51 protein-coding genes and 4 tRNA genes (2 of these 55 running past the window's edge) are annotated in these 56,717 nt (G+C 60.8%); 36 read left to right on the forward strand and 19 right to left on the reverse strand.

Annotation, left to right across the window (positions count from 1 at the left end; translation table 11 throughout):
• Positions 1-763: the 3' portion of an exopolysaccharide production regulator ExoR gene (gene exoR / locus LPJGGPFB_RS10520; protein WP_173419869.1), read on the forward strand. 44 nt of this gene lie to the left of the window's left edge; the window shows 763 of its 807 coding nt (coding positions 45-807); its start codon lies off the left edge, out of view; it ends in the stop codon at positions 761-763.
• 148 nt (positions 764-911) lie between these two features.
• On the opposite strand, the gene xth is transcribed toward exoR, so the two are convergent.
• On the reverse strand, positions 912-1,706 hold the full coding sequence (xth, locus tag LPJGGPFB_RS10525) for an exodeoxyribonuclease III (RefSeq protein ID WP_173419870.1): 795 nt from the start codon (positions 1,704-1,706) through the stop codon (positions 912-914).
• A gap of 206 nt (positions 1,707-1,912) precedes the next feature.
• Between xth and LPJGGPFB_RS10530 the strand changes: the two genes are divergently transcribed.
• On the forward strand, positions 1,913-3,376 hold the full coding sequence (locus LPJGGPFB_RS10530) for a phospholipase D-like domain-containing protein (protein WP_173419871.1): 1,464 nt from the start codon (positions 1,913-1,915) through the stop codon (positions 3,374-3,376).
• A gap of 30 nt (positions 3,377-3,406) precedes the next feature.
• On the opposite strand, the gene erpA is transcribed toward LPJGGPFB_RS10530, so the two are convergent.
• On the reverse strand, positions 3,407-3,739 hold the full coding sequence (gene erpA / locus LPJGGPFB_RS10535; protein ID WP_173419872.1) for an iron-sulfur cluster insertion protein ErpA: 333 nt from the start codon (positions 3,737-3,739) through the stop codon (positions 3,407-3,409).
• Positions 3,740-3,951: 212 nt separating this feature from the next.
• On the opposite strand from erpA, the gene LPJGGPFB_RS10540 reads away from it, so the two are divergent.
• From LPJGGPFB_RS10540 to LPJGGPFB_RS10610, 15 genes are all read left to right on the forward strand, one after another.
• A complete protein-coding gene (locus tag LPJGGPFB_RS10540; protein ID WP_173419873.1) occupies positions 3,952-5,169 on the forward strand; it encodes a deoxyguanosinetriphosphate triphosphohydrolase in 1,218 nt (405 codons plus the stop codon).
• A gap of 95 nt (positions 5,170-5,264) precedes the next feature.
• On the forward strand, positions 5,265-7,025 hold the full coding sequence (argS, locus tag LPJGGPFB_RS10545; RefSeq protein WP_173419874.1) for an arginine--tRNA ligase: 1,761 nt from the start codon (positions 5,265-5,267) through the stop codon (positions 7,023-7,025).
• A gap of 63 nt (positions 7,026-7,088) precedes the next feature.
• Positions 7,089-10,040: an SPOR domain-containing protein gene (locus LPJGGPFB_RS10550; RefSeq protein WP_173419875.1), complete on the forward strand. Its 2,952-nt coding sequence runs from the start codon at positions 7,089-7,091 to the stop codon at positions 10,038-10,040.
• Positions 10,041-10,180: 140 nt separating this feature from the next.
• Entirely contained in the window at positions 10,181-11,197 is a 1,017-nt protein-coding gene (nagZ, locus tag LPJGGPFB_RS10555; protein ID WP_173419876.1) for a beta-N-acetylhexosaminidase, read from the forward strand.
• A gap of 84 nt (positions 11,198-11,281) precedes the next feature.
• Positions 11,282-12,100: a segregation and condensation protein A gene (locus tag LPJGGPFB_RS10560; RefSeq protein ID WP_077498269.1), complete on the forward strand. Its 819-nt coding sequence runs from the start codon at positions 11,282-11,284 to the stop codon at positions 12,098-12,100.
• Complete coding sequence (gene scpB / locus LPJGGPFB_RS10565) at positions 12,093-12,821, forward strand: SMC-Scp complex subunit ScpB (RefSeq protein ID WP_173419877.1); 729 nt, start codon at positions 12,093-12,095, stop codon at positions 12,819-12,821. The genes LPJGGPFB_RS10560 and scpB overlap by 8 nt, the downstream gene beginning before the upstream one ends.
• An 87-nt stretch (positions 12,822-12,908) precedes the next feature.
• Complete coding sequence (locus tag LPJGGPFB_RS10570) at positions 12,909-14,021, forward strand: ABC transporter ATP-binding protein (RefSeq protein WP_173419878.1); 1,113 nt, start codon at positions 12,909-12,911, stop codon at positions 14,019-14,021.
• A 95-nt stretch (positions 14,022-14,116) separates the two neighbouring features.
• The gene (locus tag LPJGGPFB_RS10575) at positions 14,117-14,323 is read left to right on the forward strand and encodes a twin-arginine translocase TatA/TatE family subunit (protein ID WP_025426854.1); all 207 of its coding nucleotides are present in this window, start codon (positions 14,117-14,119) and stop codon (positions 14,321-14,323) included.
• A gap of 74 nt (positions 14,324-14,397) precedes the next feature.
• Entirely contained in the window at positions 14,398-15,093 is a 696-nt protein-coding gene (tatB, locus tag LPJGGPFB_RS10580) for a Sec-independent protein translocase protein TatB (protein WP_173419879.1), read from the forward strand.
• Entirely contained in the window at positions 15,090-15,932 is an 843-nt protein-coding gene (tatC, locus tag LPJGGPFB_RS10585) for a twin-arginine translocase subunit TatC (RefSeq protein WP_173419880.1), read from the forward strand. Before tatB ends, tatC begins: the two co-directional genes overlap by 4 nt.
• A 47-nt stretch (positions 15,933-15,979) precedes the next feature.
• Entirely contained in the window at positions 15,980-17,263 is a 1,284-nt protein-coding gene (serS, locus tag LPJGGPFB_RS10590) for a serine--tRNA ligase (protein ID WP_173419881.1), read from the forward strand.
• Positions 17,264-17,279: 16 nt separating this feature from the next.
• Positions 17,280-18,050, forward strand: a complete 771-nt coding sequence (gene surE, locus LPJGGPFB_RS10595) for a 5'/3'-nucleotidase SurE (RefSeq protein WP_173419882.1) — start codon at positions 17,280-17,282, stop codon at positions 18,048-18,050.
• Positions 18,047-18,700: a protein-L-isoaspartate(D-aspartate) O-methyltransferase gene (locus tag LPJGGPFB_RS10600; protein ID WP_077498262.1), complete on the forward strand. Its 654-nt coding sequence runs from the start codon at positions 18,047-18,049 to the stop codon at positions 18,698-18,700. Before surE ends, LPJGGPFB_RS10600 begins: the two co-directional genes overlap by 4 nt.
• A 395-nt stretch (positions 18,701-19,095) precedes the next feature.
• Complete coding sequence (locus LPJGGPFB_RS10605; protein WP_173419883.1) at positions 19,096-19,740, forward strand: biotin biosynthesis protein BioC; 645 nt, start codon at positions 19,096-19,098, stop codon at positions 19,738-19,740.
• A 151-nt stretch (positions 19,741-19,891) separates the two neighbouring features.
• A complete protein-coding gene (locus tag LPJGGPFB_RS10610) occupies positions 19,892-21,445 on the forward strand; it encodes a LysM peptidoglycan-binding domain-containing M23 family metallopeptidase (RefSeq protein ID WP_173419884.1) in 1,554 nt (517 codons plus the stop codon).
• A 22-nt stretch (positions 21,446-21,467) separates the two neighbouring features.
• Here the strand turns inward: LPJGGPFB_RS10610 and LPJGGPFB_RS10615 are convergent, their stop codons facing one another.
• Positions 21,468-22,337: an ATP-binding protein gene (locus LPJGGPFB_RS10615; RefSeq protein ID WP_173419885.1), complete on the reverse strand. Its 870-nt coding sequence runs from the start codon at positions 22,335-22,337 to the stop codon at positions 21,468-21,470.
• 239 nt (positions 22,338-22,576) lie between these two features.
• On the opposite strand from LPJGGPFB_RS10615, the gene yajC reads away from it, so the two are divergent.
• The 5 genes from yajC to LPJGGPFB_RS10640 all read left to right on the forward strand — a co-directional run bounded on the left by yajC (position 22,577) and on the right by LPJGGPFB_RS10640 (position 27,363).
• Positions 22,577-22,912, forward strand: coding sequence for a preprotein translocase subunit YajC (gene yajC, locus LPJGGPFB_RS10620; RefSeq protein ID WP_173419886.1), 336 nt, complete (start codon positions 22,577-22,579; stop codon positions 22,910-22,912).
• Between the two features lie 50 nt (positions 22,913-22,962).
• Entirely contained in the window at positions 22,963-25,533 is a 2,571-nt protein-coding gene (secDF, locus tag LPJGGPFB_RS10625) for a protein translocase subunit SecDF (RefSeq protein WP_173419887.1), read from the forward strand.
• 1 nt (position 25,534) lies between these two features.
• Complete coding sequence (locus LPJGGPFB_RS10630) at positions 25,535-25,921, forward strand: Mth938-like domain-containing protein (RefSeq protein WP_077498256.1); 387 nt, start codon at positions 25,535-25,537, stop codon at positions 25,919-25,921.
• Between the two features lie 21 nt (positions 25,922-25,942).
• A complete protein-coding gene (locus LPJGGPFB_RS10635) occupies positions 25,943-26,785 on the forward strand; it encodes a phytoene/squalene synthase family protein (RefSeq protein WP_173419888.1) in 843 nt (280 codons plus the stop codon).
• 110 nt (positions 26,786-26,895) lie between these two features.
• Positions 26,896-27,363, forward strand: coding sequence for a hypothetical protein (locus tag LPJGGPFB_RS10640; RefSeq protein WP_173419889.1), 468 nt, complete (start codon positions 26,896-26,898; stop codon positions 27,361-27,363).
• A gap of 116 nt (positions 27,364-27,479) precedes the next feature.
• On the opposite strand, the gene trmFO is transcribed toward LPJGGPFB_RS10640, so the two are convergent.
• The 3 genes from trmFO to LPJGGPFB_RS10655 form a co-directional block, all read right to left on the reverse strand.
• On the reverse strand, positions 27,480-28,892 hold the full coding sequence (gene trmFO, locus LPJGGPFB_RS10645; protein WP_173419890.1) for a methylenetetrahydrofolate--tRNA-(uracil(54)-C(5))-methyltransferase (FADH(2)-oxidizing) TrmFO: 1,413 nt from the start codon (positions 28,890-28,892) through the stop codon (positions 27,480-27,482).
• 109 nt (positions 28,893-29,001) lie between these two features.
• Positions 29,002-29,145 (reverse strand): DUF1127 domain-containing protein, encoded by a 144-nt coding sequence (locus tag LPJGGPFB_RS33705; RefSeq protein WP_065781539.1) that lies wholly within the window; start codon positions 29,143-29,145, stop codon positions 29,002-29,004.
• A gap of 442 nt (positions 29,146-29,587) precedes the next feature.
• Positions 29,588-29,731: a DUF1127 domain-containing protein gene (locus tag LPJGGPFB_RS10655; RefSeq protein WP_065781538.1), complete on the reverse strand. Its 144-nt coding sequence runs from the start codon at positions 29,729-29,731 to the stop codon at positions 29,588-29,590.
• 937 nt (positions 29,732-30,668) lie between these two features.
• Between LPJGGPFB_RS10655 and LPJGGPFB_RS10660 the strand changes: the two genes are divergently transcribed.
• The 4 genes from LPJGGPFB_RS10660 (at position 30,669) to tig (ending at position 34,296) form a co-directional block, all read left to right on the forward strand.
• Positions 30,669-31,778: a DUF2157 domain-containing protein gene (locus tag LPJGGPFB_RS10660; protein ID WP_173419891.1), complete on the forward strand. Its 1,110-nt coding sequence runs from the start codon at positions 30,669-30,671 to the stop codon at positions 31,776-31,778.
• Positions 31,775-32,368 carry a GDYXXLXY domain-containing protein gene (locus LPJGGPFB_RS10665; RefSeq protein ID WP_173419892.1) on the forward strand — a complete coding sequence of 198 codons (594 nt, stop codon included), beginning with the start codon at positions 31,775-31,777 and terminating at the stop codon, positions 32,366-32,368. The genes LPJGGPFB_RS10660 and LPJGGPFB_RS10665 overlap by 4 nt, the downstream gene beginning before the upstream one ends.
• A gap of 185 nt (positions 32,369-32,553) precedes the next feature.
• A tRNA-Leu gene (locus tag LPJGGPFB_RS10670) sits at positions 32,554-32,638 on the forward strand.
• A gap of 179 nt (positions 32,639-32,817) precedes the next feature.
• Positions 32,818-34,296, forward strand: coding sequence for a trigger factor (gene tig / locus LPJGGPFB_RS10675; protein ID WP_173419893.1), 1,479 nt, complete (start codon positions 32,818-32,820; stop codon positions 34,294-34,296).
• A gap of 103 nt (positions 34,297-34,399) precedes the next feature.
• Here tig and LPJGGPFB_RS10680 read toward each other — a convergent pair whose 3' ends face one another.
• Both LPJGGPFB_RS10680 and sthA read right to left on the reverse strand, forming a co-directional pair.
• On the reverse strand, positions 34,400-35,209 hold the full coding sequence (locus LPJGGPFB_RS10680; protein WP_173419894.1) for an endonuclease/exonuclease/phosphatase family protein: 810 nt from the start codon (positions 35,207-35,209) through the stop codon (positions 34,400-34,402).
• 185 nt (positions 35,210-35,394) lie between these two features.
• Positions 35,395-36,801, reverse strand: a complete 1,407-nt coding sequence (gene sthA, locus LPJGGPFB_RS10685) for a Si-specific NAD(P)(+) transhydrogenase (protein WP_173419895.1) — start codon at positions 36,799-36,801, stop codon at positions 35,395-35,397.
• A gap of 201 nt (positions 36,802-37,002) precedes the next feature.
• Here sthA and LPJGGPFB_RS10690 point away from each other — a divergent pair, with 201 nt between their 5' ends.
• Positions 37,003-38,043: a magnesium and cobalt transport protein CorA gene (locus tag LPJGGPFB_RS10690; RefSeq protein ID WP_173419896.1), complete on the forward strand. Its 1,041-nt coding sequence runs from the start codon at positions 37,003-37,005 to the stop codon at positions 38,041-38,043.
• 15 nt (positions 38,044-38,058) lie between these two features.
• On the opposite strand, the gene radC is transcribed toward LPJGGPFB_RS10690, so the two are convergent.
• The 4 genes from radC to phaC form a co-directional block, all read right to left on the reverse strand.
• Positions 38,059-38,850: a RadC family protein gene (radC, locus tag LPJGGPFB_RS10695; protein WP_173419897.1), complete on the reverse strand. Its 792-nt coding sequence runs from the start codon at positions 38,848-38,850 to the stop codon at positions 38,059-38,061.
• Entirely contained in the window at positions 38,847-39,686 is an 840-nt protein-coding gene (map, locus tag LPJGGPFB_RS10700) for a type I methionyl aminopeptidase (protein WP_173419898.1), read from the reverse strand. Before map ends, radC begins: the two co-directional genes overlap by 4 nt.
• A gap of 230 nt (positions 39,687-39,916) precedes the next feature.
• Complete coding sequence (sfsA, locus tag LPJGGPFB_RS10705; protein WP_173419899.1) at positions 39,917-40,648, reverse strand: DNA/RNA nuclease SfsA; 732 nt, start codon at positions 40,646-40,648, stop codon at positions 39,917-39,919.
• A 19-nt stretch (positions 40,649-40,667) separates the two neighbouring features.
• The gene (gene phaC, locus LPJGGPFB_RS10710; RefSeq protein ID WP_345791005.1) at positions 40,668-42,512 is read right to left on the reverse strand and encodes a poly(3-hydroxyalkanoate) polymerase subunit PhaC; all 1,845 of its coding nucleotides are present in this window, start codon (positions 42,510-42,512) and stop codon (positions 40,668-40,670) included.
• A gap of 109 nt (positions 42,513-42,621) precedes the next feature.
• Between phaC and LPJGGPFB_RS10715 the strand changes: the two genes are divergently transcribed.
• From LPJGGPFB_RS10715 to recJ, 4 genes are all read left to right on the forward strand, one after another.
• Positions 42,622-42,930, forward strand: a complete 309-nt coding sequence (locus LPJGGPFB_RS10715) for an SHOCT domain-containing protein (RefSeq protein ID WP_173419901.1) — start codon at positions 42,622-42,624, stop codon at positions 42,928-42,930.
• A 124-nt stretch (positions 42,931-43,054) separates the two neighbouring features.
• Positions 43,055-44,272, forward strand: a complete 1,218-nt coding sequence (locus LPJGGPFB_RS10720; protein ID WP_173419902.1) for an LL-diaminopimelate aminotransferase — start codon at positions 43,055-43,057, stop codon at positions 44,270-44,272.
• Positions 44,273-44,356: 84 nt separating this feature from the next.
• Positions 44,357-45,679, forward strand: coding sequence for a homoserine dehydrogenase (locus LPJGGPFB_RS10725; RefSeq protein WP_173419903.1), 1,323 nt, complete (start codon positions 44,357-44,359; stop codon positions 45,677-45,679).
• A gap of 127 nt (positions 45,680-45,806) precedes the next feature.
• Complete coding sequence (recJ, locus tag LPJGGPFB_RS10730; RefSeq protein WP_173419904.1) at positions 45,807-47,609, forward strand: single-stranded-DNA-specific exonuclease RecJ; 1,803 nt, start codon at positions 45,807-45,809, stop codon at positions 47,607-47,609.
• A 212-nt stretch (positions 47,610-47,821) separates the two neighbouring features.
• On the opposite strand, the gene LPJGGPFB_RS10735 is transcribed toward recJ, so the two are convergent.
• The 5 genes from LPJGGPFB_RS10735 to LPJGGPFB_RS10755 all read right to left on the reverse strand — a co-directional run bounded on the left by LPJGGPFB_RS10735 (position 47,822) and on the right by LPJGGPFB_RS10755 (position 50,819).
• Positions 47,822-47,896: transfer RNA gene (locus LPJGGPFB_RS10735), tRNA-Glu, on the reverse strand.
• 197 nt (positions 47,897-48,093) lie between these two features.
• Positions 48,094-48,168, reverse strand: a tRNA-Glu gene (locus tag LPJGGPFB_RS10740).
• A 209-nt stretch (positions 48,169-48,377) separates the two neighbouring features.
• Positions 48,378-48,452, reverse strand: a tRNA-Glu gene (locus LPJGGPFB_RS10745).
• A 136-nt stretch (positions 48,453-48,588) separates the two neighbouring features.
• Positions 48,589-49,974, reverse strand: coding sequence for a YcbK family protein (locus LPJGGPFB_RS10750; RefSeq protein WP_173419905.1), 1,386 nt, complete (start codon positions 49,972-49,974; stop codon positions 48,589-48,591).
• Positions 49,975-50,378: 404 nt separating this feature from the next.
• A complete protein-coding gene (locus LPJGGPFB_RS10755) occupies positions 50,379-50,819 on the reverse strand; it encodes a VOC family protein (protein ID WP_077498238.1) in 441 nt (146 codons plus the stop codon).
• Between the two features lie 197 nt (positions 50,820-51,016).
• Between LPJGGPFB_RS10755 and LPJGGPFB_RS10760 the strand changes: the two genes are divergently transcribed.
• The 3 genes from LPJGGPFB_RS10760 to LPJGGPFB_RS10770 all read left to right on the forward strand — a co-directional run bounded on the left by LPJGGPFB_RS10760 (position 51,017) and on the right by LPJGGPFB_RS10770 (position 52,882).
• The gene (locus tag LPJGGPFB_RS10760) at positions 51,017-51,595 is read left to right on the forward strand and encodes a cold-shock protein (protein WP_077498237.1); all 579 of its coding nucleotides are present in this window, start codon (positions 51,017-51,019) and stop codon (positions 51,593-51,595) included.
• A complete protein-coding gene (locus LPJGGPFB_RS10765; protein WP_173419906.1) occupies positions 51,595-52,077 on the forward strand; it encodes a DUF192 domain-containing protein in 483 nt (160 codons plus the stop codon). Before LPJGGPFB_RS10760 ends, LPJGGPFB_RS10765 begins: the two co-directional genes overlap by 1 nt.
• Before the next feature lie 157 nt (positions 52,078-52,234).
• Positions 52,235-52,882: an outer membrane protein gene (locus tag LPJGGPFB_RS10770; protein ID WP_173419907.1), complete on the forward strand. Its 648-nt coding sequence runs from the start codon at positions 52,235-52,237 to the stop codon at positions 52,880-52,882.
• 212 nt (positions 52,883-53,094) lie between these two features.
• On the opposite strand, the gene LPJGGPFB_RS10775 is transcribed toward LPJGGPFB_RS10770, so the two are convergent.
• Together LPJGGPFB_RS10775 and LPJGGPFB_RS10780 are read right to left on the reverse strand one after the other, a co-directional pair.
• On the reverse strand, positions 53,095-53,721 hold the full coding sequence (locus LPJGGPFB_RS10775; RefSeq protein ID WP_173419908.1) for a DUF1062 domain-containing protein: 627 nt from the start codon (positions 53,719-53,721) through the stop codon (positions 53,095-53,097).
• Between the two features lie 402 nt (positions 53,722-54,123).
• A complete protein-coding gene (locus LPJGGPFB_RS10780) occupies positions 54,124-55,197 on the reverse strand; it encodes a D-alanine--D-alanine ligase family protein (RefSeq protein WP_173419909.1) in 1,074 nt (357 codons plus the stop codon).
• A 482-nt stretch (positions 55,198-55,679) separates the two neighbouring features.
• Here LPJGGPFB_RS10780 and LPJGGPFB_RS10785 point away from each other — a divergent pair, with 482 nt between their 5' ends.
• Both LPJGGPFB_RS10785 and LPJGGPFB_RS10790 read left to right on the forward strand, forming a co-directional pair.
• On the forward strand, positions 55,680-55,976 hold the full coding sequence (locus LPJGGPFB_RS10785; protein ID WP_173419910.1) for a hypothetical protein: 297 nt from the start codon (positions 55,680-55,682) through the stop codon (positions 55,974-55,976).
• A gap of 568 nt (positions 55,977-56,544) precedes the next feature.
• On the forward strand, positions 56,545-56,717 hold the 5' portion of the coding sequence (locus LPJGGPFB_RS10790) for a barstar family protein (RefSeq protein ID WP_173419911.1). Its footprint extends 142 nt past the window's final position; 173 of the gene's 315 nt are visible here — the first part of the coding sequence; the start codon lies at positions 56,545-56,547; the stop codon falls past the right edge of the window.

Raw genomic sequence — 56,717 nt, forward strand, 5'->3', positions numbered from 1 at the left:
CGTGTCGCTTGTGGTCGGCGGTGCGACGGCCGGTCCAGCGCGTGCCTTTGATCCGGGCACCGGTGTCAGCAAGGAATCCGGCCCGTTTGCCTTGTTCAAGTTCGGCTTCTCCGCCTACAAGAGCGGCCGCAAGGACGAAGCCGTCGAGGCCTACCGCTATGCCGCCGAGAAGGGGCATACTGGCTCCCGCTGGGCCCTTGCCAATATGTATGCCTATGGCGACGGCGTCGCTGAAAACGACCTCGAGGCCTTCAAGATTTACAGCGAGATTGCCCAGCAGGGTGTGGAGCCCGGTTCCGAGGATACGGGGTACTTCGTCAACGCGCTGATCTCGCTTGCCGGCTACTATCGCCGCGGCATTCCCGACAGCCCGATCAAATCCGACATGTCTCAGGCCCGCCAGCTCTACTTCCAGGCGGCGTCGACCTTTGGTGTATCGGAGGCCCAGTTCCAGTTGGCGCGCATGCTGCTTTCGGGCGAGGGCGGCAACGTCAACGTTCAGCAGGCCAAGAAGTGGCTGAACCGCGCCCGCAAGAGTGGTCATGCCGGCGCCATGGGCGTATTCGGTAACGTCATCTTCCAGGAAGGTCAGACCATCCGCGGTCTTGCCTATATGACCGCGGCGCTCGACCAATGTTCGCCAAAGGACCGGCCGTGGCTGCAGTCGATGCAGGAGCAGGCCTTTTCTCTGGCAACCGAAGGCGATCGCCGCCAGGCGATCACGCTGTCGCAGAACATGCACACGCAGGGCGACGACGAGTAAGCGCTTCCGGCTGAAGACGACCAAGCGGTTCAGCTTAAACGAAGTCGAAGAACCCTCTAACTTCCCGCTGTTTCGCCTTTGCTGACGGAAATCGCTACGCACTTTTCCTGGAAAGGCCCGAAGCGCCGCCCCCGCGCAAACCTTAGCGTCAAAGCGGACGTTCGAACGTGAAATAGCCCGCGACCGGTACGTGGTCGGAAGGCTTCTCCCACGCCCGCACATCTTTTTCGATCGACGTCGAAACCAGCCTGTCCGCCGCTTCCGGTGACAGCATCAGGTGATCGATGCGTATGCCGAAATTCTTCGGCCAGCATCCGGCTTGATAATCCCAGAATGAATAAAGCGGAACGTCATCCGTGGTCGAGCGAACAGCGTCAGTCAGGCCGAGATTGCGCAGCCGGCGGAAAGCCTGGCGTGTCTCGGGCAGGAACAGTGCATCGTTCTGCCAGACCTTGACGTCCCAGCAGTCGTGCTCCTCGGGGATGACATTGTAGTCGCCGGCAAGAATGAACGGTTCTTCAAGCTGCAGCCGCTGCTCGGCATAGGCCGCCAGGCGCTGCATCCAGCGCAGTTTGTACGGATACTTCTCGCTGTCGACCGGGTTGCCGTTGGGTAGATAGAGCGAGCAGACGCGGATGACGCCGCCGGAGACGGAAAACACGCCTTCGATAAAGCGGGCCTGCTCGTCCGCATCGTCGCCCGGGAGGCCGCGATTGACTTCGTCCGGTTTCAGCTTGGAAAGCAGTGCAACGCCATTGAAGCCTTTCTGGCCGTGCGTTTCGACGTGATAGCCGAGCGCTTCGATCTCCAGGCGCGGGAAGTTTTCGTCGACCGATTTGATTTCCTGCAGGCAGACGATGTCCGGATTCGATTCCTTCAACCATGCCTGCAGGCTGTCGATCCGCGCCTTGACGCCATTGATGTTCCAGGTGGCAATCTTCATGGCTCGAAACGCCCTTCCATGTCAGTGAATCCGCTCGGACCGTTTCTTGTAACGGCTCCGGATTCTTTTGACAAATCCGATACCTGCGGTCTTTTCGTCAAGAATGTCGCAATACACCCTTAACGCGCAGCGAATTCCAGCCACTTGCGCCTCGCGCGCATCGGCAACGAATTGATTCCGATCGGTTGCAGGCTATAGTCCCGCTCATGATCGACTTCATCCAGAACTATTGGCCGCATTTTCTCGTCTTCCTGTCTTTCGTTCTGGGCGTGCCGGCAGCAATCCATGCTGCCATGACCAAGGACGATGTCAGGGCGGCTGCCGGCTGGGTCGGCGTCGTGCTGCTGTCGCCGATCGTTGGGGCGCTCGTCTATGGTGTTGCCGGTATCAACCGGATCCGCCGCTCGTCGATAGGCATGCAGCGTTCGCTGGTGCGTGGTCGCGGGCCGGATCAGTTCGGGCGCTTCGATGTATCCGATGCGGAAATCGGAACGCGATTCGGCCAACGATTCGCGGCGATGAAAATCCTCGGCGACCGGGTGTCGCGACATGCAATGTCCACCGGCAACCGCATAATCATGCTGGAAGGCGGGGACGCGGCCTATACCGCCATGTTGCACGAGATTGCCAATGCGCGCCGTAGTATCCTGCTGGAAAGCTACATCTTCGACCGAGATGCGCTGGGTTTGCGTTTCGCGGACGCACTGATTGCCGCGCGTGGGCGAGGGGTCGATGTGCGGGTGTTGATCGATGCGGTGGGCGCACGTTATTCCGTGCCGAGCATTGTCGGCTATCTCAAGGCGGCGAGTGTGCCGACAGCCGTCTTCAACGGCAACATCATCATGGGGCTGAGATTGCCCTATGCCAATCTGCGGACCCACAGGAAGATACTGGTCGTCGATGGCAAAGTCGCCTTTGCCGGGGGCATGAACATCCGCGCCGGCTTCACGACCGAAATCGCCGGTCCGGAGGCGGCCTATGACACGCATTTCCGTATCACCGGCCCGGTCGTCGCCGACATCTTCCAGGTTTCAGCCGAAGATTGGCAGTTTTCGACAGGCGAGCCTCTGGCAAGCGATACCTGGAAGACCGAAGCTGTGCCGCCGCCGGCAAAGACGCCGGGCATGCTGATGCGGGCCGTCCCCTCCGGCCCCGACAGCACGAACGAAACCAATCACAAGATGCTGATGGGCGCCTTCTCCGTGGCGCGGAAGAACATCCGGCTGATGTCGCCCTATTTCTTGCCGGATCGGGAACTGATCAGCGCGCTGGTGACAGCCGCGCGGCGCGGCGTCGAGGTGGATATCGTCGTGCCCGCGGTCAACAATCTGCTGCTGGTCGACCGCGCCATGACGGCGCAATTCGATCAGGTGCTGAAGGGGCATTGTCGCGTGTGGCGCGCAAGGGGCGCCTTCAATCACTCGAAGCTGCTCGCGGTGGATGAACGCTGGGCCTATGTCGGATCGACGAACCTCGACCCTCGATCGCTGCGCCTCAATTTCGAGTTCGATCTTGAGGTGCTCGACGACGTTTTTGCTCGGACGGTCAGCAGCCGTATCGCGGCAATCATCGAGGCGGCGGAGGAAGTGACGCTGAAGGACCTGAAGGCCCAGCCCTTGACGGCGCGCCTTGCCAACCGGCTGCTGTGGCTGGGATCGCCGTATCTGTGACTGCGACGCGCAAGAAGGCGCGCCGCTTACTCAGATCGAAAAACTCGTTCCGCATCCGCAGCTTGCGACAGCATTCGGATTCTTTATCTGAAACGACTGGCCGAGCAGGTTGTCGATGAAGTCGATCTCCGAGCCACCCATATAGACGAGAGACAGGCTGTCGATCAGAACTTTGGCGCTGTCCTTTTCAAGCACGAAGTCGTCGTCGTTCGCGTCGTCGACGAGATCGAACTTATAGGAGAAGCCCGAGCATCCGCCGCCTTCGACGGAAACACGCATGGCATTCTTATGCCCGTCCGAGCGCAGAATGGTGGCGATCCGCTTGGCCGCCGCGTCGGAAAGGGTCACTGTTTCCTGTGTCATATTTGCCTCCTGCCGGGGTCAAGAACCGGAGAGATTCGTCTTCACTGCGCGATTTGCAGTGGCCGGTGCCGGCATGTCTTTTCATGCCGAGCGCCAAACCGTTGCTTTGGCTTGAGGAATCGGTCGATGCTTGCTGACCGCTTTCCCGTAGCTTTCACTATAGGTATGAAGGCTTGAATGTCCCGTCAATGGGACGACCACGCAGGTGTGAAATGACATTCGACAAAAATGCGCTCGGCTTCGGTTACGGTGAACATGCGCCATTCGCGTCGAATCCCTGGGCGACGCGCGGCAGGCTCTACCCGGAGGCGACAAGCCCGACGCGTTCCGATTTTCAACGCGACCGTGACCGCATCGTGCATACGACGGCTTTTCGCCGGCTGAAACACAAGACGCAGGTCTTCATCGCCGCCGACGGCGACCACTATCGCACCCGCCTGACCCACACGATCGAAGTGGCGCAGATCGCGCGCGCCCTGGCGCGGGCGCTGAAGCTTGATGAGGATCTCGCCGAAGGCGTGGCGCTCGTCCATGATTTTGGCCACACCCCGTTCGGGCATACGGGCGAGGATGCGCTGCATGACATGCTCAAGCCCTATGGCGGCTTCGATCATAACGCGCAGTCGCTGCGCATCGTCACCAAGCTCGAGCGGCGCTATGCGGAGTTCGACGGGCTGAACCTCACCTGGGAGAGCCTGGAGGGGCTCGTGAAGCACAACGGGCCGCTTCTGACCCTGGACGGACAGGGCACGCATGGGCCGGTGCCACAGCCTATCCTCGACTACTGCGCCATTCACGATCTTGAGCTCGCGAGCTTCGCGAGCCTTGAGGCGCAGGTGGCGGCCATCGCCGATGACATTGCCTATAATACCCACGACATCGATGACGGCCTGAGATCCGGCTATCTGACGTTCGAGATGTTGGAAGACGTGCCGTTCCTCGCCCGTCTGATGCGCGAGGTCAGCGATCGCTACCCGGGTCTGGAAGCGAGCCGCTTTACCCATGAGATCATGCGGCGCCAGATCACGGCGATGGTCGAGGACGTGATAACGGTCGCGCAAGCGCGCCTCGGGGATATCAGGCCCGAAAGTGCCATGGATGTCAGGCATGCCGGTAAGGTCATCGCGACATTTTCGGACGAGATGGGCGAGACCGACAAGCAGATCAAGAGACTGTTGATGACGCGGATCTATCGACATCCCGAGGTGATGCGGGTGCGCGAAGGGGCCGCGTCGATCGTCTGCGATCTCTACCGCGCCTTCATGGCCGACCCCTTGCTGATGCGAGAACACTATTGGATCGACCAGATCCCCGGGATGGCCGAGCCTGCGCGCGCGCGGCATGTCGGCGATTATCTGGCAGGCATGACGGATACCTTTGCCATCAGCGTTCACAGGCGTTTGTTTGACCATACGCCCGATTTGCGGTAGGGACGCCCCGCCCGGAGGCTTTTGGTTCAACCGAACCGAGCCTCCTTTTGAGTTTTGCACCGACCATATTCGGTCGGGAATAGCGGACGGATCAGATGAATCTCTTCACGGACTTCGAATCAAGAATTAAGGATATTCTCGAAACGCTTGATGCCGTTCGAGAAAAACGATCCGAGCTTGATTTCAGCCGTATCAATGTCGAGCCGCCGCGCGACCCCAGCCATGGCGATGTCGCGACCAATGCTGCGATGGTGCTTGCCAAGCCGCTCGGGATGAATCCGCGCGCTCTTGCCGACCTCATCGTCGAAAAGCTCAAGCAGGACTCCGAGGTCACGGATGTCTCCGTTGCAGGTCCTGGCTTTATCAACGTGCGGCTTTCGGTTTCCTATTGGCAGAAGCTGTTGACGGCGATGGTGCGCTCAGGCGCCAACTATGGCCGCAGCACCACCGGTGCCGGCCGCAAGGTCAATGTCGAATACGTGTCGGCCAACCCGACCGGTCCGATGCATGTCGGCCATTGCCGCGGCGCCGTCGTCGGCGATGCGCTCGCCAACTTGCTGGCCTTTGCCGGCTACGAGGTGACCAAGGAATATTACATCAACGACGCCGGTTCACAGATCGATGTCCTGGCGCGTTCGGCCTTCCTTCGTTACAGGCAGGCGCTTGGCGAGGAGATCGGCGAAATCCCGTCCGGCCTCTATCCCGGCGACTATCTCGTGCCCGTGGGCGAAGCGCTTGCCGACGAGTTTGGCACCAGCCTGCGGTTGATGCCCGAGGACAAGTGGATGCCGCTCGTCAAGGAGCGCACCATCGACGCGATGATGGTCATGATCCGCGAGGATCTTGCCGCGTTGAACGTCACCCATGACGTCTTCTTTTCGGAGCGGACCCTGCATGCCAATGGCGCTGCGAAGATCCGCACCGCAATCAACGACCTGACTTTCAAGGGGCATGTGTACAAAGGCACGTTGCCGCCACCGAAGGGACAGCTACCCGAGGACTGGGAAGACCGCGAGCAGACGCTGTTTCGCTCGACCGAGGTCGGTGACGATATCGACCGGCCTTTGATCAAGTCCGATGGCAGTTATACCTATTTCGCCGCCGACGTTGCTTACTTCAAGGACAAGTTCGACCGCGGTTTCGACGAGATGATCTATGTGCTTGGCGCCGACCACGGCGGTTACGTCAAGCGCCTGGAGGCGCTGGCGCGGGCGGTGTCTGGTGGCGCGTCGAAGCTCACCGTGCTGCTCTGCCAGTTGGTCAAGCTTTACCGCGAGGGTGAGCCGGTCAAGATGTCTAAGCGCTCGGGCGACTTCGTGACGCTGCGCGACGTCGTTGACGAAGTCGGTCGCGATCCGGTGCGGTTCATGATGATCTATCGGAAGAACTCCGAGCCGCTGGATTTCGATTTTGCCAAGGTGACAGAACAGTCCAAGGATAACCCCGTCTTCTACGTGCAGTATGCCCATGCCCGTTGCCGGTCGGTTTTCCGCCAGGCCGCGGACGCATTCCCCGATCTCGACCTGTCTTCCGTCGATCTTGCCGGCGCAATCAACGGCGCGATCGTCGATCCGGCGGAGCTGCAGCTGGTCGCCAAGCTCGCAGAATATCCGCGTGTTATCGAGGCTGCAGCACTGGCGCAGGAGCCGCATCGCATCGCGTTTTACCTGTACGATCTTGCCGCTGCCTTCCATGGACACTGGAACAAAGGTAAAGAGAATCCGGAATTACGTTTTGTTAACGATAAAAATAGAGAATTAAGTACTGCCAGACTCGGGCTGGTGCATGCTGTCGCTTCCGTACTGAAGTCGGGCCTGTCCATTACAGGCACCTCCGCACCGGAAGAAATGCGATAAGTATTGTCACCATTTTCCCACAATGCACTGGCAAGTGAATGCAGGCAATTGTGAGTGGAGAGCATGGCAGACAAACAATTCGCACGAAGCGGGCCGGCTGAATTCGATGTATTGGCAGACGATGATCCGTTGGCCGAACTCGCCCGGATCGTCGGCTACGATGCCCGGCCGGCTGTCCAGCAGTTGCAGGAGTTGCAACGCCACCAGGAAGCCGTCCGGCAGGATCCGGCGTTCGACCTCGAGGAAGAGCTTCTTCGAGAGTTCGATACCTATGACGCGCCGCGCGCGGCAAGTGTTCAGCCGGACAATGCTCCGGTTGAGCATGATGCCTCGGTAGCGCAAGAGGTTCAGCAGGCCGAGCCGGCGCTCGAATTTGAGCCGTTCGAGTTTGCTGCGCCCGAATCGGCCCCGGTCGAAGAGGTGCAGGCGCTCGAGCCGGCGTATCAGCCAGCTGAATTCGTAGAGCCATGGGCAGAGGCCGTCGGTCCTTCCGGCGAGGTCGATCACGCCCATGCCGAAGTCGTCGCTTTTCCTGAGGCGCCTTCCGCTCCGATCGCTGATCCGGTTGTCCACGACTTCGTTTCGGAAGAGGCCGAGCCGACCTTCGATCTGGAGCATGAGCTCGAGCTCTCGCTTGGCGACGTCGATCTTTCTCCTGCAGCCGAGTTTGCCTCGGTCGGACAGCACGTGGCGGCACCTGAAGAATGGCATGCGCCGGTCGAGGATATTTCGTTCGACGTTTCGGATTTCGCCAGCGAGATGGCGACCGAGCAGGCCACTTTGGCGGTTGAGCCAACCTTCGAAGTGGCTCCGGTTGCCGAGGGCAGCAATGCCTATGCGCTGGACAATGCGTATGCGTATGAACCGGCCGTGATCGAACAGGCCGCTCCAGTTGCCGCAGAGCCGACAACCGACAGTGCTGTCGACGAGCTTCTTGCCGATATCGAGCGGTTCCCTGTGCCGGCTGCAACCGGATTGGTCGCCGCCGCGGTTCACACCCATCCCGCCGTCCATGCACGGGCTGAGCCGGTCGCAACCGGAGCAGCTCCCGTCAAGAAGAGCCCGTACCCCTTCACGCCGACTTTCAGCCGTGCCACTCCGGTCGCCTCGGCCTCCGGCGTCGGTCAGCAACGTGCCTTCGCCGGTCCGATCGTCTCGTCGATCCCCGCAGCTGCTGCCGCTGCAGTCGCTGTCCCAGCGGTCGCACCGGTGGTTCCTGAGGCCATCGTTGAGCCTGCTCGCCCGGCTTTTGAGCCGGAGAACGAGCCGAGCTTCGACATTGAGAACTTCGAAATGGAGCTCTCGGATGTGGCGCTGGAAATGGAGCTTCCGGTGTTCGATGCGTCTGAAGACGTGGCGACCGCCCTTCAGCAGCCTGCTTTCGCTGCCGTCGAGCCCACGCCTCTGCAGCGCGAAGAGCCTTTCGTCGCGCCGCCGATCGCAGCAGCGCCTATCGAAATCGAAGAGGTTCCGGTTGAAAGCGCGTTGCCATTCGATCCCTCGATGATCGCCGAAGCCGACACCGGTGTCGCTCCGATCGCCGACATGGAGGTGCCGCAGCTGCCGGTCATCGAGACGGAAAAGCCGGCCGCCTATCCCGCCGACTATGATCTCGATATCGACGCGGAAATGGCACAGCTTTTCGGCACGCCGGCACCGTCTGCAAGGGAGACACAGGCTCGCCCTGCAGAGGTTCGTGAACCTGCGCGCGCTGCGCCAGCAGCCAAGCCGGCCGCATCGTTCGGCGCGGCCCCGATGGATGATTTCGACGAGTTCGAGAAGGCAATGGAAGAAGACTTCCGTCGCTCGATGGTCGAACGCCAGACCACGCCGCGCGAATCCGAGCGCGTGCATCCGATGTCCGGCCAGGCCGAAGAGGGTGCTTACAAGGAGTACGGTTCCGGTCGCCGCTCGCAGCGCGCAATGCTGCTGGCCGCAAGCGTCGCCGGCGTCATCATTCTTGGCGGTGCGGGCGTTTATGCATGGATGGGGGGCAGCGATGCCGCTTCGTCCGGCGAAGGACCCAAGATCATTCTCGCCGATAAATCGCCGGTGAAGGTCGTGCCGGAGGAAAAGGGCGGGAAGACCGTGCCGAACCAGGACAAGGCCGTCTATGACCGCGTTGCCGGCGCACAGGGCACAGGTCCTCGCCAGGAGGCGCTCGTCTCTTCCACCGAGGAGCCGATGGATGTCGTGCAGCGGACGCTGACGCCGGAAAACCTGCCGAATGATAGCAGCGATGAAGCGGATGTACTCGGCGCGACGTCGCCGAATGCAGACGAAGAGTCTGCCCGTCTTCTGCCTGACGACGGCACTGCTGCGCCGGCAGACCAGGAAGAGGACAAGGCTCCCGCTGTCGCGCCGCGAAAAGTACGTACGATGATCGTTAAGCCGGACGGCACGCTCGTCGCCCGCGAAGAGCCAGTTGCTGCACCTGCAGCGGAAGTCGCCGGCAATGCTCAACCGGTTCCGGCAACGGCTTCGGGTCAGGTTGCTGCGTCGGGCGCCGAGGGCCAGGCAACTGCCGCGGGCGCCGGTTCCGAACTTCGTGCAGCCGGACAGGCACCGGCCAGCGCCGACCAGGTCGCACTTGCCGCCGCAAGCAACGCCACTGTCAACGCCGGCGACCAGGCGCCCTTGCCGCAGACCCGACCGGCCGAACAGGCGGCCAACGTGGCTGCAGCCACAACAGCTGCGCGCCCGGCGGAAACGCAAGGCGCCGCCAGCGCCGCAGTGGATACCCAGCAGGTTTCCACCGCATCCGTTCCGGCTGGCACCTACTTCATCCAGGTGGCGTCGCTGCCTTCCGAGGCTGAAGCGCAGAAGTCCTACAATAGCCTTTCCAACAAGTTTGGAAGCGTTATCGGCGGTCGCGGCGTGGATATCCGCAAGGCGGAGATCGCGGGCAAAGGCACCTACTACCGTGTCCGCATCCCGGCCGGCTCGCGCGAAGAGGCCAATGCCCTTTGCTCGCGCTACAAGGGGGCAGGCGGCAGTTGCCTCGTTACCAAGTAGTCAGCGCGGAACTCGTGCTACAGGAAGGGCGCGGCAGAGATGCCGCGCCCTTCCTGATTCAGTGTCAGTAGTCTGTGCATGACGTACACTGATGATTATTCTCGCTTCGCGGCCGGCAAGTGGCGCACTATGCTTTTGGGATGAGCGAATCAAAAGCATTTATCTCCGGCTGCAAAGGTCTTTCGCTTTCGGGCGAAGAGCGCAGCTTCTTTGATGGCGAGCGTCCTTGGGGCTTTATCCTCTTTGGTCGCAACATCGGTGAAGAACAGCAGATTTCCGATCTGGTCGCAGCCTTGCGAGATAGTATCGGCAATCCGGTGGCACCCGTGCTGATCGATCAGGAAGGCGGGCGCGTCCAGCGCATCCGGCCGCCGCTTGTCCAGCAGTACCCGAACGGTGCCGCGATCGGTGAAATCTACCGCCGCGATACGGAAGGCGGCCTGCGGGCTGCCTGGCTGATGGGGCGGCTTCACGCCTTTGATCTGATGCGGTTCGGCATTACCGTCGATTGCCTGCCGGTCCTCGACGTTCCGGTTCCCGGCAGTCACGATGTCATCGGCAATCGCGCCTATGGACACGACCCGCAGAGCGTGACGGCGATCGGCCGGGCGATGGCGGAGGGCCTGAAGTCCGGTGGCATGCTGCCGGTGATGAAGCATATGCCTGGCCATGGCCGCACCTTCGTCGATTCCCACCACAGCCTGCCTGTCGTCAGCGAAACATTCGAGGAACTCGCCAAAAGCGATTTCCTGCCCTTCATCGCCATGAAGGACGAGGTCATGGCCATGTCGGCGCACATGGTCTTTACGGCGATCGATCCGGACAATCCGGCAACGACGTCCGCCAAGGTGGTGCGTGAAATTATCCGTGGTCACATCGGTTTCGACGGGTTGTTGATGTCCGACGACGTTTCGATGAACGCGCTGGCGGGCGACATGTCGACCCGCGCGCGCAACATCATCGACGCCGGGCTTGATCTTGTCTTGCATTGTCATGGCATAATGGACGAGATGAAGGCTGTGGCGGATGTCGTCCCGGTTCTGGCCGGAGAGACATTGCGCAGGGCAAGGGCCGCAGAGGCCGCCTTCCGCAAGCCCGACGATGCGAACGAACAGGAACTGCGGGCCGAGTTCAACGGTCTGTTCGCAACTGTTTGAGGACGGGTACGGCCGGCGGGAAAGGATCGGGCTGTCGTGAGTAGTGCGGGCGAAAAACAGGGAAGGTCCGGGCCGAAAGCGCCGATGGATCCCCTGTGGCAGGACGAGACCGCGGAGCGGGGGCTGCACGAAGAGGCGCTTGTCATCGACATCGCCGGCTTTGAAGGCCCGCTCGATCTGCTTCTCCATCTCGCCCGCAGCCAACGGGTCGATCTTGCCCGCATCTCGGTGCTGGCACTGGCGGAGCAATACATCGCCTTTGTCGAGCGCGCGCGCAGCATTCGCATCGAACTGGCCGCCGACTATCTCGTGATGGCGGCTTGGCTTGCCTATCTCAAATCGCGGCTGCTGATCCCGCAACAGGCGAAAGACGACGGCCCTTCGGGCGAGGAGATGGCCTCGGCGCTGGCGTTCCGGCTGAAACGCCTCGAAGCGATGCGCGAGGCCGCCACCCGGCTGATCAATCGAAACCGCCTCGGCCGCGACGTCTTTGTCCGGGGTGCGCCGGAGCATATCGTCACCGAGCGGAAGTCGGACTACGACGCTTCGCTCTATGATCTGCTGACGGCTTATGCAGGCTTGCGGCAACGCACGGCGATTACGCAGGTAACGATCGAAAAACGCCATGTCTGGTCGCTTGCCGATGCGCGATTGATCCTGGCGCGCATGATCGGTCATCTCGATGACTGGACCGCACTCGATCACTTCCTTCTGCGTTACATGACGACGCCGAAAGAGCGCGCGACGGCTATCGCCAGTTCGTTTGCGGCCTCGCTGGAAATGGTGCGCGAGGGACGCCTGGAAATCCGCCAGGAGGAAGCATTCGCGCCGATTTATCTGCGGCGCGGGCCAAACCCGATCGATGCCGCAACGCTTGCCGATATGGAGGCAGCCCGTGGCTGAGCCGCAGAAATATTTGCCCCGCCTGGACGAAGACGAGAGCGAGAGCGACGGCCCGCTGCTTGATCCGCGAACGGAGCAGGAAGCCGAACGGATTGCCGAAGCGCTGGTCTTTGCCTCGGCTCAGCCGGTCTCTGAGACCTACATTGCCAGCCGCCTGCCGGGCGGAACCAATGTCCCGCGCATCATGGCGCGGCTGAAGGCGTTTTATGCCAGCCGCGGCGTCAATCTGGTGCAGGTGGCCGATCACTGGGCGTTTCGGACTGCCGCCGATCTGTCTTTCGTCGTGCAGACCGACGAGCAGGAGGTGCGCAAGCTGTCGCGCGCCGCCCTCGAAGTGCTGGCGATTATTGCCTACCACCAGCCGGTCACCCGTGCCGAGATCGAAGATATTCGTGGTGTGCAGACGTCCAAGGGTACGCTCGATGTGTTGATGGAGGCGGGGTGGGTCCGCTTCCGCGGCCGCCGGCGAACGCCTGGGCGTCCGGTCACCTTCGGAACGACGCGTGATTTTCTCGACCACTTCGGCCTGGAGGAACTGCGCGATCTGCCCGGGATTGAGGAGTTGAAGGGTGCGGGACTTCTGTCCGGACGCATTCCGTCCAATCTGCATATACCCGTGCCGGTGGGCGATGATGACCTGGCAGAAAACGAGGATCCGATCACCCAGCTCGATCTGGAAGAACTGGGGCTCTTGACTCCGAAGGGCGAAGAGGCCGATTAAAAACCTGATTGGAGATATCGGCTTTCTCCGTCGAGCCTGCACCCGGCACGATCGCTGCGGTGCCACCGGTGTCAAGGAATACGCAGCATGGTTTCAGATACGCAGCACGTGCCCGTCATGGCAACGCGACGGACGGCGGGCGTATCTTTCGCGGCGAGCCTGACGTTCGAGGATATCCACCACAGCTATCATTCCAAGGAGACGATCAAGGGCGTCAGCCTGGCGGCAAAGGCCGGCGAGGTCCTATGCCTGCTCGGCCCCTCCGGTTCCGGCAAGACCACGCTGTTGCGGATTGCCGCCGGCATCGAGATGCAAAGCGCCGGTCGCCTTCTGCTCAACGGGCAAGAGATTTCCGGCCCATCGATCTTCCTGCCGCCGGAAAAGCGCGGCGTAGGGCTGATGTTTCAGGACTTTGCGCTGTTTCCCCACATGACCATCCGCGACAACGTTCGCTTTGGGCTGACCGCCCTTCCCAAGAGGGAGGGCCTGATCCAGGCCGATGCGGCCCTGGAGCGGGTTGGCTTGTCGCATTATGCCGACCGTTATCCCCATGTGCTTTCAGGTGGCGAGCAGCAGCGCGTCGCCCTTGCCCGTGCGCTCGCGCCACGGCCTGCCGTGTTGCTGATGGATGAACCTTTTTCGGGGCTCGACTCAAGGCTCAAGGATTCGATCCGTGCCGATACGCTCGCCATCCTGCGTGAGACCCGAGCCACAGCGATCGTCGTCACACATGATGCCGAGGAAGCGATGCGCATGGCCGACCGGATCGCTTTGCTCAAGGATGGACGCCTGGTCCAGGTCGGTACGGCCGACGAGCTTTATCGCAAGCCAAGGGACCTCTTCGCCGCCGGTTTCTTCTCTGAAATCAATGTGTTCGACGCGCAGGTTCGAAACGGCCGCGTCGACACGCCGCTGGGGGGCGTGGATGCCGGCAGATATCGCGACGGGCAGCTTCTTTCCGTAGCGGTGCGACTTTCGGGCCTGCATGTCGGTGAGGACGAGGGCGATATACAGGCACGGATCGTGTCGCGTCGTTTCATCGGAGTCGTCGAATTGCTCGAGCTGGCTGTGCCGGGCTGCGACGGGACGGTGCGCGCGCGCATCCGGGCGGACCAATTGCCGCAAGGATTGCGCGATGTAATGCTTTCAGTTAACGAGCGGGATATATTGCTGTTTGAAAAAGATGTTCCGACATCTTAGGGTCTGTGGCGAAAACGGGCTGTGCTGGTGGCGCGCCTGAAAATTGACACGCGAATAGGGCCTGAATTCGGGGAAGGCTCAGAGGGAGAATACGCATGGGTTCCTTTAGTATCTGGCACTGGCTGATCGTTCTTGTCGTGGTGCTGTTGTTGTTCGGCCGCGGCAAGATTCCGGAACTGATGGGCGACGTTGCCAAGGGCATCAAGAGCTTCAAGAAGGGCATGAACGACGATGACGTCGCGTCTGCTGACAAGCCGCTCGACGGCAAGACTGTCGATCACAAGTCTGACGAAGTTCGCTAGAGATCGAGCATCGATAGGGCCGGGCTGGGATTTCGTCCCGGCCGGCCGCATCACGGGTTTGCAGGACATATCGAATGCTTGATATCGGCTGGACCGAGCTAGTCGTCATTGCCATCGTACTGATCGTTGTTGTCGGACCGAAGGATTTGCCGCCGATGTTGCGGGCCTTTGGCCGCATGACGTCGAAGTTGCGCGGCATGGCCTCTGATTTCCGTCAGCAATTCGATGAGGCGCTGCGCGAGGCGGATCTTGAAGATGTCCGCAAGACGATCAGCGATGCGCAAAGCCTCAATCCGGCGAATGCGCTACGCGATGCCATGAACCCGCTGCGCCAGATTGGCAACGAGATCAAATCCGATCTCCAGAAGGCCGCTTCGCCGGACAAGCCGTCGGTTCCTTCTCCAGAGCCAGCAGCCACTTCCGCAGAGCCGGTGAATGCTCCTGTCGTCGCTGCGCCTGAGGCAAAGCCGGCAGATAGCGTTGCGGCAGCGGCAATCGGTTCCGCCAGCCGGCAGATGCAGCGCGCCGATGCGGCTGAGCCGGCAGCAAAGCCAAAGCGGGCAACGAAGGCGAAAGCTGAGACAACATCGCCCAAGAAGGCTTCTGCCGTGAAGGTCGCAGCGGTCGAGGCTGCACCCGCGAAGCCTGCGGCCAAGAAACCTGCCGCCAAGAAACCTGCCGCCAAGAAACCTGCGAAGGTCGAGGCCGAACCGGCTAAAGAAAAAACACAAAAGACACGCGCGGCAACGCGCAAGAAAGGTGACGCATGAGCGGCGATATCGAGGACCGGCCGCAGCCGCTGATCGAGCATCTGATCGAGCTCAGAAAGCGGCTGATGTGGGCCGTCGGCGCGTTCTTCGTCGCCTTTCTCGTCTGCTTCTATTTTGCCAAGGGTCTGTTCAACCTGCTGGTTCTGCCGTTCAAATGGGCGGTTGCCTGGGCAGGGATGGATCAACGCAATGTCGAGCTGATCTATACGGCGCCTCAGGAATTCTTCTTCACCCAGATCAAGGTGGCGATGTTCGGTGCCTTGGTGATCGCCTTTCCGGTTATCGCGTCGCAGATCTACAAGTTCGTTGCTCCGGGCCTCTACAAGAACGAACGCGCGGCATTTCTGCCGTTCCTGATCGCTTCGCCGCTTCTGTTCCTGCTTGGCGGCGCGCTGGTCTATTTCTTCTTCACGCCGATGGTCATGTGGTTCTTCCTGGCGATGGAGCAGGGCGCTGACGAAGGCCATGTGGCGATCCAGCTTCTGCCCAAGGTTTCGGAATATCTGAGCCTGATCATGTCGCTGGTCTTTGCCTTCGGTCTCGTGTTCCAGCTGCCGGTGATCACCACGCTTCTCGCGCGTGTGGGCTTCGTCACTGCCCAAGGGCTTGCCGAGAAGCGTAAATACGCAATCGTGATCGCCTTCGTCGTCGCGGCCGTCCTGACGCCGCCGGACCCGGTTTCCCAGATCGGCCTTGCACTGCCGGCCATCCTTCTCTACGAAATTTCGATCCATATGGCGCGACTCGTCGAAAGACGACGGGCAGCGGATGCGCTCCAGCGCGAGGCCGCCCAGTCGCAGGAAGAAACTTCCGAAGAGGTTGGCCCCGCCCAGGGCTGAGCATTCGACGGTTCCGCGCCGTGACCTGAAAAACGCGTGGAACGACAATGCTTGATATCAAATGGATCCGTGAGAATGCCGATGTGCTGGACGCCGCCCTGGCCAAGCGGGGCGCGGAACCATCGTCCGCGTCTCTGATCGCCGTCGACGAACGTCGCCGCACGATCCTTCAGTCGCTGCAGGACATGCAGTCGCGCCGCAACGCCGCATCGAAGGATATCGGCGCGGCGATGGCGCAGAAGAACAGTGAGCTTGCGGAAAAGCTGAAGGCCGAAGTGGCCGAGCTGAAAAATTCCATGCCGGCCCTCGAGGAAGAGAGCCGCCAGGTCGAAGCCGAACTGAACGACGCCCTGTCACGCCTGCCCAACATTCCGCTCGACGATGTCCCTGTCGGTTCGGACGAGGCAGGCAATATCGTGACGCGCGTCGTCGGTGCCAAGCCCACCTGGAATCACCAGCCGCGCGAACATTTCGAAGTCGGCGAGGCGCTCGGCCTGATGGATTTCGAGGGCGCAGCGCGCATTGCCGGATCGCGCTTCACCATCCTGAAGGGGCAGCTCGCCCGGCTCGAACGCGCGCTTGGCCAGTTCATGCTGGACCTGCACACGCAGGAGCACGGCTATACCGAGGTTCAGCCGCCGTTGCTGGTGCGCGACGATGCGATGTACGGCACCGGGCAATTGCCGAAATTTGCCGAAGACCTGTTCCGCACCACCGATGACCGCTGGCTGATTCCGACCGCCGAGGTGCCGCTGACCAATATCGTTCGCGAGCAGATTCTCGACGGCGAAAAACTGCCGCTGCGCTTCACGGCGCTGACGCCGTCCTTCCGTTCGGAGGCCGGTTCTTCGGGCCGTGACACGCGTGGCATGCTGCGCCAGCACCAGTTCAACAAGGTCGAACTCGTGTCGATCACCGATGCGGAGACATCCGTTGCCGAGCATGAGCGCATGACCGCCTGTGCCGAAGAGGTGTTGAAGCGCCTCGGGCTGCACTACCGCGTGATGACGCTCTGCACCGGCGACATGGGCTTTGGCGCCCGCAAGACCTACGATCTCGAGGTCTGGCTGCCGGGCCAGGATACATACCGGGAGATTTCGTCCTGTTCGGTCTGCGGCGACTTTCAGGCACGCCGGATGAATGCGCGTTACCGCAACAAGGAAGACAAGGGCACGAAGTTCGTTCATTCGCTGAACGGGTCCGGTGTCGCGGTCGGCCGGGCGCTGATTGCCGTTATCGAAAACTACCTCAACGCCGACGGTTCGATTTCGGTGCCCGATGTCCTGCTTCCCTATATGGGCGGCCAGACGCGTATCGAAAAAGCTGCCTGACGGGAAAGAAGTCGCAATGCGGATCCTGCTGACAAACGACGACGGCATCCACGCCGAGGGCCTTGCGGTCCTCGAGCGGATTGCGATGACAATTTCCGATGATGTCTGGGTGGTGGCGCCCGAGGCCGATCAAAGTGGTCTCGCCCACTCGCTGACACTGTCGGAACCTTTGCGCCTGCGCCAGATCTCCGAGAAGCGTTTTGCGCTGAGGGGCACGCCGACGGATTGTGTCATCATGGCTGTGCGCAAGGTTTTGGACCGCAAGCCGGATCTCGTGCTCTCGGGTGTCAACATCGGCGCGAACATGGCGGATGACGTGACCTATTCCGGAACCGTCGCCGGTGCGATCGAGGGAACGCTGCAGGGAATTCGCTCCATGGCGCTCAGCCAGGCCTACAGCCACGTCGTCGGCGAGGCGGTTGCCTGGGATGTTGTCGAGCGCCATGCGCCTGCGTTGATCCGAACTCTACTGGCGGTTGACCTGCCTGATGGAACGCTGCTTAACCTCAACTTCCCGAAATGCTCTGCCGACGCTGTCGCCGGCACGGAGGTAACCTCGCAAGGCAAGCTCGATTTCGGCTTGACGATTGACGAGCGTTCTGACGGCCGTGGGTTTCCTTACTTCTGGCTGCGCTTTGGCGAGCGTTTCGGCGATTTCCGCGCCGGTACCGACATCCACGCCCTTCGGGAAAACCGGATCTCGGTGACGCCGCTGAAGCTTGATCTGACCGACTACACTGTGCAGGATCGCTTAGCGCGAGCCTTGAGCGAAGGGGCCGTCGATTGAGCGGACGTGTTTCGGAACAGGAAGGCTTTGCTGCGATGGTCCTGCGGCTTCGCGGTGAGGGTATCAGCAACCAGAGCCTACTGAACGCGGTCGAGCAGACGCAACGCGGCCATTTCACACCTCCGCAATTCCAGGCGGACGCTTACTCCCAGCGAACGATCCCGCTCGATTGTGGCTCGTTCATGGAAGGATATGACTTCGCCGTCCGGCTGCTGCATTGCCTCAATCTCAAGTCCGGCCAGCGTATTCTGGAAGTCGGCACCGGCAGCGGCTTTACCGCTGCGGTGATGGGGCGCATTGCCGAGCGCGTGCTGACGATCGATCGCTATCAGACGCTTGTCGCCACCGCCCAGAAGAACCTGGAAAAATCGGGCGTTCGCAACGTCATCGTCCGCCAGGCCGATGGCAGCGCGGGGGTGCCGGGCGAGGGTACGTTCGACCGCATCCTGATTACCGCTGCTTTCAACAGTCTACCGCGCATGTTCTCCGACCACCTTGTTTCCGGAGGAACACTGGTGGTTCCGATCATGATGAGCGAGACGCATTGTCGGGTGGTTCGTGTCAGCCGCACCGGTAGCCGTTTCGACCGCGAGGATCTGTTCGACGCGCCTTACATTCCGATCGTGACGCAACTGGCGTCTTACCTCTAGGCCCGCAGGCCGCTTGAGCGGATCGATGCGGCCAGTTGATCTATGCCGCCAAGGGCTGCCCGTCTCGACGACAGTCTGAACCCGACCCCGATCACAATTCTGCCGAGGGATTGGCTCGCTGCGTAGCGCGGCAATGCCAAGTTCATGGATTGTGATGTGTCGACGAGACAGGCGCGTTAGAGCGCAGTCCGGTGGCGATCGCCGTGGCCGCGTGACACGGTGCAGACATTTGCCTGCTCAATCGGTCGCTGGTTAACAAAATCCTAATTCCTCCAGTTTCGCGCAAGCTTCGCGCCATACGCCTTCGGCTGCACGAAAGGTCTGGCCTTGCGAGTCGCTGAATTTCTATGCGGTTCGGAAAGGTGATCTGGTCGTGCGGTTGACGGAGACGGCACATGCAGATTGCGAACAGGCTGACGGCTGCCACATCAGGCGACGGATTGGGCAATCTTGCCGGTCGTGCGGCTGGACAATCCGCTGCCGGTGGCAAGGACGAGAGTGCTGCGCAGGCCATGCAGGCCACCTTTTTCGATCCGACGCCGCGCATTTCGCTTTCCGCCGATGCGCTGCTCTACCTCAGCCAGAACAGGAAGTCCTCCGATGGGCAGCCCGCGCTGACGCGCGACGAATGGAACAACCGCTTGTCGCCGCAGTTGGCCTTGCGAGAGTACCAGGCCTTTGGAAAGTTTCTCGAGACCGGCGACCATCGCGACTACTACAAGGGCTTCATCGAGTATTACGATGGCCTGCGTTCGGAAGACCAGAACAGCCTGCGCTATTTCGGGACACGTGAGGCGGCTGTCGCCGGGTTGCGCTCGCTCGAATACGAGCAGGCAAGCGGCCTCGAGGCCGAGACGACTTTCCAGACGCTGGTGAGCGTGCTTCTCGAGGAAGACAAGACCGCGCTGTCGGAAGTGCCGGCGGTACCGGCGGGACGGCAGATCTTTGCCTGGGACCTGACAAGCATCAGCTATGAGGACGAGCCAACCGAGCGGCGTGCCGTCTCGGAGATCGAGCGCCTCTATTCCGAACTGATCTAGGTTCACTGTGCGCTCGTTGGCGCGCCGCGCATCGTTCTATGGTTAGCATTCTGTCAAACTAGGCCTTTGGTGGTGCTGACCTTAACCGCGCGGTAACTCTAATACGCTTTAATAAACCCACATCGAGTTGCGTTCGGAGTGGGTAAGCGTCATGCGTCAGTTTGTATCTCCCAAGGTTGGAAAGTCCACGATCCGCCTGTGTGCAGCGGTCCTGTTGGCAGGTGTTGCCACCGGCTGCAGCTCCGACGCCAGCCGTTTCGACGGTTTGTTCTCGCGGTCGGACGCCTTGACCACCAACTCAATCCAGAGAAATACGACCCCCGTGCCGCGCGGCGATGTCGCGAACGGCCAGATGGCGGTCGTTTCACCGGCCGACACGCGCAACTCGGCGCTCGGGCAGCCCTACCCATCGGCAAACGGCGCCTACGATCCGGTCAATACGTCATCGACGCCGATGTCCACCGCGCGCGCTGCCTCGACACCGATCAATGTGCAGCGCTCGACGCTCGCTGATCCGACGTCAACCGCGAGCCGCGGTGCCGATCCGCAACCATTCCCGGCCGCCCGCCAGGTCGAGCAGGCGTCCGCGGCGACGCGGCAGGCATTGCCGGCCGCCGCCAACGAAACGGCGAGCAAGAGCGGTTGGACAACGCAGAACGCGCCTTCCGTCATGGTCCGCCAGGGCGACAGCGTTGCCATTCTCTCCAAGCGGTTCGGCGTTCCTGAAAAGGAAATCCTGAAGGCCAACGGTTTGAAGACTGCAGGTCAGGTCGAGCCTGGTCAGCGCCTCGTCATCCCGACCTTCGGTGTTGCAAGCAGTGCCGCGAAGGCTGCCGCCTCCAACACGCTCACCGACGTTGATGGCAGCAAGCGGCAGCCGTCGCCCTTGCCGACTGACCAGCGCGACGTCGCGATCCTGCCCGGCCAGTCGCAGTCCCGCGACAAGAGCGAGGGCAAGACCGATGTGGCAGCAGGCAAGGTCTCCTCGACGGGCGAGGGTGGTGGTGAGGGTTCCTACACCGTCAAGCCGGGCGACTCGCTCAACCGCATTGCCAAGGCCACGGGTGTTTCAGTCGGGGCGCTCAAGCAGGCCAATGGCTTGACGGCAGAATCGATCCGCGTCGGCCAGACTTTGAAAGTGCCGGGTGCCGCAGGCGCTGCCACGGACCAGGTCAAGACGGCTTCCGTTCCGAAGAAGGCCGAAGGCCAGGTCGCCTCGCTCGACAAGAACAAGCCCGCTGAGTACCAGCCGCCGGTGGCCAAGCAAAGCGTATCCGAAGTCGCCAGCAAGAATCCCGACGTTGACGAGGAATCGCCGAAGTCGACGGGCATCAGCAAGTATCGCTGGCCGGTTCGCGGTGCAGTTGTTGCCGGCTATGGCGCCAATGTTGATGGCAATCGCAACGACGGCATCAACATTTCCGTGCCCGAGGGCACGCCGATCAAGGCTGCCGAAAACGGTGTGGTCATCTACTCCGGCAGCAGCCTGAAGGAACTGGGTAACGCTGTCCTCATTCGTCACGATGATGGCACTGTCACCGTCTACGGCAATGCGTCCGAGCTGAAGGTCCAGCGCGGCCAGAAGGTTCAGCGCGGCCAGACTCTTGCAGCTTCCGGCATGACCGGCCGTGCAAGCCAGCCGCAGGTCCACTTCGAAGTGCGCAAGAACGCCAGCGCGGTAAACCCGGCGACCTTCCTCGAGTAGGCTGATAGAACGCGAGTTGCTATCAGCCGTCCAGCCGGTGGCGCAGGCGACCGGCCAAATCTTGAATGAACTGCCAGGCGACGCGGCCGGACCTTGCTCCCCGCGTCGTTGACCACTCCAGCGCATCGGCGTGCAAGGCGTCTTTGTCGACCGCAATGCCGTAATGGCCCGCGTAGCCGTCGATCATCGCCAGGTAGTCGTCCTGGCTGCATTTGTGGAAGCCGAGCCACAGGCCGAAACGATCCGAAAGCGATACCTTTTCCTCGACTGCCTCTGACGGATTGATGGCGGTCGACTGTTCGTTTTCCATCATGTGCCGCGGCAGGAGGTGACGTCGGTTCGATGTTGCGTAGAGCAGCACGTTGGTCGGCCGCCCTTCGACGCCGCCGTCGAGCACGGCTTTCAGCGACTTGTAGGACGTGTCGTCGTGGTCGAAGGAAAGATCGTCGCAGAAGACGATCACCGGAACGGGAGCCGACTTCAGGATGTCCATCAGTGCCGGCAGCGTGGCGATGTCCTCGCGGTGAACTTCCACCAGCTTGACTGCAACGCCCGTATCACGGGCGACCTGGGCGTGGACGGATTTGACGAGCGACGATTTTCCCATGCCGCGCGCGCCCCAGAGAAGCACGTTGTTTGCCGGATAACCTTCGGCAAAGCGCAGCGTGTTGTCGACCAGGATGTCGCGCACATGGTCGACGCCGGTAATGAGCGACAGCTCGATGCGGTTCGGCCTCTTGACCGGCTGCAGATGGTGCGTTGCCGGCGCCCAGACGAAACACTCGGCGGCGTCCCAATCGTTGGCGGCGGCAGCGGGACCGGCGATGCGCTCGATCGCCGCGGAAAGCTTCTGCATTTCCTTGATGAGAACGTCGATCTTTGTTTCACCCATCGGTCCATCTCCGCTTGCTGAATCAGTCACTTGGCTTCGGTTTAACCGGGTAGCACGCAGGTTTGCGCTGGAAAAGGCCGCACCGGGTGGGAGGGGGGGTTCTCCTCTTGCGGAATTTATGTCAGAGGCACTGGATCGGATACGGGTGCCGTCGCTTTGCATTGCGGCTGCGCGCCCTTATATTCCGGCCGATTTGGCGCGGAGGAACCGCCGCATATTTTGAACTCAAGGAGTGATCGATGTTCATTACCGAAGCTTTTGCGCAGACAGCCGCCGCCCCGTCGACCGGCGGTGCGGACATTCTTATGTCGATTCTGCCTTTCCTGCTGATCTTTGTCGTCATGTATTTCCTCATCATTCGTCCGCAGCGCGCTCAGATGAAGCGCCGCGAAGAACTGCTGAAGAACATCCGTCGCGGTGATCAGGTCGTGACTGGTGGCGGCATCGTCGGCAAGGTGACGAAGGTTGTCGACGACAGCGAACTGGAAGTCGAAATCGCCGAAGGCGTCAAGATCCGCGTCATTCGCGGCGGCGTATCGGAAGTTCGCGTCAAGGGCGAACCCGTAAAGGAATAATTCCAGTCCAGCCATATCCGGGAGCATCCGGGAAGCGGAGCGTTTGAGGCATGTCCAATCTGAAGCCGTTGAAGAGCGCTCTTGTTTGGCTGGCAGTGCTTTTGGGCATCGCGTTTGCGATGCCGAACTTCCTGACGAAGGAACAGGCTGATGCGCTGCCTTCGTGGCTCCCGCATCGCCAGGTGGCGTTGGGGCTCGATCTCCAGGGTGGCTCTCACTTCATGTTGCAGGCCTCGCGCGAGGACATCCTCGCCGAGCGGCTTGAAGCGGTGACAAATGATGTCGGCAAAGCGCTGCGCGATGCCGACATCGCCTATATCGGCCTGTCGGGCGAGGGGCAGTTGATATCGCTGCGGGTCCGTGACCGGGCTAAATTGCCGGCAGCGCGTGCCGCACTTGCTCCGCTCATGGTTCCGGTGGAAACCGGTGGACTGGTCAACGACGAAATCACCGAACTTGCTTTCGACAGCGCCGAAGAAGACGATCTGATCCGCCTTCGCCTGAGCGACGAAGGCATCGACTACCGCATGTCGCAGGCGTTGGGCCAGGCCATGGATGTCGTTCGGCGCCGGATCGCCGAAGTCGCGGTAGCAGAACCTCTGCTTCAGCGCCGAGGCGATGACCGGTTGATCGTTCAGGTTCCGGGTCTGGCGGATCCACAACGCCTGAAGGACCTGCTCAGCCAGCGCGCCCGCATTTCCTTTCAGGTGTTGAACGTGACCGTGCCCGTGCAGCAGGCCGTCGATGCGCAGCCGCCGGTCGGCAACGAAGTTCTTTATTCCTTCGACGATCCACCGATCCCCTATCTCATCGAAAAGACACCGCTGCTGTCGGGGGAAGATTTCACCAGCGCCGAACCGCAGATCGACGCGACAAGCGCCGAGGCGTCGGTTGCCATCAAGCTGACGCCCGCGGCGACCGGTCGTGTCGCCGCCCTTCAGGCAAAGGGCGCCGACCAGAAGGTTGCGATCATTCTCGACGATCAGGTCGTCGCGACACCAACAATTGGCAACGCCGTCAAGGGCGATACGGCAATCATTGCCGCCGATCTGCCGGAGGAAGGCGCCGGCGATCTCGCAGCGCTGGTCAGGACCGGACCTCTGCCGGCGACTTTGACGGTCGTTGAAGAGAGGACCGTCGGGCCAGGCGTCGGCGATGATGCGATCGGCGACGGTCTGAAGGCCGGCTTCGTCGCCGCCGTTGCCGTTGCTGCATCGATGGTCTTCTTCTACGGCGTCTTCGGCATCTTCGCCGTTGCTGCCCTGGCGGTGAACCTGATCCTGATCATCGCAGTCCTTTCACTAACCGGTGCGACGCTGACATTGCCGGGCATTGCCGCAATCATTTTGACGATTGGCGTTGCCGTCGACTCCAACGTGTTGATCTACGAGCGTATTCGCGAAGAGGCGCGGGGTGGGCAGCCTCTGGTTCAATCGGTCAACAAAGGCTTTGCGCGTGCCTTCAGCAGCCTTTTCGATGCCAATTTGACGATGCTGATCGCAGGGGCGATCCTCTTCTACCTCGGGTCCGGTCCGGTTCGAGGCTTTGCGGTTACGCTGGCAATCGGCAGTTTCACCACGCTGTTTACCGCCTATACCGTCACACGCAGGATCGCCAAGGCGTGGCTGCGCGGCTGGAAGGCGCAGCATCTGCCGAAGGGTATTCGCACGGGACGCTTCAGCGATCTCGATATCCGCTTCATGGCGATCCGCAACCCGGTCTTCATCGTCATGGCGGCGCTGTCGGTTGCTTCCGTCCTGCTTCTTGGCACTCTCGGTCTCAACCTGGGTGTCGACTTCAAGGGCGGCTCAATCATCGAGCTCGAAAGCAAGGCCGGCAACGTCGATATTGCCGACCTGCGCGTGCGGCTTGACGAGTTGAACCTGGGCGAAGTGCAGGTGCAGCATCTCGGCTCGGGCAACGGCGTCCTGGTGCGCGTGCCGTCGCAGGAGGCTGGCGACAACGCCGAGCAGACGGCGATCGGCGTCATCCGGGCGGAACTCAGTGACGAATATGCCTTCAAGCGCGTCGAGGTTGTCGGTCCGGTGGTATCGGGCGAATTGACCCGTGCGGGAACGACTGGGCTTGCCGTCTCCTTCGTCGCGATCCTGCTCTATGTCTGGTTGCGTTTCGAGTGGCGATTCGCGCTGGGTGCGATCGTCGCGACCCTGCACGACGTACTGCTGACGATCGGTTTCCTTGTGGTGACCGGCATCGAGTTCAATCTCGGCAGCATCGCCGCTGTCCTGACCATCATCGGCTATTCGCTCAACGATACCGTCGTGATCTATGACCGCATCCGCGAGAACCTCGGCCGCTACAGGAAGATGCCGCTCTCGGTGCTGATCGACGCTTCGATCAACCAGACACTGTCACGCACGATCCTGACGGCGCTGACGACGGTGCTGGCGCTGACGGCGCTCTACCTCTTCGGTGGTGGTCTTATCCGCTCTTTCAGCGTTACCCTCTTGTTTGGCGTCATCGTCGGCACGATCTCTTCGATCTATATCGCTGGTCCGATCCTCATCCTCTTCCGCAAGCGGACGGACCATTTCCAGGGCGGGGAGAACGTCTCCGGCCCGGGCGCCGGGGCGGCGCAAACGGCAAAGGGTTCAGTCTGAAATGCCAAGGGGTATCGAAATCCGCGAAGCGCATTTTCCGGGGCGTGCCCCGATCGATGCCTATGGCAATGGCGGCTTTCGCTTTGCCGACATGTCGCATCGCGGCTCCGTGCTGATGCTGCCTTCGGGCGTCTATGCATGGGATGTTGCAGAGGGCGATCCGCTGGCGGTTGAAAAGTTCCAGCGCGTGTTGGACGAGGCGCGCGATATCGAAGTGCTGCTCGTCGGCACCGGCCGTGACATCCGCCCGCTGCCGGCCGAGCTGAAGACCGCCCTGCGTGCGCTGAACATCTCCTCCGATCCGATGAGCACAGGGGCCGCCGTCAGAACCTACAATGTGATGCTGGCCGAAGCGCGGGCGGTTGCCGTCGCGCTGATTGCCGTCTGATCTCGGCCAGGGAAGACTTGCGTGCAAGAAATCGATACCCAGATCCTGAGCGACCTCAGGGACAATGACCGTGACCGCTACCTCGCCTGCCTGCTGGCGCCTGCAGCGAGTCAGTCGTCACTCGCTGCGCTCTACGCGTTCAACGCCGAGCTCGCCCGCATTCGTGAGCTGGTCCATGAGCCGATCCCGGGTGAGATCCGCATGCAATGGTGGCGGGAGTTGCTGGAAAACGAAGATGCGACGGGTGAGGGGCACCCGCTCGCACGTGCGCTGCTCGACTGCATTCGTAAGCATAGACTTCCCATCTCGGTGTTTCAGAACATGATCGACGCCAGGATCTTCGATCTCTACGATGATCCGATGGAAGACCGGGCGGCATTCGAAGGTTACGCCGGTGAGACTGCGTCGGCGCTGATCCAGCTTTCCTGCCTTGTTCTTGATCCGCAAAATGCAGCGAAGTCCGCCGAGGCAGCCGGCCACGCTGGCGTCGCGCAGGCGGTGGCGGGGGTGCTGCTGCTGCTGCCGCAGCATTGCCGCCGAGGGCAGGTCTACCTACCGGCCGAGCTCCTGCGGGCAACCGGCCTCGACAGGGAAACGCTGCTCGCCGGGGAGGATCAAGACGCGATCGGAAGAGCGGTCAGGGCGTTTGCGGGCTACGGTCGGGACCACCTGACCAAGGCGCGTGCCCGGCTCGATACGATCGCGCCCGGCAATTTCGCCGGCTTTGTTCCCCTGGCACTCGCCGAGCCGATCTTCGACCGTGCCGAGACCGTCGGCGCGGGGGTGTTGCGCGATCCGATCAGGCCGGCGCAGTGGCGGCGGCAATGGTGGATGTGGTGGGCGAGCAGGCGCAGGCGGTTCTAAGTGACCGGGGCGGGCATCAGAGGGCGCAGCATATGGTCAAACTGGCGCAAGGCTCACACCGTATAGAGGCAGTTTATCGGCTTCTTGCCCACTGAAGGGGTGCCCGTCTGATGCTCTGGCTGCTTTTGATCATCGTCGTCATTCTTGCCGGCTCGTTCTACATGTGGATGAACGCGCGGGCGGAACGGGATTGGAATGACCCGGATGCCGGCTCGGCGATGGTCGAGTTCGGGCGGGCCTTTCCGGACGAGGCAATTCGTGCCCTTCATTCGACCGCGGACCGCAAGGCGATCTTCCTGCGACTGCATGACGGCAAGGCCGGTTTCATACAATCACATGGAACGCATTATGTTTGCCACGTCATTCAGCCGGGCAAGGTCCGGGTCAACAGTTCCGAAAGCGGCCATGGATTGATCGTTCATTTCCCCGATTTCGCCTATCTCGACAATGCGTTCGAGTTTCACAACGCCAGTGAGGCGGCTGAAGTCTCGCTGTGGCTGCTTGGCAGCTTCAGCCCGAAATCGGAATTCACCGCCGATGAGGCGGACGTGCCATCGCCAGCGAAAGCGGGCGAATAACGAACACCTGGCGGCAGCCATCGCTGCCGACAGTCCTGATCAGTGTAAGCCTGCGAAAGTAAGAGGCCCGCAAACCGGCGTTGATCCGGATTGCAGGCCAATTGCCTGGTGGCCGATTACCCGTTCAACCAGGCGGCACAGTCGCTGAGTGCGCGCGCAGCAGTCGCCTGCTTCTTTGCCGCAGCCTTTTCCTTGCCGCGGAAACGCTTCACGCCCTCGGGCTTGGTGATGGCGCCGGGATCGAGCGGTGGGAACAGCCCGAAATTGACATTCATCGGCTGGAACGAGCGTTTGCCCGGTTCGTCGTCGGAAACGATGTGGCCGCCAGTAATATGATTGAGCAGTGCGCCAAAGGCGGTCGTTGCTGGCGGCGTGATCAATTCTTCGCCCTTGCGTTGCGCTGCGGCGAACCGACCGGCCAGCAAGCCGATGCTGGCACTTTCCACGTAGCCCTCGCAGCCGGTGATCTGACCGGCGAAGCGCAGGCCCGGCCGTGACTTGAGCGTCAGCGTTCCGTTGAGCAACGTGGGTGAGTTGATATAGGTGTTGCGGTGCAGGCCGCCGAGGCGAGCGAATTCGGCATTCTCGAGGCCCGGGATCATGCGGAAGACTTCCGCCTGCGCGCCATACTTCAGTTTCGTCTGGAAGCCGACCATGTTGTAGAGCGTGCCAAGCGCGTTGTCCTGGCGCAGCTGGACGACAGCGTAGGCCTTGACTGTCGGGTTGTGGGCATTGGTGAGGCCCATCGGCTTCATCGGCCCATAGCGCAGCGTCTCGCGCCCGCGCTCGGCCATTACCTCGATCGGCAGGCAGCCGTCGAAATAGGGCGTACCTTCCCATTCCTTGAAGCCGGTCTTGTCGCCGGCCACGAGCGCGTCGATGAAGGCGTTGTACTGCTCCTCGTTCATGGGGCAGTTGATATAGTCCTTGCCGGTTCCGCCGGGGCCCACCTTGTCGTAGCGCGACTGATACCAGCAAATGTCCATGTCGATCGTCTCGGTATAGACGATCGGCGCGATGGCATCGAAGAAGGCGAGCGCATCGGCGCCCGTTTCTTGGCGGATCGATTCGGCAAGGTCAGGGGCAGTCAGCGGGCCGGTGGCGATCACCGCCAGGTCCCATTCTTTCGGCGGCAAGCCGTGGATTTCTTCGCGCACCACGGTGATGAGCGGGTGGCCGGCGATCGCCGCGGTGACGGCATCGGAGAAGCCGTCGCGGTCGACGGCGAGCGCGCCGCCCGCCGGCACCTGGTTGGCATCAGCCGCCTTCATGATCAGCGAGCCGGCAAGGCGCATTTCGGCATGCAGCACGCCGACAGCGTTGCTGGTCGCGTCGTCGGACCGGAACGAGTTCGAACAGACGAGCTCGGCAAGGCCGTCCGTCTTGTGCGCATCGGTGCCGCGCACGCCGCGCATCTCGTGCAGCACGACCGGGACGCCGGCCTCGGCGATCTGCCAGGCAGCTTCAGACCCGGCAAGGCCGCCGCCGATGACATGAATGGGAGAGTGGGAAGAGGTGTCTTTGCTCATGGCCGGCTTCCTACCATGCTCGCTTCGTCGTTCCAACCGTCGTTGCTATCGCCACAAACGAAAACGGCGCCCGAAGGCGCCGTCTTGGAAGTCTGGTCGTTCGATCCGATTAACGGAAGGAGCGCGATGCAATGTTGCGGATATCGTAGCGGGTGATGCCGATATCATTGAGAGCGTGGTTCGACAGGTTGCCGAGCTCGCTGACGGTGCGGCGGTAGTTGATCCAGCTTTTTGCGATACGAATCGGGTTCATGACTTTTTCCTCAAGATCTGTTTGTCGCGACAGCCATCTGTCTGCGTCGTTGAGGTTCTTATACGCTTGTCTAATTAGAAGGTGGAGTGCAAAGAAAATGCATCTGCTATGCATTTGTGCAGTGCATCGCCACATTGCTGGGCAAGAATTGCGCCCGCTCGAAAACGCGCCATCGCTTAAAGATTGATTAAAAAGCGGGAGAGGTCCATTAACGATCTGGAATCGTATCATTTTTTGGGCGGCTATCGGGGGCATGTCGCCGGCGTGTCTTGCTGCAAACCACGGCAGGATTGCCGGTCCGGAGCCGTTCCTGGCTTGTGGTTGGCCTTCGCAGTTGCGAAGAGAATTTGTTAGGCAATTTGCCAACGAAAAACGCCCCCCGGAATGAACCGGAGGGCGTTGGTAATGTCCGGCGCGCTGCGCGAAGCAGCGCTCCTGGAGATTACTTGATTGCCTGACGTGCAACGTAGGCGATGTCGCCACGGCCGATGCCGAGGTCGCTCAGTTCGCGGTCGCTCATGCGGCCGAGTTCGTTGCAGGTCTGACGGTACTTGCGCCAATTGTTGAAAGAACGTGCGAGGTTCATGATCCTATCCTTTCTAGGGTCGTTTGCCAGCGCTTGTCTCTCGGCTGGCCGTCATCTGATGACCCGGAATATAATCGTTTTGAGCAGAAGTTACAGAGATAATGCTGCATCGCACCCATGCAGCTCATGCAGGTCTCGTTTTGATCGATGCACCGGCGTCGCACTCCGATGCCGCCGCGAGGAGGTCATGGACGTTGCTGGAGAATAGAGGGAGGAGAGGTGGCTGAATCAAACAACGCCCGCTGGGGGAGGAGATCCAGCGAGCGTCGTTTTGTTCTGATCGGCAACTGGGAGGAGGAGTGCTGCCGATCCAAATCGAGGGGCGCTGGGAGGAGGAGTGCGCCGCCCCGATCGATGAGTTGAAGATAGTTTAGTCTGCTGAATTTGTGTAGTTCAGATGTCTCATGGCACGTATGCGCTGAATGCATGGCTCGACGCGGAGTCGGTGAAAAGATGCGCAAACATTGTGCAGATGCTTCGAGCGGCCATGATAAACGAGAAGGGAGGGCTGAAACGAATAACGCCCGCTGGGGGAGGAGGTCCAGCGAGCGTCATTGAAGGTGATTGGCAACTGGGAGGAGGAGTGTTGCCAATCGTATCGGAGGGGCGCTGGGAGGAGGAGTGCGCCGCTCCGAATTCCATCGAACTTTCGTCCGGGTCTTTCCCGGATTCCCGGGGCGGCTGACCATCGCCGCTGGCGTCCGCTTGGCTGTTTGCTTTCGTTCGCCTCTGATGATTTGAATATAGGGTCTTTAAATCGATTTGTGCAGTGCAATATCCGCATGGAAGATATGCGCATTGCGCAAGTCGTCAAATTCGGGCGAAGACACCTGGGGTGCGCGTGATCGAATGGTTGTGTTTTTCCGACATTGCATGATTAGGTGTTGATCTCGGCTTGGGCCTTCAAGGGGCAAGTCGTCGCGGGAGGTGGGGCAATATGTATCGCGGGCGTCTCGAAAAGGATTTCAAGCATTGGGTCGGTATGGGGCTTCTGCCGGAAGCGTCCGCACGACAGATGCTTGCGGAGTACGACGGTCGCGAATCCGCGTTCCGGGCCGGGCGTGTGCTCTTGGTGCTGGCAGCTCTGCTGCTCTCCGCCTCGATCCTTTTGCTGGTGGCGGCCAACTGGGAGGCGCTGCCGCGTCTCGCGCGGCTGATCGGTATCGTCGCCTTGATCTGGGGTTTTCATTTTGCCGGTGCCTTGTTTGTCCGGCGGGGCAATGGTGGCCTTGCGGCAGCGACGCTCGTGCTGGCCACAATGTCGTTCGGCGCCGGCATCGCGCTTGTCGGGCAGATGTATCATCTCTCCGGGGATGCCGCCGACGCGCTCCTGCTCTGGATCGCAGGGGCATGCGTAACCGCGCTCGCCTTTCGCTCGGCCGCTGTCACGACCGTGTGCGGCGGGCTGGCCTGGGCCTATTTCCTGACGGTGCTGTCCGAAAACGGACTTGGTGAAATCGTCGAGTGGCAAACCTGGATTGTCCCGGCACTTGCCATCCTCGTGGTCATCCTGGTGCGCCTGACGGACGCCGGTCGCGCCCGTCACCTGGCTTACCTGCTGGTGGTGGCGTGGCTCATCTGGCTTTATATCGAGAATTCGTCCCTCGGTTTTGCCGGCACATTGGCTGTCGGCGGCATTGTGGCCTTCCTCGCGGCAGCCATGCCCGGTTCACCGCTTCGTCCCATGGCGCTCGAGGCCGGTTCGGCGCCGGCATTCTATTCCTTTGCCCTCGCGCTCATCGGTTTCTCTGTGTTGCAGTTTGAAGCGGTCGGGTTGTTCACGGAAGTTGCCGCCGGTGCGGCCGTGCTGATCGTCGCTCTGCTTGGGATAGCGCTCGCCGGCGCGCAGAACGGAGCAGTTCGCTATCTCGGTTATGCGGCCTTTGCCGGTGAGCTTCTCTATCTCGCTTTCGAGACGCTCGGCTCGATGCTTGGAACCTCCGGCTTCTTCCTGATTTCCGGCCTGCTGGTGGCGGTAATCGCCTGGCTGGTGATCCGGATCGAGGGCCGATTGATGCGAACGGGACGCGAGGAGGTTTCGCCATGAATGATCTCTCCGCAAAGCGCCGCTGGCTGCCGCCGCTCGTCGCCGCGCTGATCGCGGCCGTTCTGCAGACGGCAGCGCTGGGCTACATGGTCGAAAGCCGGGCATCGATCCTGAGGAACGGCAAGGAAGTCCTGCTCAAGACAGTGCCGGTCGATCCGAGAGATCTGCTGCGCGGTGACTATGTCATCCTCAGCTATGACATTTCTTCACTGCCGCCTGAACTCTTCAAGGGCGGTTTGCCGAAGGCGCCGCAGGAGGTGACGGTTTTCGTGCGCCTTGCCAAGCAGCCTGACGGCTTCTGGAGCGCATCCGAAGCATCCTTCACGGAGCTTGCGCCTGCGGATGAAAGCGTCGTGCTTCAATCGCAGCCCTTCACTTACTACCCTTCGTCGAGCGAAATCCCGTCACCGATCAATGTCGCCTACGGTATCGAGCGATTCTATGTTCCTGAAGGTGAGGGACGGGTGCTGGAGCAGGCGCGCAATGCCGAAGCGCTTTCGGTGAACGTACGCGTCAATGATGCCGGGCGAGCGCAGATCAGGCAGATCGCAGTTGAAGGTACGCCTGTCTACGAGGAGCCGCTATACTAGCGGCTCTTGGCGGGACTAAATCGTTCTATGTGGGTAACCGCATTTTCCCTTTGATCCCGTCAAAACGAGTGATATAGAGACGCCGCGCTCGGGAAAGCCCTGAACCTCAGCATGCCCTTTGTATCCGCGGTGTTTCCGTTGGTTGGTCTTGCGGGAATACGCTCAGTCGGTGCGATTGTCTGAACGCGGGTATGGTGAAATTGGTAGACACGCCAGATTTAGGTTCTGGTGCCGCAAGGCGTGGGAGTTCAAGTCTCTCTACCCGCACCAGGACAGTGATCGCACCAAAAGACCGGATTCTGCGTAGATGAAGGGGGCTGGAGTGCCATTTTGCTTGCAAAACGGTTACGGAACTGCGTAAAGCCACTCCCGGCAAATGGATCGGCTCACGTGCTCGCCAGACCTTTCTAAGGGGAAGAGCACAGTCAACGTGAAATGAAGGTTTGAACATGCAGGTTATCGAAACGCTCGCTCAAGGGCTGAAGCGCGAACTCAAGGTCGTTATCCCGGCCAAGGACATGGAAGCTCGGATGAACGAGCGCCTGGCCGAAGTTAAGGACCGTGTGAAGATCAACGGCTTCCGCCCGGGCAAGGTGCCGTTCGCGCATCTCAAGAAGGTCTATGGCAAGTCGATCATGGCAGACCTCGTCAACGAGATCGTCCGTGAAAAGCCGACCGAGATCCTTTCGGGCCGCGGCGAGAAGTCGGCGACCCAGCCGGAAATCGCGATGACCGAGGACGAGTCCGAGGCCGACAAGATCCTCAACGCCGAGGCTGACCTCGAGTTCACCGTCGCCTACGAAATCATCCCGGCGATCGAACTCAAGGACGTCAGCGGCATCAAGGTGACGCGCGAAGTCGTCGAGATCGCCGAAGACGAAGTCAACGAGCAGATCCTGCGCATCGCTGAAAGCGCCCGCACCTACGAGACGAAGAAGGGCAAGGCTGCCAACGGCGACCGCGTCACCATCGACTACCTCGGCAAGGTTGATGGCGAAGCCTTCGACGGCGGCAAGGACGAAGATGCTGAGCTGGTTCTCGGCTCCAACCGCTTCATCCCGGGCTTCGAAGAGCAGCTCGTCGGCGTCAAGGCTGGCGACGAAAAGACCATCACCGTGACGTTCCCGGCCGATTACCCGGCAGCGAACCTCGCCGGCAAGGAAGCCACCTTCGACATCACCGTCAAGGACGTTGCTTCTGCCCAGGACATCGAAATCAACGACGAACTGGCCACCAAGCTCGGTCTCGAATCGGCTGAAAAGCTGAAGGAAATCGTTCGCGGCCAGATCGAGAGCCAGTACGGCTCGCTGACCCGCCAGAAGGTGAAGCGTCAGATCCTCGACCAGCTCGACGAACTCTACCAGTTCGACACGCCGGAGCGCCTCGTCGAAGCCGAATTCGAAAACATCTGGCGCCAGATCAACACCGACCTGCAGCAGGCCGGCAAGACCTTCGCTGACGAAGAAACCACCGAAGAAGAAGCCCGCGCCGAATACCGCAAGCTCGCTGAGCGTCGGGTTCGCCTCGGCCTCGTTCTCTCGGAAATCGGCGAAAAGGCCGGCGTTCAGGTCAGCGACGACGAACTGCAGCGTTCGCTGTTCGAACAGCTCCGCCAGTTCCCGGGCCAGGAAAAGCAGATCCTCGACTACTTCAAGAACACCCCCGGCGCCGCTGCTTCGCTGCGCGCTCCGCTGTTCGAAGAAAAGGTCGTCGATCACCTGCTGTCCGAGATCTCGGTAACCGACAAGACGGTTTCCAAGGAAGAGCTGACGGCTGACGACGAAGAAACCGAAGGCAAGGCTGACAAGAAGGCTCCGGCCAAGAAGAAGGCCGCTGCCAAGGCTGATGCCGCTGAAGGCGAAGAAGCCGCAGCTCCGAAGAAGAAGGCTCCGGCCAAGAAGAAGGCTGCTGACGACAGCGCCGAGTAATCGTTTCTTCGATTGCCTGAAAATCTGGGGCCCTGCCGTTCTACGGCAGGGCCTTTTCCGTTGTGCAGACGTTTGGGTGCGCGCGGTGGCGACGCGATTTTCTCTACCGAAGATCCAGCAGCAGTGCGCGGTGATCCGAGACTTCAGGATGTGCCACCACATCGAAAACAACGACCTCGACATCCGGCGTCGCCAGCATGTAGTCGGCGAAGCGCCCAGGCTTTCCATAGTACGATGTGCGCGTATCGGCATGGCCGCGGCCGGTGACGAGATCGGCGAGGCCGAGATTGCCAAGGACCGTGAAGGTGTCGCTATTGGGGAGGAGATTGAGATCGCCGCAGACGATCAGCCTTTCGTTGCCGGGCCACACACGACCTATCAATTGCACCAGGGCATCCGCCTGGGCCTGCCGTTCCGGTGTGTCGCCCTTGCCGTTCTCCGCTCGCAGCCCGTGCATTTGCGCGATGGTGATGGAAAAGCCGGCCTCATAGTCGAAGATCCGGAGGCAATGGGCATTTCGCGGACGCGGATGCTTGCCCCAGCCGTCAGGGGAAAACGCGCCGTGGACGAAGTCGAGCGCCTGGCCGATGACCGGAAGAGATTTGCGCACGAACGTGGCCAAGCCGAATTCGGCATGAACCATGCGGTTGCCATCGTGAAGCTCGCCTCTCGACGTCGGGCAGAAATAGCCGTCGTGATCAGGCAGGGCTGCCCGAATCTCGTCAAAGAGGTTGGCTCGCTGTGGCAGTTCAACATCGCGATCGCGATAGGTGAGCCATTCGGATGTCGTTTCGGGTGAACGCACGACCTCCTGAAGGCACAGAACGTCGGCATTCGCCTCGACGAGATACGGGATCAGCGGCGCATGCAGCTTGCCGCCCCAGACATTCAGGGAAAGGATGCGTAATGACATGGCCAAATGCTCACCGGAAGGGCCGCCGGGAGATGCGCGATGCCCAGGCGGTACACCAAAACAGAAGCCCAGGGCCGATGGCTTGATGACGTGGTCAAGCATGCGGCCCTGAGACGGTCAGGACCGCGACGCTATCTGATTCGCGTGGCAGTGGCAGAGGCCGGCTTGCCGAGCCTTGCAGAATATCACGCCGTCGGCTTGATCTCGCCCATGCGGTTCCAGGCGTCGAGACCGGCGATCTTGTAGGCCTCTGCAAGCGTCGGATAGTTGAAGGTGTTTTCAACGAAGTACTCGACCGTTCCCTTGAGATTGAGCACGGCTTGGCCGATGTGAACCAGTTCTGTCGCGCCTTCGCCGATGATGTGCACGCCGAGCAGGCGACGCGTCTTCAGCGAGAAGATCATCTTCAAAAGCCCGGAATCGAGGCCCATGATGTGACCGCGCGACGTCTCACGGAAGCGCGCCATGCCGCATTCGTAGGGAATGCCGCGATCCTTGACCTCTTCTTCGGAAAGGCCGCAGGTGGAAATTTCCGGCACGGCGTAGATGCCGTAAGGGAAGTACTTCTGCGGCTCCATGGCGATCGCGCCAACGGCAACGCGAGCCGCGATGCGGCCCTGTTCCATTGACGTCGAGGCAAGGCTTGGAAAGCCGACCACGTCGCCGGCGGCATAGATGTTCGGCACCGAGGTCTGGAAGGTTTCGGGATTGACCTTCAGTCGCCCGCGGCTGTCTGCTTCGAGCCCGGCTGCAGCAAGATTGAGCGTGTCGGTAGCACCCATGCGGCCGGCGGCAAAGAGCACCATGTCGCTGGTGATCCGGCGGCCGTTGTCGAGCGTCAGCAACACCTTGCCATTGTCGAGCCGTTCAACGGTGTCTGCCTTGTGCCCGAGATGCAGCTTCATGTTGCGGTCGCGCAGTTGGTAGATGAAATCCTCGACGATCTCCTTGTCGATGAAGTCGAGCATCGTCGTCTTCGGGTCGATCACCGTCACCTGCGTGTCGAGCGCGCTGAAGATCGTCGCATACTCGATGCCGACGACGCCGGCGCCGATAACCACGAGCGAGCGCGGCAGTTCCGAAATATCGAGCAGTTCGTCGCTGTCGAGCACCGTCTTGCCGTCGAACGGCATGTAATCCGGGCGGAAGGGCTTGGTGCCGACGGCGAGCATGATGCTGGTGCCGGATACAAGCATGGTCTCGCCGTCGTCCTTGACGACTTCGAGTGTCGTTGGATCGACGAACCTCGCCTTGCCGCGCATCTGCTGCACCCGGTTGCGGGCAAACTGATGTTCGAGAACCTCGACTTCGTGGTTGAGCGTGATGATCAGCCGCTGGCGCAGGTCATCGGCGCTGATTTCTTCCTTGACGCGGTAGGACCGGCCGTAAAAGCCGCGCTCGCGCCAGCCCGACAGATTGAGCGCCGTTTCGCGCAATGTCTTCGAAGGGATCGTGCCGGTGTGCACGGAAACGCCGCCGACGCGTTTTCCCTGTTCGATGACGAGAACCTTCTTGCCGAGCTTGGCGGCCTGGATGGCGCCGCGGCGGCCTGCGGGTCCGCTTCCGACGACGATGAGATCGAACTGGTTCATAAGAATTCCGTCAAAAAGGGAGAATCGTTGTGCGCTGCGAAAAGTGTCGCTTGCATGCGTCTATACCGTCAATCGCACAGTTTGATGAAGTGGTTTTCGAGTCTGAAACCTGTTGGGTGCGAATATCAGCAAATACGCGTATGCTCGACGGTCCAATGGCATACCGGTCCATGAAATTCATGCGGGCATGGGAGGTTTTTTATGGCGCTGGACTTGACGAACGAAAGATCTGGGAATTCGCAGACGACTGAAGGGCCCCATGCCGAAGAGCGGCAGGGCGTGGTCGCCGCCGCGGTCTACGAAAACGGCGTGCGTATCCAGGACATTCACGTGGAAGATGCCGGCAAATGGCGAAGCCGCCCCGGCACCGTCATCTGGATCGGCCTCCACGAACCGGATGCGGCACTGCTCCGGCAGGTGCAACGTGAATTCGATCTGCATGATCTCGCGATCGAAGACGCCTGCAAGGCGCACCAACGGCCGAAACTGGAGATTTACGGCGATTCGATCTTTGTCGTCGCCCGGACCGCCCATATGGTCGGAGACGAAATCGCTTTCGGGGAAACCCATCTGTTTGTCGGGCGCGGCTATGTCGTGTCGGTTCGCCACGGCGCCTCGACCTCTTACATGGCCGTCCGGCAGCGGTGCGAGGCTTCGCCGGCAGCTCTGGCCCATGGCGAAAACTACATCCTCTATTCGATCCTCGATTTCATCGTCGACAACTACATGCCGGTGATCGAGGCCATTCACGAGGAGGTTGAACGGCTCGAGGATCGCCTGCTTCGCCAACGTCTGGAGAAGGACGATATCGAACGGCTCTATCTGCTCAGGCGCAATCTGCTCCGGCTTCGAAATGCGGCCGTACCATTGGTTGACGTCTGCCGGCGGCACGAGCATGTCGATTTGCCCGGCATGGACGCGGCGTTGCAGCCGCTCTTTCGCGACGTGACCGATCATGTCCGCCGCGTGCAGGAAGATATCGATGCCCTGCGCGAGGTTCTGGCCTTCACGTTCGAAGCGAGCCTGATGATGGGGCAGTCGGAGCAAACGGAGATCTCCCGCAAGCTGGCGTCCTGGGCGGCCATTCTGGCGGTGCCGACGGCAATTGCCGGGATCTATGGGATGAACTTCGACGACATGCCCGAGCTGAAATTCCGCTACGGCTACTTCGTCGTGCTGGCGGTGATCATCGGGCTGTGCCTGACGCTTTTTCGCTTCTTCCGCCGCGCCAGATGGCTGTGAAAGTCGGTTGCGCGGCTAGAACAGGCGCAGCCCTTTCAGGCTGACATGGCCATCCTTCCCGATGATGATGTGATCGTGCACGGCGATGCCCAGCGGCTTGGCCGTCTCGACGATCAGCTTGGTCATGTCGATGTCCGCGCGGGACGGTGTCGGGTCACCGGAAGGATGGTTATGCGCAAGGATAAGCGCTGTCGCCGATAGTTCGAGCGCGCGCTTGACCACTTCGCGCGGATAGACCGGGGTATGGTCGATGGTACCGGTCTGCTGGACCTCATCGGCGATCAAGGTATTGCGCTTGTCGAGAAACAGGATGCGGAACTGTTCCTTAGTCTCGTAGGCCATGGCCGCATGGCAATACTCGATCACAGCCGACCAGGAGGAGAGAATGTGCTTCTTGCGCAGATCGCTCTTCAGCGTCCGGTGGCCGATCGTTGAGACAAGCTTCAGGTCGAGCGCCACCGCTTCGCCGACACCCTTGACTTCCTGCAGCAAGGCGAGCGGCGCGCCGAACACGCCGGCAAGCGTACCGAAGCGCGTCAGCAGCGCCTTGGCGATCGGCTTGGTGTCCTTGCGCGGGATCAGCCGAAACAAGAGCATTTCCAGGATTTCGTAGTCGGCAAGCGCGCCATCGCCGTGCTCGCGATACCGGGTGCGAAGCCGGTCGCGATGACCGAGGTAGTGCGCCTCGGTGGTCGCGGCATTCGTTTCGGGTGCAGCAGGAGCCTGCGGCAGGAGATCTGCAAAAAACGATCGTTCATCCGCCGGCTGCGTCGCGTCGCCTGCGGATGAACGGGTGTTTTTCGTCATGCAGCGCCCATGGCGGCCATATCAGGCTTGAAGAGGCCGGCCGGGGAGAGGGTAAAGATCTCACAGCCGTCAGCCGTCACGCCGACCGTATGTTCGTATTGTGCCGAGAGAGAGCGGTCACGGGTGACCGCCGTCCAGCCATCGGCCAGCACCTTCACGTGTGGCCGGCCGAGATTGATCATCGGCTCGATGGTGAAGATCATGCCTTCGCGCAGTTCCGGACCTTCGTTGGCGCGGCCGTAATGCAGGATGTTCGGCGCATCGTGGAACAGCCGGCCGACGCCGTGTCCGCAGAAGTCGCGCACGACCGAGCACCGTTCGGCTTCCGCATAGGTCTGGATCGCTTCGCCGATCGCGCCGGTGCGCGAGCCGGGGCGCACGGCCGCAATGCCGCGCATCAGACACTCGTGCGTGACATCAAGAAGGCGTTCGGCAGCGCGTTTGATCTCGCCGACCGGATACATGCGGCTGGAATCGCCGTGCCAGCCATCGATTACATAGGTGACGTCGATGTTGACGATATCGCCGTCGCGAAGCGGCTTGTCGTTGGGAATGCCGTGGCAGACCACATGGTTGATCGAGGTGCAGGACGATTTGGTGTAGCCGCGGTAATTCAGCGTCGCGGGAAGCGCGCCATTGTCCATGCCGAATTCGAAGACGAAGCGATCGATCTCTTCGGTCGTCACACCCGGTCGCACACGCGATACCAGCTCGTCGAGGCAACGCGCCGTCACCTGACAGGCTTTGCGCATGCCCTCAAACCCCTCCGGTCCGTAGAGGCGGATGACGCCGGTGTTTTTGTAGGGCGAAGACCCCGCCTCGATGTAAGTCACCATTCCAGAACTTTCAGTTGTTTCCTGCTTGATTTCATAATGCAGCAGGGGCCGTCTCGTCCACTGCCGCGCACCAAGAGGAGCTGATACACGGCCCGGAGCTCAGATTTTGGCGCGTCGTGCTTTCGCCTGGCTCGTCATCAAGCCTACCGCGGAACAATGCCTGCGCCTATCCGTACATTGTTGCAGGTTGGCCCGGGATTGGCGACAAAGGATCGGCCCGGTAACATCGCTCAGGCTGAGTTGCGTAGGGTGCCGACCTTCGCGTCGTCGACGGCGATCAGACCAATGGGCGCGATCTCGGCCGGCGATATCAGGCATTTCACCGCATAGGCCTCGACACCGCGCGCCATGGCACGGTCGAAGGCCGCGGCATAGGCGGGATCATAGTCGCGGCAGATCCTCAGGCTGTCACAATCGCTGCGTTGCACGAGATAGACCATGATCGCCCGATGGCCGGCCTCAACCATGTCGCCCAGTTCTTCCAGGTGTTTTGCGCCGCGCGTGGTGGGACTGTCGGGAAACTCGGCCACGCCGCGGATCCGACTGAAATGCACATTCTTGACCTCGACATAAGCGGAGCCGCGGACCGGATCGCTGAGCAGGATATCGATGCGCGAGTTGCGCCCGTACTTCTGCTCGCGGGAAAGCGACGGATAACTATGGAGATCGGAAATCAAGCCGAGGCGAATGGCTTCTTCCGCCAGGCGGTTCGGCAGGCCGGTGTTGATGCCGACGAGCGTGTCATCGGCCTCGACGATCTCCAGCATCTGCCGGTACTTTCGTGTCGGGCTGTCATGTTCCGACATCCAGATCCGCGAACCCGGCGTCGTCAGCCCACGCATCGACCCGGTGTTGGGGCAGGAACCCGTCAAAGCGGTGCCGTCCATAAGAGTGGCGTCGAACAGAAAGCGTTTGTAGCGCTGCACGAGCGTGGCGGGCACGAGTGGCCGATCGAAAACCAAAGTCTATTCCACACTTTTGTCAGGCGCGAGCGCGCACGTAGGAGCCGGGTGCCTCTTCCAGCGTGTTGAGCTGGCCGCCGGGCTTGCGCGCCGGCACGCGCTTCTTGTCGAGTTTTTCGATCCACTGGTGCCAGTGCGGCCACCAGGACCCTGGCGTTTCCTTGGCCGTCTTGACCCAATCGTCGTACTCGCCCTTGGGCGGACCGCCGGTCCAGAACTGGTACTTGCCCTTATCAGGCGGGTTGACGACGCCGGCGATGTGGCCGGAGCCGGAGAGCACGTACGTAACCTTGCCGCCGAACGACGAGGAGCCGAGGAAGACCGAGCGCGGCGGGGCGATATGGTCTTCCTTCGTGGCGAGGTTGTAGATCGGGATCTTGACGTCGCCGAGCGACACTTGCTTGCCGGCCAGCATCATCTCGCCCTTCGACAGCCGGTTCTCCAGATAGCAGTTGCGCAGGTAGAACGAGTGGTTGGCCGCCGGCATTCGGGTCGAATCGGAGTTCCAGTAAAGCAGGTCGAAGGGCAGGGGCTCCTGACCCTTGAGGTAGTTGTTGACGAAGTAGGGCCAGATCAGTTCGGAAGCGCGCAGCATGTTGAAGGCGGTTGCCATCTTCGAACCGTCGAGATAGCCGGTGACCTGCATGTTGGCTTCCATCTGGCTGATCTGATCTTCATCGACGAAGACCTTGAGATCGCCCGCGTGGGTGAAATCGACCTGGGTGGTAAAGAGCGTCGCCGAGCGAATGCGCTCGTCACCCTCTGCGGCATGAAGCGCAAGTGTAGCGGCCAGCAGGGTGCCGCCGACGCAATAGCCGATGGCATTGACGTCCCGCTCGCCGGTCGCCTGTTCGACGGTGTCGAGCGCAAAGCCGATGCCTTCGCGCGCATAGGCTTCCCAATCCTTGGCCGCGTGCCGCTCGTCCGGGTTGACCCAGGAAATGACGAAGACCGTGTGTCCCTGGTCTACTGCCCATTTGATGAAGGATTTTTGCGGGTTGAGATCGAGCACGTAGAACTTGTTGATCCAGGGGGGGCAGATCAACAGTGGGCGCTTGAGCACCGTTTCCGTCGACGCTTCGTACTGGATGACCTGACAGACGTCGCTCTGCGCGACAACCTTGCCGGGGGTGATGGCGATGTTTTCGCCGATGGCGAACTTGCTGGTATCGGTCTGGCGCATCTTCAGATCGCCGCGGCCGGCCACCACATCCTCGGCAAACATCTGCATGCCCTTCACGAGATTGGCGCCGCTGGTGGCGACCGTCTCCCGATAGAGTTGAGGATTGGTGGTGATGAAATTGGTCGGCGACAGCGCGCTCGAAATCTGCCGGACGTAGAAGGCGGCCTTGTGCTTGGTGTGATCGTCGAGGCCTTCGGCGTCGCGCACCATCTTGTCGGCCCAGTCGGACGTGATGAAATAGGCCTGCCGGACAAAATCGAAGAAGGGGTTCTTGACCCAGTCCTCATCGGTAAAGCGCTTGTCGGCGCGCAGCGGGGGCGCCGGATCACCATCGGTGCCGGACATGCGGTTGATGCTGCGCGACCACATCTCGAAGAAGCTGCCCATGAGATGGGTCTGCGCTTCAAGTGTGCGGCGCGGATCGGAAAGCCAATACTCGGAAACCCGCGACAGAGTCTTGACCATGTCGGTGACGGGTTCGGCGAAGACGTCGGATTTCTCACCGGTTTCGCGCGGCGCAAGCCAGGCGGAAGCCGCCTTGCCGAGCTGTTCCATCGCGCGGGCAAGGTTGACCGCGAGGCCTTCCGGATCCTTGACGATGTAGGGTTCAACGGACTTTGGGTCGAAGCCAGCAAAGCCGTCCTTGCCGGCGTGGCCTTCGGCATTCCTGTCTGCTGTCACCCGGTTTCCTCCACAGCATCTTGTTTGTTTTGTATTTTTACATTCTGCCCGAAAATGATTACAAGGGCTAGCGCATCGTCGCGCCACGATAACAGAGGTCTTTGTCAGTATGTTCGCCGTCGGAAAACAGCGCTCCATCACCTGGGTTGCCGGGATCATTCTCCTGGGCACGCTTGCGGGCTGCAACACCCAGAAGACCCCGTTCGAAAACTATCCCTCCGTCTACGGTCAGAAGCCGGCCGCGACACAGCAGATGACCAACGAGGAAGCCGCCGATATGCAGGCGCGGTTGAGCTCGCTCGGTGCCGCGCGCAAATCCGGTTCCATCTCGGAAGCTGAGTATCAGCGTCGCATGAAGGAAATGCGTACGCTTGCCGAAGACCACGGCTCCGACACGCTGAAACAGATCACGAATTAGCACTTGCGTTTCGGGTGATTTGGACGCAAAGCGTTCAATGGCCGCAGTGACGGCCGTTCACCAAAGCGCATGTTTTCGCGACGGCCAACCGCTGGCGGAGACGTGCGCCAAACGAGGTTTGGAGATGGAAGAGTTTCACAAAGTCCGGCGTTTGCCGCCTTATGTTTTCGAACAGGTCAACCGTTTGAAAGCAAGCGCGCGAGCGGCCGGTGCTGACATCATCGACCTCGGCATGGGCAATCCGGATCTTCCCACTCCACAGTCGATTGTCGACAAGCTCTGCGAGGCCGTTCAGGACCCGCGCACGCATCGTTATTCGTCGTCGAAGGGCATTCCCGGGCTGCGTCGTGCCCAGGCCGCCTATTACGCCCGCCGCTTCGGCGTCAAACTGAACCCGGACACGCAAGTCGTCGCCACCCTTGGCTCCAAGGAAGGCTTCGCCAATATGGCGCAGGCGATCACCGCACCCGGCGACGTCATCCTGTGCCCCAATCCGACTTATCCGATCCATGCCTTCGGCTTCCTGATGGCAGGCGGCGTCATCCGCTCGATCTCGGTCGAGCCCGACGACACCTTCTTCGGACCATTGGAACGCGCCGTTCGCCATTCGATCCCGAAGCCGCTGGCGCTGATCCTCAACTATCCGTCGAACCCGACGGCGCAGGTCGCCACGCTCGATTTCTACAAGGAAGTCGTGGCGTTCGCGAAGAAGCACGACATCATCGTGCTCTCGGATCTGGCCTATTCGGAAATCTACTTCAACGACGCACCGCCGCCGTCCGTGCTCGAAGTGCCAGGCGCGATCGACGTGACGGTCGAGTTCACCTCGATGTCGAAGACATTCTCCATGCCCGGCTGGCGCATGGGTTTTGCCGTTGGCAACGAACGGCTGATCGCAGCGCTGACGCGGGTGAAGTCCTATCTCGACTATGGTGCGTTCACGCCGATCCAGGTTGCCGCCACCCAGGCGCTCAACGGTGACGGCAGCGACATCGCCGAAGTCCGCAACATCTACAAGCGTCGCCGCGACGTGATGGTCGAAAGTTTCGGCAAGGCCGGTTTCGAGGTGCCCCCGCCGGCAGCCACGATGTTTGCCTGGGCGAAGATCCCTGAGAAGTTCCGTCATCTGGGATCGCTTGAGTTCTCCAAGCTGCTGGTCGAAAAGGCCGATGTGGCCGTGGCACCTGGTATCGGCTTTGGCGAGCAGGGCGACGACTACGTTCGTCTGGCGCTCGTGGAAAACGAACACCGGATCAGGCAGGCGGCCCGCAATATCAAGAAATTCCTGTCCACGGCTGACGAGACGATGCACAACGTCATCTCGCTCAACGCGCACCGGTAAAAGATGGGGGCGTGCGGCAAGCACGCCCCTTCCACCACGGCCCCGCCGTTCTGGCGGGGCGCCTTCACATGTTAGGAAATGGCTATGGCAGATGCCCTCAAAATTGGCATTGCGGGCTTGGGTACCGTCGGTGCCTCGCTCGTGCGGATCCTCCAGGATCGTCGCGAGATGCTGGCAACGACATGTGGCAGGGCAATCGAGATTACAGCCGTCACGGCGCGTGACCGCTCCAAGGATCGTGGCGTCGACATTTCAAACGCGGCGTGGTTCGACGACGCGGTTTCGCTCGCGGCCAATGCAGACATCGATGTCTTCATCGAGCTGATGGGCGGCTCCGGCGACCCTGCTTATGCCGCCGTGAAGACGGCGCTTGGCCGTGGCATCCATGTCGTCACCGCCAACAAGGCGCTGCTGGCAGCCCACGGCATCGAGCTTGCAGCTATTGCGGAGAACAAGGGCGCGCTGCTCAACTACGAAGCGGCGGTGGCCGGCGGCATCCCCGTCATCAAGGCGCTGCGCGAGTCCATGACCGGAAATACGATCTCACGCGTTTACGGGATCATGAACGGCACCTGCAACTACATCCTGACGAAGATGGAAAAGGAAGGGCTGTCCTTCGAGGCCTGCCTGAAGGAAGCCCAGCGGCTCGGCTATGCGGAGGCGGACCCGGCTTTCGACATCGAAGGCAATGATACGGCGCACAAGCTGTCGATCCTGACGAGCCTTGCTTTCGGCACGGCAATTGCCGCTGACGACATCTATCTCGAGGGCATAACCAATATCTCCATCGACGATATCAATGCTGCGGCCGATCTCGGCTACCGCATCAAGCTTCTCGGCGTCGCCCAACGCACGGAAAGCGGCATCGAGCAGCGCGTGCACCCGACGATGGTTCCCTATGATTCGGTGATTGCCCAGGTCGATGGCGTCACCAATGCGGTCGCGATCGAATCCGATATTCTCGGCGAGCTGCTGATGGTCGGCCCCGGCGCCGGCGGCAACGCCACGGCATCTGCCGTTCTCGGTGATATCGCCGATATCGCCAAGAGCCGCCCCGGCGCACAGCACGTGCCGGCATTCGGCCGTCCGACCAATGCGCTGCTTCCCTACAAGCGCGCGCAGATCCAGAGCCACGAAGGCGGTTATTTCATCCGCCTGAAGGTCGTCGATCGCACCGGCGTGTTTGCAAGCATCGCATCGCGCATGGCCGAAAACGGCATCTCGCTGGAATCGATCATGCAGCATTCCAAGCACCCGAAGGAATCGGACGAGCCGCAAACGATCATTCTCGTGACGCACGCGACCGCCGAGCATTCGGTGCGCGATGCGATCGTTGCGATCAAGAGCGAGGGCTATCTGGTCGGAGAACCACAGGTTATCCGCATCGAGCGGCCGAAGGCGGCCTAAGTCCTGGCGCAAAACTGTTGAGAAAGGGCCCCATCGACCACAGGCGTCGGTGGGGCCTTTTTCATAGCGGGTTTTGCTGGTGCGCGACGTTCGCTAAGAACGAAGAGAGTATGGGCAGGTAGGCAGCATGGAAGAACCGGTAGATCCGATACAGCGAGCATTCCTTGGCGTGGAGCGATCGGTCAGCGGTCAGCGCTGGGTGTCGCGTCTCGATCAGGCCGGCCAGAACCGGGCGCTGGCGATCAGTCAGGTCCACGGCTATTCCGATCTGCTTGGCCGTGTGCTGGCCGGGCGCGGCGTTTCGCTCGACGATGCCGCAACCTTTCTTGACCCGACGCTTCGCGCGCTGATGCCGGATCCCGATACCTTGACCGATTGCCGCAAGGCGGCTGAACGTTTGGCACTGGCGATCTCCAGACGCGAGAAGGTCGTCGTTTTCGGAGATTATGACGTCGACGGCGCCGCCTCGTCGGCGTTGATGGCGCGCTTCTTCATGCATTTCGGGCTCGAGGCCGAAATCTACATTCCCGACCGGATATTCGAAGGCTACGGCCCCAACCCACAGGCGATCGAGCAGCTGATCGACAATGGGGCGAAGCTCATCGTCACGGTCGACTGTGGCTCGACCAGCCATGAATCGCTTGCTGTTGCCGCAAAGCGCGGCATCGACGTCGTTGTCATCGACCACCACCAGGTTGGCGCGACGCTGCCGCCGTGCCATGCGCTCGTCAATCCCAACCGTGAGGACGATCTCTCCGGCCAGGGGCATCTTTGCGCCGCCGGCGTCGTCTATCTCGTGCTCGTCAACACGGTGCGCGTGCTGCGCGCCGCCGGTGACGCACGCGTCGCATCCTTCGATCTGCTGGCGCAGCTTGATCTCGTGGCACTTGCGACGGTGTGTGACGTGGTGCCGCTCAAGGGGCTCAACCGTGCCTATGTCGTCAAGGGACTGATTGCAGCGCGACACATGGGCAATGTCGGGCTGGCAGCGCTGTTGCGCAAGGCGGCCATCGGCGGCCCGGTAACGCCCTATCATCTCGGCTTTCTGGTCGGGCCGCGCATCAATGCCGGCGGACGCATCGGCGATGCGGCTCTCGGTAGCCGGCTGCTGACCATGGAAGACAGTTCAGCCGCAGAGACAATCGCGGCCCGGCTCGACGAGCTCAACCGCGAACGGCAGGCGATGGAAGCCGCAATGTTGGCCGAGGCAGAAGCGGAAGTTCTGGCCGAATACGGCACGGGCGAGGGCGCCTCGGTGATCGTGACGGCGCGGGAGAACTGGCACCCGGGCATCGTCGGGCTGATTGCAGCAAGGATCAAAGAAAAGTTCCGCCGTCCCACCTTTGCCATTGCCTTCGATCCGAATGGTCGCGGCACGGGATCCGGCCGGTCGATCGCCGGCTTCGATATGGGCAAGATGGTTCGTGCCGCCGTCGATGGCGGATTGTTGGTGAAGGGCGGCGGCCACGCTATGGCGGCAGGCCTGACGGTCGAGCGGCCGAACCTCGGCCGGTTGCGGCAATTCTTCGAGGAGAAAGCCGAGGCGGCGGTACGTGACCTCGTTGCGGTGCAGACACTCAAGGTCGATGGTGCGCTTGGTGCGTCGGGCGCAACGTTGGAACTGATCGATCTCTTGGAGCAGGCAGGTCCCTATGGCTCCGCCCATCCACAGCCGGTCTTTGCCTTCCCGTCGCATCGGCTGCGAGACTGCCGGCAGGTCGGGGCCAACCATATCAAGGTGACGCTTGAGGGGCAGGATGGTAGCCGCCTCGACGGCATTGCGTTTAGGGCCGTGGAGACGCCGCTCGGCGACTTCCTGTTTGCCAGCCGCGGTGCATCAATCCACGTTGCCGGCTCGGTTTCGGCCGATCTCTGGCAGGGCCAGCGTCGCGTCCAGCTGCGCGTCAGTGACGCTGCCAAGGCATTCTAGCCGGCAAGCCTGCGCGCGAACCTCGATGTCTCACGATCTGCGATGCTGCTTGAACGGCACTGTTTTCCGCCGGCATGATTCTGCCTGGTGGCCGTGAGGGTCCGGGATGGCCGGGCGAGGGTGCACTTTGTCTGCCGGGATGGAGTATGGACGTTTGGTGCCCCGCAATGGCCGTCAGATCAAATCGTAGCGATGTCAGGGAAAGATCACAGTGGCACGCCCTAGGGGAGTCGAACCCCTCTTCCCAGAATGAAAATCTGGTGTCCTAACCGATAGACGAAGGGCGCACTTGCTGTGTGGCCGTCTTATAGTCAGCACTCTTTCCGGCTGCAAGCGCTAATATCGATTTTTTCAAGGTTTTCTGTGAAAAATGCTGGGAGAATCAAAGGCTAAGAATGCGACGCTCATCGTCGAAGCGAAGAGGTGTATGGTGGCCGCAATCCGGCCAAATCGGAAATGAGAATGGTGGTGAAGAGGGTCACAGTGGCACGCCCTAGGGGAGTCGAACCCCTCTTCCCAGAATGAAAATCTGGTGTCCTAACCGATAGACGAAGGGCGCACTTGCTGTGTGGGCGCCTTATAGTCAGCGCCATTGTAGACTGCAAGCGCTAATCTGAAAATTCGCGTGCTTTTCCTGTGAAAAAAATCGGAAAACCTGCGGTGAGTTTGCCGTGCCAAAGAGGGGGCGCTTCAACGAGCGAGCGTCGAGCTCTCGACGCAAAACCGCCGGTCTCGAACAAGGAAATCATGTAGGGGAGAGGGTCACAGTGGCACGCCCTAGGGGAGTCGAACCCCTCTTCCCAGAATGAAAATCTGGTGTCCTAACCGATAGACGAAGGGCGCACTTGCTGTGTGGGCGTCTTATAGTCAGGCGTTTTGATTACCGCAAGCGGCAATTTTCATTTTTCTGTAAAAAATGCACAGGTTGGGGAAAATACAGTGCGCCTGTGGATTAGCTCATGGAAACAAAGGCTTGCGTTCAGCCCTTGCCGCGGCGGCAGCGCCAGTTCCAGTCGCGCTGGGCGCCAATGTCGATATGGACCGATTCCGTGTGACAGTAGGTGCCGACACCGCCGCGTCCAGGAATGCTGCGCAGGAAATCGGCCAATTCCCATTTGCTGACGCCCTGGACCTGAATGTCGGCCGCTTCGCAGCGCGTATGCAGCGATTGCTTCGCGCGGTTGACCTTGATCGGGCGCAGGCCCGACGTCACCATGACTTTCTTGCCGTAATGCGTTTCGACGTTCTTCAACATCTGCATCAGCTCGGGCTTGAAACAGCCCGCATCAACCTTTTCGGTCTGCAGAATAAGGCCGCTTGGCGCCAGCCGAGCAAGGCCGGAAAGCGATGCGACCTGAACCGGAGCGTCCTCTTCGTCAGCGGCATGGTCTTCATGCGCGACGCTGAACAGCGGGCTCATCTTGACGCCAGGCAGGCTGCTATAGGCAAGCGAGGCCATCTGCGGTTGGCTGGCATTGCTTGTGGTGATGGTCTTTTTTTCGGCCGGCTGCGCTGCGCGCGCCGCTTCCTGCTGCTGCTTTTCTTTGCGCTTCCCGGCAAAGAGGCTCGCAAGCGTCCAGGCCTTGGGAACCTCCTTCTTACCGCTTTCGCTGGCCTCGTTGTCTGACGCTATCGTCGCGGCCTGAGCCAGGTCGGTTGCCGGCTGTACCTGCTCTGCGGCTTGCACCGGCTGCAGCACGCGCGACGTCTTGCCGCCGATGGCGGCCTGCGCGCTCAAAGGTAGCGGTACCGACGCGGGAAGGGTGGCTCCTTCCGGGACGGCATAAGCCATCACGGCCGTATCGGAAGGCGTAGCGTCGGTTTCGTTCAGGGCGCCCTGCTGTGGCTGGATGATTGGTTGGGGCTGTGTTTGTGGCTGTAGCTGCTTCGGGCTGGTGCCGAAAAGACTGTTCGTCGTCGCGTTGACGGTCGGCTGGGCGGTGCCTGTCGCCGGAATCGAGCCAGTTGCTTGCGGCTGTACACCCACCGTTGCCGCCTGCGCACCAGCTGCTGTCGGAGCCTGGCCGTAGATGCTGGAGGAGGCTGCGCGCAAGCCCGTGCTCTGCATGGCCAGCGGTCCGCCCTGCTGCGCGGGATCTTGCCCTGGCGCGAGGGCGCCATTGCCTTGCGCTGCCTGCGGATTGCTGCCGACGGCCGACACCTGCGCGTCGCGAACCGCAGCGCCAGCCTGGGTCGAATCGGCGACCTGCACCGGTTCCTGCGTTTGTTCGACCGCCAGTGCATTTGCCGCTTCGCTATCGGCCACAGCAGAGACGCACCCGCTTAGGGCAAACAGCGAAACGGATATCGCGGCCGCGCGGCTGATGGACGACAGCAGCGCCCTCTTGGTTTCCCGATGTTGCAACGTCCTATCCCCGCTCTCCGTGCATGATCGGTGAGATCGTCACCTTGGCCATGCATTAAGTCTCAGTTCCGAAACATCGCTCAGAACAAACAAACACGAATTTCGCGCAGCGACCCAAACGGATCGCTGCGGGAAGGATTAGGCCAAATACAGTCAAGGGTGCATTGCCACGAGACATCGCGGATAGGACCCCGTATCAACGTTTCGCGCGGAAAGTTACTGAACGATACGTGATTTGTAAACTGGCGCTAACCTTGAGCCCACATGCGCCCAGCATGCGAAGGCCCGGTGTCGGTGCCGGGCCTCGGATCATTCATCATTTCCTGGGATCCGCGACTCGACTGTGCGAAGCCGGAAATGCCGGCTGCAGACATCAATCATCGGCGGCTAGAATTGTGCGAGGCTTACCAGGCGCCGGTATTGGCCATGGAGGCCCAGGGCTCCTGCGCCGGCAGGTTATCACCCTTCTGCAGGATTTCGATCGAAATGCCGTCGGGCGAGCGCACGAAGGCCATGTGTCCGTCGCGCGGTGGGCGGTTGATGGTCACGCCGTTGTCCATCAGATGCTGGCAAAAGCCGTAAATGTCGTCCACCTCATAAGCCAGGTGACCGAAGTTACGCCCGCCTGTATAATCCTCGCTATCCCAATTGTAGGTGAGTTCGAGGCAGGGGGACAATTCGCCCTTTGCCCGGTCCAGATCGCCGGGAGCGGCCAGGAAGACGAGCGTAAACCGGCCCTTTTCGTTCTCATAGCGGCGGATTTCGCTGAGGCCGAAGAGCGTGCAGTAGAATTTCAAGGCCTCGTCCAGATTTTTGACGCGAACCATCGTGTGCAGATAACGCATTGCAATGTCCCTGTTTCGAAGAAGATGGCGTATACTTATCTGCCAGCAAGCCAGAGGCAAGGCTGCGTCCCTACATTTGACTTGGGCCAAAATACGCCGAGGGTCTTGCGCATAAGCGGCGGGACGATGTTATTCTGGTCAATAAGAATCAGTTAACCGTAGTCAGTAGTCGCGCGTAAACGAGGGGCTGGGAGAGAATGGCGGATAGGACATCTTCAAAAGACGTCATGCAGGATGACGACTTTGGCAGCGACGCCCTCGACCTCGTCGAAATCACCGGCGTGATCAAATGGTTCGATGTCGCCAAGGGCTTCGGCTTCATCGTGCCTGACAACGGCATGCAAGACGTGCTGGTGCACGTGACCTGCCTCAGGCGCGACGGTTATCAGACGGTGCTGGAAGGTGCCCGGGTCGTGGCGCTCATCCAGAAGCGCGACCGTGGCTATCAGGCCTTCCGGATTCTCTCGATGGATCAGTCGACTGCCATTCATCCTTCGCAGCTGCCGCCGATCAGGACCCACGTGCAGGTCACGCCGACGAGCGGTCTTGAGCGCGTGCTGGTCAAGTGGTTCAACCGAACCAAGGGCTTCGGCTTCCTGACGCGCGGTGAAGGTACGGAGGATATCTTCGTTCACATGGAAACGCTTCGTCGTTTCGGCCTGACGGAGCTGCGCCCCGGACAGGTGGTTCTGGTGCGCTTCGGCGACGGTGAAAAGGGTTTGATGGCGGCCGAGATCCATCCAGATGGCCCAACGCCGACGAGCCGCTCGCACTAATGACGATGGTTCGAACCTTTTCTGCAAGAAGCGCCGCCATGGCGCTTTTTTTGTCGCTCGTATTGTTTGCCGTTGCCGCGCTTGCGGACGTTAAGTTCACGACCGACAGGATGCGGCTGGTGACAGCCGACAACAAGAGCCACGAGCTGACGGTCGAACTCGCCATCGACGCGGATCAGCGGGAGCAGGGGCTGATGTTTCGCCGTTCGATGGCGCCCGATCACGGAATGCTGTTTGATTTCGGTGAAACGCGCCGTGTCATGATGTGGATGAAAAACACTCATCTGGCACTCGACATGCTGTTTGCCGACAAGAGAGGTGTCGTTCGCACGGTCCATGAGAATGCGGTGCCATTCTCCGAGGCGATCATCGATTCGCGCGAGCCGGTGGCGTTCGTGGTGGAACTCAACGCCGGCACCGTCAAGCGGCTGGGCATCAAGCCAGGCGACCGGCTGGAAGGCGCTCGAATCGGCGGCAATTGATCGACCGCATCAAAGCCCTGATCTCATCCCGCCCGGCTGATCCGATGATTTGATTTGGCAGCGCATCTTATTATTCTCGCCCTGTAGCGAGCCTTTTCGGCAGACGCGCCCTACATATGTTGGTAATCTTTCTATCGGACCAACAGGAGCATCTGTGATGATCAGGCATGTGCTTGTTGCAATCTTTGCCGCTGCCGCTTTTGCGCCGGCTGCGTCGGCTGCTGATCTGACCGAAAACCTCGAACCTGCGCCGCTGGTGGAAGCCGCGCCCACCTTCGTGTGGACCGGCGGTTATGTCGGTCTGCAAGGTGGCGGCGGTTGGCTCAATGGCGATTTCAGCGCTGCAGGTGCAAGCGCTTCGCAGGATTTCAACGGCGGTCTTCTCGGCGCATTTGCGGGCTTCAACTATCAGCAAGGCGACTGGGTCTACGGTATCGAGGGCGATGTCAGCTACAATTGGAACGACAAGACCTTTGATATCTTCGGCGCTGCTCCGGAGGTTGGAACCGATGTGTCCGGCTCCGTCCGCGGCCGTCTCGGCTACACTGTCAACGACAAGGCGTTGCTCTATGCGACGGGCGGCTGGGCGATTACGCGCGGCTTCGTCGACGTGCCGGGGGCGTCCAAGGAAAAGGAAACCTTCAATGGTTGGACGATCGGCGCCGGCGTCGACTACGCCTTCACCGACAGCCTGTTTGGCCGGGCCGAGTACCGATACAACGACTATGGCGACAAGGACATCGGCGGCGTCAATGTCGACCTCGACCAGCATCAATTCACGGTCGGCATCGGCGTGAAGTTCTGAGGAGAACTGCTGCGTGTTTCCTTAAGTCGTAGCCGGTTTACGGATAAAAACATGCAGCAACTCAAAATGCGACAGCGCCCTTCGCGCGCCTGAGAAGACGCGCGGCGCTGCAGGGGGAAGGAAGGCTCCGATGGCTTCGGAGCCCTCTTCGTGATGGGGACATCCACACCATTCACGCCCAGATCGCCGCCGACGCCTCACGCAATCCCTGGCTAAGGTCCAGCGCGGCTGAGGATCGCATTGCGATCGGCTTCGCTTGCAAGATCTATGGTGACGCGCATTTCGTCCTTCACTGGCCGTCGCAACGCGTTCTTGCCCGATGGTGTCGTGGATATGCGCCCGGTCTGTTCAAGCACGGCGATCCGTCTGCGTGACAGGCCGAGTTCCGTCGAGAGCAACCTCTCCGTTCTGAGCATTGTTTTCATTTCCAGGTTGAGAGCGATCTCCAGGTGCTGGGCTGGTTCGACTGCCGCCTTCAGAATCGTCTTTCGCAAACGGACCTCGGCGAATTCTTCGACACGCCCCGCATCCCGGCGCAATCCGTCGATATCGAAGGCGACTTTCTCGATCCAGCCGTCATCGTTGTTCTGCAGCGCGTGCAGCGTCGCCTGGTCGATATCGCCGACATGTCGCCGCTCGAAGATGGGACGGTTCCAGGTGCTGTCGCAACTGCTGCAGCGATAGATCAGCCAGGCGTCCAACCGCCGGCCATTGGCATTGAGGCGCGTCTTGCCGCTCGTCTCGAATGGCCGCGTCGTTCGGCAGCGATTGCAGGCGAGCCAGGGACGTGGCGCGATTTTCGGCGTGATGGTCCATTGGACCAGGACTGTGTGAGACATGTCGTCTGGTTCTTCCGATTGGAAGTCCATCAAGACGACGGTTTGAGCACCCGTTCAGGGGACGCGGTCTGGCAGCGTTTTGGTGATGGTTCGATCCGCACGAAGTTTCATGCAGCGACAGGTCGGCAATGCCATTCCGGTCTCGAACCGTCACCTCGACGAACGCATTGAAATGCGATCCGACAGCGATGATCGCTATCGGGTGTGCGTGGTGAAACAAGCGAGACCGGGGTTTACAAAGGCAAAGCAGAACTCCAGGAAAGACAGCGTGGTTTGCTGCGCAACCGTCCTAGCCGAATATTTTTGCTACGGGAAGTAGCGGTCGCGAAAAATGGTCGCGTTTTCGGATTTTGGCCATGAGCGCGAAGCGTTACGCCACGCGATGCTGAAGCCTGAAAATGGCTAGTGAGCCGCTTTGGCTCTCGCCAATCCGTGCTCGATCAACAGGCCGACAAGCTCGGGATAGGGGATGCCGCTTGCGGCCATCGCCTTCGGGTACATGCTGATATCGGTAAAGCCCGGCATGGTGTTGACCTCGTTGATCACCGCGCTCATATCGGCACGAACAAAAAAGTCGACGCGAGCGAGCCCTTCGCAGCCAAGCGCGATGAACGCTTTTTCGGCCATATCCTGCAAGCGTTGCGTGACCTCATCTGGCAAAACTGCCGGCACGCTGATTGCTGCGCCATCTTCGTCGATGTATTTTGCCTCGTAGGTGTAAAAACCGTGGCTGGCATTGGCTGCGATCTCGCCCGGAACGGAAACCATCAAAGCTCCGTCCGGCCTTTCGAGCACGGCACACTCGATTTCCCGCGCCTTTATGAACTCCTCGATCAGAACCTTGGTGTCGAACTTGAAGCCTTCGTCGAGCGCGTGTCGCAACTCTTCGGCCGAGCGCGCTTTGCTGACCCCGACAGACGACCCCTGCCGCGCAGGTTTGACGAACACCGTCTGTCCGAGCGCGGCCGTTATGTCCTCATAGTCCGGGCGTTGGTCGGGCTTGAGGGTGACAGAGCGGGCAACCGGCAGTCCCGCTTCGCGCAGCAGTCGCTTGGTCATGTCCTTGTCGATGGCGTTCGCCGATCCCAGGATGCCGCAGCCGACCAATGGAATGTTGCAAGCCTGCGCGAGACCCTGCATCGACCCATCCTCGCCATACAATCCGTGCAGGACGGGAAACAGGATATCGATTGCCGGCGGATGAGCCGCCTGCGCAGGCGCGTCGAATGCGAGCAGGCGACCGCGCCCGCCGGGAACCAGGCAGACCTTGGTGCCTGAATAGGCGATGGCGGCGGGCAGGGTGCCTTGTACCGTTTCTATCAACAGCCATTGACCGGTCCGGTCGATGAGGATCGGCACGACCTCGTATGTGTTCGGGTCTATGGCCTTCACAACGTTACGCGCCGAAAGAATGGAAACGTCATGCTCTGAGGATTGGCCGCCGAAGAGCACGCCGACACGCAATCTTGAGGTCATGAAAGGTCCTTTCTCTGAAGGGGAAACAGTCTATCGACCCAGTTGTACCCGACCAATTGCAACCGAATTGAGATGCTTCCAGCCGCGCTCTATGCGCTGGGCGTTCGCCGAAACGCTGAGCCGGCGGTGCCGCGCTGAGCTTCGGAAGGTATGTTGCCCCTCAAACCGGGCATCGCCACGCGTTCCTTCAGGCGCCGACGACCGCTGCCGCGCATGGAATCATTGCGCGGCTTTGGCCTTGAGCTGCGAGCCAATTGTTATGCGCCAACTCGATCAGGGCTTCCGCGGGCTGCTCGGGCGCCCAGCCAGCCGCTGGGACCAAGGCAAAAGAGCATCAAATTTGCCACATTGAACCGCACTGATTTGTGGAACGGTTTCAGCGATCAGGCGTTACTCTTGCCAGGCAGCGTAAGCCCGCGGGCAGAGGCTGCCTGTATCTCGTAAGGCGGGGCTGAAAACCCGCCGGAGATGGGAGCAACGCCATGAAAATTTCCACGAAGATGTCATGGGTCGCATTTGTCATCACCCTTGCTGGGACCACGGTGCCGGCTTTTGCCGAGAACGACTATTATGAGCCGGTACCCGGCGGCGTCTATGTTGATCCCATGCCGATGGGCAGCGTGTACGTGGAGCCGGTGCCGATCTACGGTGCATACGGCTACTATCGTCCCCCGGCGCTGACCTTGGGTGACGAAAGGGAACGCTACACGAACGAGTACATGGGTGGTGGTGAAGGTGACTACTACCAGGGGATCGCGCATCCGCCGTCGGTTCCCTGAGCGTCCGATCGTTCAGCGTCACGAAAGCAGAGTTGTGATCTACCGCCAGCCGAGAGCCGGCAATGATGATGCAAGGTCGACGGTCTTGTGCGTTGTAGTCGACGCCCAACCAGTCTCGGCGGGCCACTCTGCCGGAGCGCCGAGGCGACTAACGGCTCTTGAACTGATTGCGCAGCGCGCCTCAGCAAAATCGACCGGCGACCTGTACGGGATTTTTCCGGGAATATTCGGGTGATTCTCGGGAGCCTGATTCCGGGACGTCCTAGGTTACGTCATTCTCTGACGAAACCGAGTCCAGAAAAATGTGCGATTCCATGGAGGTAGGTTTTGCACCTCACATCACGGCGGAATCACTGACATTGATTTCGTTGAGAAATCCGGTTGCGCTTCATTGGCGGGCGGAATAACCCTCACAACAGCGCGGAATCGAGTCGCGAAACCTCGCATCGATCCGGAATAGAGCGTTATCGCAACAGCGGGTGTCTGGTAGGGTGTGGCTTGCACGCAAATAGCCCAACCTCAGCCATATTCATTAAGGCAGCAGCCTTTTCAAATTCATGGCTACGAAATGAACTTTGACTTCGGCAATACGATGCGAGAGATTGTTGTTGATTGCTCAGACATAAGATCGCCCGACGAGTTTTGGCGGCGCTATCTCGACGCTACGAAGCCGGAAGGTGCATCGATGTTTGGTCGCAACCTCGACGCATTCTGGGATGCCATTGAGGGCGGCGGACCAGG

It is taken from the genome of Ensifer adhaerens (assembly GCF_013283195.1).
In the GTDB taxonomy this organism is placed as follows: domain Bacteria; phylum Pseudomonadota; class Alphaproteobacteria; order Rhizobiales; family Rhizobiaceae; genus Ensifer; species Ensifer adhaerens_G.

Excerpts from the sequence above, each read along its gene's own strand:
- xth (WP_173419870.1), bottom strand. The coding sequence starts at position 1,706 with ATGAAGATTGCCACCTGGAACATCAATGGCGTCAAGGCGCGGATCGAC.
- LPJGGPFB_RS10530 (WP_173419871.1), top strand. The coding sequence starts at position 1,913 with ATGATCGACTTCATCCAGAACTATTGGCCGCATTTTCTCGTCTTCCTG.
- erpA (WP_173419872.1), bottom strand. The coding sequence starts at position 3,739 with ATGACACAGGAAACAGTGACCCTTTCCGACGCGGCGGCCAAGCGGATC.
- LPJGGPFB_RS10540 (WP_173419873.1), top strand. The coding sequence starts at position 3,952 with ATGACATTCGACAAAAATGCGCTCGGCTTCGGTTACGGTGAACATGCG.
- argS (WP_173419874.1), top strand. The coding sequence starts at position 5,265 with ATGAATCTCTTCACGGACTTCGAATCAAGAATTAAGGATATTCTCGAA.
- LPJGGPFB_RS10550 (WP_173419875.1), top strand. The coding sequence starts at position 7,089 with ATGGCAGACAAACAATTCGCACGAAGCGGGCCGGCTGAATTCGATGTA.
- nagZ (WP_173419876.1), top strand. The coding sequence starts at position 10,181 with ATGAGCGAATCAAAAGCATTTATCTCCGGCTGCAAAGGTCTTTCGCTT.
- LPJGGPFB_RS10560 (WP_077498269.1), top strand. The coding sequence starts at position 11,282 with ATGGATCCCCTGTGGCAGGACGAGACCGCGGAGCGGGGGCTGCACGAA.
- LPJGGPFB_RS10570 (WP_173419878.1), top strand. The coding sequence starts at position 12,909 with ATGGTTTCAGATACGCAGCACGTGCCCGTCATGGCAACGCGACGGACG.
- LPJGGPFB_RS10575 (WP_025426854.1), top strand. The coding sequence starts at position 14,117 with ATGGGTTCCTTTAGTATCTGGCACTGGCTGATCGTTCTTGTCGTGGTG.
- tatB (WP_173419879.1), top strand. The coding sequence starts at position 14,398 with ATGCTTGATATCGGCTGGACCGAGCTAGTCGTCATTGCCATCGTACTG.
- tatC (WP_173419880.1), top strand. The coding sequence starts at position 15,090 with ATGAGCGGCGATATCGAGGACCGGCCGCAGCCGCTGATCGAGCATCTG.
- serS (WP_173419881.1), top strand. The coding sequence starts at position 15,980 with ATGCTTGATATCAAATGGATCCGTGAGAATGCCGATGTGCTGGACGCC.
- surE (WP_173419882.1), top strand. The coding sequence starts at position 17,280 with ATGCGGATCCTGCTGACAAACGACGACGGCATCCACGCCGAGGGCCTT.
- LPJGGPFB_RS10605 (WP_173419883.1), top strand. The coding sequence starts at position 19,096 with ATGCAGATTGCGAACAGGCTGACGGCTGCCACATCAGGCGACGGATTG.
- LPJGGPFB_RS10610 (WP_173419884.1), top strand. The coding sequence starts at position 19,892 with ATGCGTCAGTTTGTATCTCCCAAGGTTGGAAAGTCCACGATCCGCCTG.
- LPJGGPFB_RS10615 (WP_173419885.1), bottom strand. The coding sequence starts at position 22,337 with ATGGGTGAAACAAAGATCGACGTTCTCATCAAGGAAATGCAGAAGCTT.
- yajC (WP_173419886.1), top strand. The coding sequence starts at position 22,577 with ATGTTCATTACCGAAGCTTTTGCGCAGACAGCCGCCGCCCCGTCGACC.
- secDF (WP_173419887.1), top strand. The coding sequence starts at position 22,963 with ATGTCCAATCTGAAGCCGTTGAAGAGCGCTCTTGTTTGGCTGGCAGTG.
- LPJGGPFB_RS10630 (WP_077498256.1), top strand. The coding sequence starts at position 25,535 with ATGCCAAGGGGTATCGAAATCCGCGAAGCGCATTTTCCGGGGCGTGCC.
- LPJGGPFB_RS10640 (WP_173419889.1), top strand. The coding sequence starts at position 26,896 with ATGCTCTGGCTGCTTTTGATCATCGTCGTCATTCTTGCCGGCTCGTTC.
- trmFO (WP_173419890.1), bottom strand. The coding sequence starts at position 28,892 with ATGAGCAAAGACACCTCTTCCCACTCTCCCATTCATGTCATCGGCGGC.
- LPJGGPFB_RS33705 (WP_065781539.1), bottom strand. The coding sequence starts at position 29,145 with ATGAACCCGATTCGTATCGCAAAAAGCTGGATCAACTACCGCCGCACC.
- LPJGGPFB_RS10655 (WP_065781538.1), bottom strand. The coding sequence starts at position 29,731 with ATGAACCTCGCACGTTCTTTCAACAATTGGCGCAAGTACCGTCAGACC.
- LPJGGPFB_RS10660 (WP_173419891.1), top strand. The coding sequence starts at position 30,669 with ATGTATCGCGGGCGTCTCGAAAAGGATTTCAAGCATTGGGTCGGTATG.
- LPJGGPFB_RS10665 (WP_173419892.1), top strand. The coding sequence starts at position 31,775 with ATGAATGATCTCTCCGCAAAGCGCCGCTGGCTGCCGCCGCTCGTCGCC.
- tig (WP_173419893.1), top strand. The coding sequence starts at position 32,818 with ATGCAGGTTATCGAAACGCTCGCTCAAGGGCTGAAGCGCGAACTCAAG.
- LPJGGPFB_RS10680 (WP_173419894.1), bottom strand. The coding sequence starts at position 35,209 with ATGTCATTACGCATCCTTTCCCTGAATGTCTGGGGCGGCAAGCTGCAT.
- sthA (WP_173419895.1), bottom strand. The coding sequence starts at position 36,801 with ATGAACCAGTTCGATCTCATCGTCGTCGGAAGCGGACCCGCAGGCCGC.
- LPJGGPFB_RS10690 (WP_173419896.1), top strand. The coding sequence starts at position 37,003 with ATGGCGCTGGACTTGACGAACGAAAGATCTGGGAATTCGCAGACGACT.
- radC (WP_173419897.1), bottom strand. The coding sequence starts at position 38,850 with ATGACGAAAAACACCCGTTCATCCGCAGGCGACGCGACGCAGCCGGCG.
- map (WP_173419898.1), bottom strand. The coding sequence starts at position 39,686 with ATGGTGACTTACATCGAGGCGGGGTCTTCGCCCTACAAAAACACCGGC.
- LPJGGPFB_RS10715 (WP_173419901.1), top strand. The coding sequence starts at position 42,622 with ATGTTCGCCGTCGGAAAACAGCGCTCCATCACCTGGGTTGCCGGGATC.
- LPJGGPFB_RS10720 (WP_173419902.1), top strand. The coding sequence starts at position 43,055 with ATGGAAGAGTTTCACAAAGTCCGGCGTTTGCCGCCTTATGTTTTCGAA.
- LPJGGPFB_RS10725 (WP_173419903.1), top strand. The coding sequence starts at position 44,357 with ATGGCAGATGCCCTCAAAATTGGCATTGCGGGCTTGGGTACCGTCGGT.
- recJ (WP_173419904.1), top strand. The coding sequence starts at position 45,807 with ATGGAAGAACCGGTAGATCCGATACAGCGAGCATTCCTTGGCGTGGAG.
- LPJGGPFB_RS10755 (WP_077498238.1), bottom strand. The coding sequence starts at position 50,819 with ATGCGTTATCTGCACACGATGGTTCGCGTCAAAAATCTGGACGAGGCC.
- LPJGGPFB_RS10760 (WP_077498237.1), top strand. The coding sequence starts at position 51,017 with ATGGCGGATAGGACATCTTCAAAAGACGTCATGCAGGATGACGACTTT.
- LPJGGPFB_RS10765 (WP_173419906.1), top strand. The coding sequence starts at position 51,595 with ATGACGATGGTTCGAACCTTTTCTGCAAGAAGCGCCGCCATGGCGCTT.
- LPJGGPFB_RS10770 (WP_173419907.1), top strand. The coding sequence starts at position 52,235 with ATGATCAGGCATGTGCTTGTTGCAATCTTTGCCGCTGCCGCTTTTGCG.
- LPJGGPFB_RS10775 (WP_173419908.1), bottom strand. The coding sequence starts at position 53,721 with ATGTCTCACACAGTCCTGGTCCAATGGACCATCACGCCGAAAATCGCG.
- LPJGGPFB_RS10780 (WP_173419909.1), bottom strand. The coding sequence starts at position 55,197 with ATGACCTCAAGATTGCGTGTCGGCGTGCTCTTCGGCGGCCAATCCTCA.
- LPJGGPFB_RS10785 (WP_173419910.1), top strand. The coding sequence starts at position 55,680 with ATGAAAATTTCCACGAAGATGTCATGGGTCGCATTTGTCATCACCCTT.